Genomic DNA, 57,671 nt, shown 5'->3' on the forward strand with positions numbered 1-57,671 from the left:
ACCGCGTCCCAAGAATGACGGCTCCCGCTTTGGCGGGAGCCGTCATTGTCGTGGGAGGCCAGATTGCCTTGCATTCGCAAACCTCAGTCGGACGTCGCCTTGCCCGAAAGCAGGAAGCGCCTGTTCGAGCGGGAGCGGATCGGAACAGAACGGAGTGCAGTGCGTCAGCGCGGTGACATTCTGCCCGGGCATCGATGGCCGCCTCCGGCGGCCGCCATCGATGCCCGGGCCAGGCTATTAGCGCCTTGTGGCAACTTTGCGGGCGCGGCCGAGCGTCCGGCGGCGGACGTGGACCGCGGCCGAAACGATCGTGGAATGCCGCACCATCAGCCTGCGCGCCTGGGGTGATGAAGGGTTGATATCCAGCGCCTGCAGGGCATACTGGCGTCCGACCGACCGGTGCTCCCAGGGCAGGTGTCGTGCCGCCTCGCTCAGGGCGATCCACGGGCGGGCCGACTTCCACCCAACCAACCCGAGGACGTGGATCAGCTGAGCGAACAGGGGCACGGGCAGCTTCCGACGGGCTGATCGCAGCAGTTGGTTCAGCTCGTGCGAGTTGGGTTTCGCGGAGAGAAACCGGGCGGTTGAGGCTATCAGTTCAGAAGTTCTACGGGCTTTGAGGATGCTGACCGCCGGGGCCTGCTGCCGGGCAACAGTGGCGGACAGATCTGTCTCAGCCGCAAAAGCCAGTGCCATGCGCCGCATAAACGCCCTGGCGTCGAATTGATCGAGCCGCTGTTCGAGCGTGTCGTAGTCAGGTTCCGCTTGGAGGACCCTGGCGATAGCTGCCAGTGCTGAATCGGCATCGTACTCATCGAAGTGCTCGTATCCAGCCACCCCGGCCAGGACTTCGGCCGTTCCAACATGTGAGTACGTCACGATGCGTGCACCGGCCCTGACTGCTTCCAGCGCTGCCAAGGGCATGGGGTCGTCGGCACTGGAGAGAAAGAAAACGTTGGCCTTGGAGAGGCAGGCTTCCAGCTGGGGCCGAGGGAGCTCTCCTAGCCAATCGACATGTTCGGAGAGCCGGGTGCCTTCGTTCAACCTTGGGGTCAGGCGTCCTGCCCACTGGAAGCGGTAAGGAAGCTCAAGGGCATGTGCTGCGTCGGCCACGGCCGAGAACAAAGCAACCCCTTTCCGTTCCTGGACTGTGCCAGCCATCAGGACGGTAACGACTCCCTCAGGATCACTGTTCTTCCGGCGTTCGATGGAACCGGCCAGGCCGGGCGTAGTGTTCAGCACCACTCGTGTCTTCGCCCCCAGGGCCCGGTACATGGCGGCCTGGCCTTCGGAAACACAGAGCATTTCGATGTGCGGCAGGACCTTGAGCAGTTGCGCGTGGCGTTCGGGAACACGAGAGCTTTCGTAATCGAAGACCCACTCTGTTTCATGGACGTAGACCAGCACACGGGTGCCACGGGTGACCAGCTCGCCGATGATCTCCGAGAAGTTTCTGCTCCGCCAGAACGGGGCGAGGCTGTTGACCAACAGAACCCTGTGTTTGCGGAGTTCAGTAGCCAATGCCTGGGGCGACAGATATGCACGGGAATCGATGAGGCAGATGGAATTCGCCTGCTCCGGCGTAAGCGTCTTGAGCCCGGTCAGCAGCGGGATGGCGCTCCCGGTGCGGTAGGAATAGTCGTCGGTCACCACCGCCATGGGGCCACGGGGGAACGGCAGCTCCCGGACCAATACTTCCTCGGCCGAAACCGGAGCCTTCGGTTGAGGTGCCTCTACCGGCGCGTTCGAAGGCATCGGTGACGCGTTCATGATTTCTGAAACGATCAACTCAGCCGGGTCTTGAATGCTGGCCACGACATCCCCCATGGAAGCGCCGGCAGCGTTGGAAGGAAATACGCCTGTCGCGGCATAGCGCTTGATAATGAGCGCAAGTTCCTTCGGGCCCGCCACGTTGCGGACCAACGGATGCTTGATTCGCGGAATGACCGGCTCGATGTCCGGGGAACTGACGAAAATCACGGGGGTGCGCTGCCGTATCGCGTCAGTGTAGATCGTCGAGTAGAAAGTGACGATGGCGGCCGTTTGATCCTCCCCTTCGCCGTGCTCCCAGCCCCGGGCAGTAGGCGCTACACGACCGGGGAAGGTTTCGGTCAGCCACTGGAGGTGCTTAGCCGAGCTGGAGGGGTGTGGCTTTACGGTCAACTCGCCGACGCTCGCCAGGGCCCTGGCCACCTGCATCAGCAGGAACCGGTGTCGCCGTTGAGTGCACTTGCCCTGGTCGGACAATGCTTGGTCCGCGAGCACGAAACGGGGTTTCCCGCTGAACGTCCGCCGGTGCCGTTCCTGCAGAGCGGCTCCAGCCTGGAAACGGCCGTCATCTGAGGAGCCGAGTGCGCCCGTCACCACTAGGCGTGTATCGAAGTTCTCCTCACGGCCCCGGATGAACTCTTCCGTCGTTTTGCCCCAAACGCAGACTGAGGACGGCAGCGTGGAACCGTACGACCAATTCTGGTCACGGCGGTGCAGAAACGCGCGCCGGAAGTAGAAGTGCAGATGACCGTCTTGGATGAGGACGGTACCGGCGATATCCCGAACCGCTTCCATGACCCGCGATCCTCTCACGGAGCGGTCGTTGAACAGGACGACTACATCGATGCCTTCGGCTTCAGCCCAACTCCGAACCAGATGCGGCAGATCGTCGCGCCAAGTCGACGTACGCCCGAGTCCCTCAAACACATTGTGAACCGGGTGCTCTGCTCCAACGTCAGCAAGTCCTGCTTTGACCCACTCGAGGGTGACGTTGGTTGGATCAGCCACGAGAGTTTTAACCCGGGTGCCGTTCGGTAGGCACGCCCATATCTTGGCAGCTAAATGAACGCCGTTACGGTTTTCGAGAAAGAAGGCAACGGTACGATTCGTTCCCCGAGCGAATTGATTCATTGAAGCTGGTCCTTATGTAGCTTTGGTGCCCTAATGCCTAAACGCTGGCAAGACCAACTATCTATGCAGAGCAAATTCGCAGCGATTGTAGCACCGGAAGATTGACACAAATCCTCATCGAAGAGTGCATCTTTGGAGATGGGATTGTTCATGGCTATCCACCATCCGTGCCCTCTTCCTGCTGTCCCCGTGCCGGACTCGGCATGATGGCCAACGGCGCGAGGGGCCGGGCTGTCAGGTCCAGCGGGGCTTTGAAGGGTGTTAACTCAAAATTCACTCTGTGTGTGCACATAACGCCTCAGATTGCGTGTGCCGCACGAAAAGATGATAAACAATGGCGTGAGGCGTCGCTGCTGCTTCCGGTTGGACGATGTAAACAAAGTGATTTCGGTCGGCATATGGGAAAGGTCAAAAGATCGCTTATATATCGGGCGCCGTCAACATTCGGAAGGGGTCATTGTCTTTGGATACGATCAATCATGAGCTATTCGGAATGGAACTCGGCAGCCATCCGCTGCCCTCGCATTTGGCAGAAGCCGGCGTGAAGGGGATCTATCCCCAAGACCTAGCAGGGACGCTGACCTCAGAAATCCCTGTCTCCCTCAACCGGGCACGAATCGGTGGTGCGGTGACGATTGGCATGCTGACGTACGTCGGACCCGGCTGCGAATTGAACAACGTTTCGCTCGGACGATTCTGTGCCGTTGCACCGAACGTGTTGATCGGTGCGACTGAACATCCGACCGACTGGCTCTCGGTTCACCCATTTCAGTACAACGGGACCCGCCAGTTCAAAGACCAGCCGGCCTACGAGGAGATCGCAGCCTCGATTCCATTCGATGGCGGTAAAGGTCCCAGCTATATCGGCAACGACGTTTGGATCGGCGAGGGCGCAGTGGTCCGCCGCGGCACCCGGATCGGTGACGGGGCAATAGTCGCCGCGAGGGCTGTTGTCTCACGCGATGTCGAGCCGTACACCGTAGTGGCCGGAGTGCCGGCGCGACCGATCCGCACGCGCTTCTCGGCAGACCTAGTGGCGAGGCTGCTGGCATTGCGCTGGTGGGAGTACGATCTTGCGCCTGTCTCCGGCAGCCTCGACTTCAGCGACGCGGAGGCATGTACGCGGCATCTCGAAGAACTCGTTGCCACTCAACGGATTGGGAGGAAGACGCCCCGGTCCCTGAAGCTCAACCGCGCGGGCAATGAATTCAACGTTCACCCGGCTCCATGAGAACCCTCTAACGGGGGCTCTGAAGCCCGTCGCTGTCTCTGCTACTCCGGAATCCGGATCATGCCTTCCTGGGCGACGGTGGCGACCAGTTCGCCGTCGCGGTTGAAGATCTTGCCGACGGCGAGGCCGCGGGCGCCGGAGGCGCTGGGGGAGGACTGGACGTAGAGCAGCCAGTCGTCCACCCGCACCGGCCGGTGCCACCACATGGCATGGTCCAGGCTGGCGACGCTCATGTCGGGCGTCACCCAGCTGACGCCATGCTGGCGGAGGATGGGCTCCAGCAGTGAGTAGTCGCTGCCGAAGGCAAGCGCAGCACGGTGCAGGCCCTGATCGTCGGGCAGCGGGCCTTTGGTCTTCATCCAAACAGCATTAACTGCTTGGCGTTCGCCCTTGGCCTGGATGTAGAGGGCGTCCTGGACGTGGCGGATGTCGAACGGCCGGTGGTAGGCCACGTGCTGGGCCACCGGGTTATCCACCTTGCCCAGCAGATCCGCGGTACTCGGCAGGGTTTCCGGGGCCGGGATGCCGTCCGGGAACGGCTCATGATGTTCCAGTCCCGCGGCGGGCGTCTGGAAGGAAGCGATCATCGACAGGATCGGCACGCCGTTTTGGTAGGCGTGGGTGCGCCGGGCGGAGAAGGACCGTCCGTCGCGCAGCCGCTCCACGCCGAAGGTGATCGGCAGGTCGGCGTCGCCGGCACGCAGGAAATAGCCGTGCATAGAGTGGATCGGCCGGTCCGGCTCCACCGTCCTCAGCGCCGCGATGACCGACTGGGCCAGTACCTGACCGCCAAAGACCCGCCCGCGCGGCTGCTTTTCGGAGACGCCGACGAAGATTTCCTCGTTCGTGTTGGCACCGTCGGCGTCGGAAAGGTCCAACAGCTCCAGCAACACCGCCGTCGGATCGGCGTGTTCCTCAATGGCGGTCATCTGCTCTCCTTGCCGGTTACCCACGGGTACGAACATCTCCGACAGTAGTTCGCACCCGTCAACCACTCAACTCCGGCGCGGCTGCAACGCGCAGGAGCAGTCCCGCCCGTCCGGCTGGTTAGTGGCGGCTGCCGCGCTTTGAGAGGATTGGAGCATGCCTACTGTTCCGCCGAATGCCCCGCGTTTCCCCATCCAGCTACGGTTCAGCGACGTTGATTCCTATGGCCACGTGAACAATGTGACGTATCTGGAGTACCTGGAAACGGCGCGCGTGCTGCTGCACCAGCTGCGGCCGGAACTTCCGGCAGCTGCCGGTGGGCAATCGGGCGCGACCCTGCGTGAGCTGGGCGGCACCGACAACCGCACGCTGGTGGGACGGCAGGAAATCGAGTACCGGGTGCCGCTGGACCTTCGGACCGAACCGGTGCATGTGCGCGTGTGGGTGACCCGGATCGGCAACTCCAGCTTCGACCTGGGCTACGCCGTCGTCGATGAAGACCGGACCGGCACCGTGCATGCGCTGGGTGCGTCGACCATGGTGCTGGCAGCTGCCGCGACGGGACGGCCGGTGCCGCTGCCCGACGGGTACCGCGCTGCCCTGCAGCTGTGGGCCGGGCCTCCGGTCCCGTTCCGCAACAGCAGCCAGGCTGCCGGCGCCGGACAAGAGGTTGCCGAGTGACCGCCACTGGAACGCCCGTTCTGCAACTGGCCGATGAACAGGTTGCGGCGGACTTGAAGACCTACGTCAGCCGGGCCCGCGCCGCCGGTGAGAGCTCGATCCACCTGCAGGCGTTCGGCAGCGTGCTGGCCGCATACGTCTGTTTGATGCGGCCGCGGATCCTCGGCGAGTCGACGCCGACGATCCTGGGCCTGCGGGTCATGCCGCTGGCGGCGCCGGCCGGCGTGGAGGAGACCGTGCCGTTGGCTGCGGTCGGGGACCGGCTGGCCAGAATGGGGAATCAGGAAACCGGGCTGCCCGTTCCGCCCACCACGGTGAACGAGTCATGGACCGGGGTGCTGCCGCCGCGCTCTGGCTGGGAACACGTTGGCGCGCTGGAGTCCGCCGAACTGGAGGAAGCCGCCCGGGAAGGGATCCGGGAGGTCTCCGAAGCGCTGCCGGAGAGTCCGGGGCAGTTGATGGTCAACAATGCCCGCGGCACTGTCTGGAGCAGGCCGCTGCCAAGCATCGGCGGGCTGCCGGCCGACGTCGTCATTCCCTCGGGCGCGGCGTTTGCCGCGCTCACGCTGGGCTTTTTGGACGGGAACCCGGCGGCGGTGTTCCGGAACGGCCGGTGGCTGCGGGTGAGCACCGGCCGCGGGCACGTGCTGGTACGCAGCGGCGCCTCGCTCTGAGCGGAACTGCTTAGGCGCTGTTGACCATCGAGTGGGCGGCGCGTTCGAAGTAGTCCCAGAGCGTCTGCTCGTGGAGCGGCGGCAGGTCCAGCGAATCGACCGCCCGGCGCATGTGCGAGAGCCAGCGGTCGCGCGCATCGAAGTCCACCTTGAAGGGCTGGTGACGCATCCGCAGCCGCGGGTGGCCGCGCTGTTCGCTGTAAGTGCCCGGGCCGCCCCAGTACTGCTCGAGGAACATCCGCATCCGGTCCTTGGCCGGTCCCAGGTCCTCCTCGGGGTACATCTTGCGCAGCACGTCGTCCTCGGCGATGCCGTCGTAGAACACGTCCACCAGTTTCACGAAGGTCTCGTGGCCGCCGACGGCATTGTAGAAGTTGTCCGTGTACTCCGGTTGCTTGAACGCGTTCGCGGCCGCCGGGGCCGGCGTCAGGGTGGCCAGCGGCTGGCCGAAGCGGGACGGGATGTCCGCGCCTTCGGCCGGCTGTGCCGGGGCGGAGGGGGAGGCTGGCTGGGCGGGGTTCTGGGGTGTTTCGGTCATCGATGGTCTCTGTTCGCTGATGCTGTCAGCAACCATTGTCTCAGCCGGGCACAACCACCGCTTCGTGGAGGACGGGGAAGTTCACGCTGCGCGCAATGAAGCAGACCTTGTTGGCGTCCGCATGCAGACGCTGGGCGAGCTCGGACTGATCCGGATCGGCGATGGCAACGCGCGGTCGGAGCGTCACGGAGGTGAATTCGCCGCTGCCGTCCCGGTTCAGGCGCAAGGTGCCCTCGGCGTCGTCGTCATAACCGGTGACGACGATGCCGTTCTTCACCGCGACATGCAGGTAGGAGAGCATGTGGCACTGCGAGAGCGCGGTCAGCAGCAACTGCTCCGGGTTCCAGCGGTCCTTGTCGCCGTGGAAGGTCGGATCGGCGGTTCCGGCCAGGTCCGGCAGGCCCGCCGCGCGGACCACGTGGTCGCGCCCGTAGCCGCGGTAGCTGGCGGTGCCTTCGCCCCGGTTACCGGTCCAGTGGAGCGAAACTGAGTAGTGGTGCTGGGAGAGGTCCATGGGGCCATTAAACCCTGCACGTCCGGGCTGCACCCGCCGGGGTTGCTGTGACCTGCCGCGCCGCGGGGTCAGCGGCGACCCGCCGCGTTGCTGTGACCTGCCGCGCCTGGCGAGCCGCTGTTTCCGCCGCGGGGTCAGCGGCAGGCTGTGATTTCGTAGAGCGTGGCGCTGCCGTGGGAGGCGATGCGGCGGAAGCCGTGCGAGAAGTCAATGTTGTGGAAGCCCGGCCACTGGTGCTTGGCGCTGTGCTGGTAGCCGCGGACCGGCTGGTCGTCGTAGAGGTAGGTGGCGCCGGTGCTCCGGAGCGCCGGGCAGACGCGGGGATCGGACCCGATGTTGCGGAAATGCTGGCGCAGATAGTCCTTGTCCTTGCTGCCCGCGCTGCTGACATTCTGGAAGTAGACGGTTTGATGGCCGGTGAGGGAGTAGATGTACGGCAGGCCGTTGAACGGGTCGCCAATGACGACGGCGCCTGCGGGCAGCAACGGCCCGAGCGAGCGGATGAAGTCCTGCTCGTCGCCCATCAGCGCCCGGCCGTCATGGTGCTGGGTGATGCCGTAGCGGATGGAGGCCGTGTCAACGCGTACGTCGTGCCGGAAGGCGCCGGTGGACACGAAGACCGCGGCCAGGACAGCGAAAGCCAGCCCGGCCGTTGCCAGTTGTTGGCGGTCGGGGCGGGCGTGGGTGTCTGGAGGAACGTTGGTGGAGGCGCGGGCGCCGGTTGGGGCGCGAGCGCCGGTGCGGCCGCGGCGCGGGCGGATGAGTCGCACCAGCAACGTGCACAACTGATCCAGCGCCAGCGCGGCGAAGACCACGGCGAAGATGTGGACCAGCGGCGCGATCCTCGGCGGGTCGGTGTACCAGAAGCCGGTCAGCCACCGGAACGGATTGTCTTCCGGCCCCGCCGCCAAGATGAACAGCACGACGGCGGCCGCCATCCCCGCCACCGCCGGCCACGTTCTGGCGGTGAAGCAGGCCAGCAGTGCGCCGCAGACCATCAGGATGCCGACAACGACGGCGTAGCTTCCCGGGACGGCATCGGCGCTGGCCGGCTGGCGCGGCAGGTCGAAGACCAACCACACCAGGGCGTCCTCCCAGCCCGCTGTGCGGCCGCGCGGATAGGACATCACTGCGGCCAGAAGCTGGGACTGGGTCAGCAGGACGACGACGCCGACCGCTGCCGCGGCGAGCGCACTGACCGTTACAACGAACTGCTTGCGATGACTGCGCCACAGGCGGAGGAGCCCCAGGACTGCCACGCGGATGAGGTAGACGCCGCCGAGTACCAGCAGGCTGGCAAGGGCCGAGGGATGAATCCAGGCGGCTCCGAAGGTGACCATCGCGAGTGCGGCGAGGTCCGCCGTCGTCCTTCTCCGGGGGGCCCGTGTCTGGGAAAGTCCGACGGCGACGACGACGGCGCCGGTTCCGGCATCGGTGTCGGCGTCGGATCGGGGTCCGGGGGAGGCGCCGGCGCCGGGTGGAGTGCCCGGGGCAGGAGCGATATCGGGTTGCGTGCCGGGGGCAGGGGAAGCATCAGCGTAGACGTCGGGTTGCGTGCCTGGAGCAGATTCGGAGTCAGCCGCGGTGCCGGCATCAACAGTGCGGCCGGCGGTCGGAGCGACAGCGCCGGGTAGCCGGTACTGCAGTTCGATGCCGAGGGCGAGGATGGCCGGCAGCAGGGCCACCGCGAAGCTGTTGGGCCACTGGCCGGCGCGGAACATCTGGACCAGTGGGAAGGCCAGCATCGACGACGCGATCAGCGGCGTCAGCACCCAAACCAACGGGCGGCTTGGGAACAAGGCGCGGGCGAGCAGCGCGAGCGAGGTCGGCCACACCACGCAGCCGATGATCAGGCAGGACAAATTCCCCGCCGTCACCACGTCTCCCGGTATCAAGGACACCATGGCGTGCCAGCCTGCGGGATAGAACGACGGCGGTGCGCCTCCGAAGATCGGCCAGATGCTCCACGGGCTGGCCTGGCCGTTCTGCTTGATCCATTGCAGGACGTTGACGTGGTAGGTCGGGTCCCAGGCCTGCGACACCCGGTCGATGGACCCCATGGCCTGGATCATCACCGAGCCCAGGATCAGAGCCGTGATCGCCAACGACGCCGCCATCATCCACTTGACTGCGCGCGGCACTGCAAGGACGGGAGCTTCGGGCGGGTTGATGGCTCGGCCGGCCAACCAGCAGAGTCCAATGCCCAGCGCTGCCAGCACCGCGGCTGACAGCAGATTCCAGCGCACGCCGGTGAGCAGGCAGGCCATTGTTCCGACCGCAGCCAAGGCGGTACCGGCCGCGGGGGCGAGAACCAGGGCACGGATCGATGGTTGCCGCAGCGCGCGGAGCGCCAGGAACCCGGGCAGGTAGAAAACGGCCAGCATGACCGCCAGTTGTCCGGCAACCGTCAGCGGGCCCATGCCAGCTTCAGCCACCAGCAGTCACCGGCCGGCGAGGGCCCAGCGGCCGGTGCCGCAGCGGCGACCCGGCGTCGGCGGGACTGGCGGCTGGACATCTGGCTCCTTCCCATCCGCGTTGTTGAGGCATTCTAGTTCGGCCGGTGGGAAGTGCAGTACCTCTCGGCGGATCGTTCAAGGAACGGAAGGGGCGGGAGGCCAAAACGCAGCTGCCCGCCGGAACGGTTGTTCCGGCGGGCAGCGTTGTTGACCGTATCGTTGGTCGACCAAGGCCGCTTGCGGCCGCGTGGAGACCCGCCCTCGGCTTTGGGTCTCCACGCGCTCGCTGGCGCTCGCTTGGTCGACCACCGGCAAAGCCTTGGTCGACCACCGGGACCGGACGCGGGAGCGCTAAGCGGCGCATCGCGGAGCGAGGAACGAGCGACGTGTCTAAGCCGCGTGCGGTCCCGTGGCCGGCGGAGGGTTAGCGGTCGGCGGCTTGGGCTTTTAGGGCGCGGACTACGCCGTCGCGGTTTTCCAGCACTAGACGGCGCAGCGCGGGGGAGCGGTCCGCCAGCTTCTCCAGCCAGGCATCCGTGGCGTCCACGGTGGCCTGGGTGGTCAGCTGCGTCGGGTAGAGCCCCACCACGATCTGCTGCGAGAGCTCGTGCGTGCGCGTGTTCCAGATGTCTTCGATGGCGTCGAAGTACTGCGCCGCGAAGGGCTCCAGCAGGGCGGTGTCATGCACGCGGGTGAAGCCGGCGATGACCGACTGCTGGGTGGCGTTGGGCAGATCGCCCTTGACCACCACGGCGTCCCACGCCGCCGCCTTCGCTGCGGCGGTCGGGATGGCGGCCTGGGCCAACGCCGCGGCACGCTGGCCGGTGGCAGTGTGGTCGCGCTCCAGTTCGGCGTCGATCTCGGCCTGGCCGAAGCGTCCGCCGGCTACCAGCGAGGTGAGCAGTTCCCAGCGCAGGTCCGCGTCCACGGTCAGTCCGTCCAGCGTCCGCCCGCCGTCCAGCAGCGCGGCGACGATGTCCAGCTGCTCTTCGGTCTGCGCGTGCACGGCGAAGGCCTTGGCGAACTGCAGCTGTGAGTCGGACCCGGCGGCTGCATCTCCGGCCAGTTCCCAGAGCCGGTCCGCCGCGGCGATGGTCAGCCGCTTACGGTCGTCCGGGTTCACGTAGAAGGCCAGCGTGGTGGCCAGCTGGCGCAGCAGCACCAGCACCACGGAGGAGTCGGTCTCGTAGGCGATGTTGTTCAGCACCAGCTCCACGTACTCGCGGGCCGGGGTCTCGCCGTCGCGGGTGGCGTCCCAGGCCGAGGCCAGCACCAGGGTGCGCGGCAGCGACGCGGTGAAGTCCTTCAGGTGGGCCTTGGAGGTGGCCAGCGAGGCTTCGTCCATGCGGATCTTGGCGTAGGCCAGGTCGTCGTCGTTGAGCAGTACCAGAGCGGGACGGGCCAGCCCGGCCAGCTGCGGCACCTCGGTGCGCTCGCCGTCCACGTCCAGTTCCTCACGGTGCGTGCGCACCAACTTGCCCGCCTGATCCAGGTTGTAGAAGCCGACGGCGAGGCGGTGCGGCCGGATGGTCGGATGGCCCTCCGGCGCAGACTGGAGGATCGCAAACGAAGTGATGGCACCGCCGTCGTCGGTTGAAATCTCCGCGCGGAGGGTGTTCACGCCGGCGGTTTCCAGCCACTTGGCGGACCAGTCCTTCAGGTCGCGGCCGCTGGAGGCCTCCAGTTCGCCGAGCAGGTCGGCCAGCTCGGTATTGGCCCAGGCATGCTTGCCGAAGTACTCACGCACGCCGGCCATGAACTCCTCCTGGCCCACCCACGCCACCAGTTGGCGCAGTACCGAGGCGCCCTTGGCATAGGTGATGCCGTCGAAGTTGACCTGCACGTCCTCCAGATCCTTGATCTCCGCGGTGATCGGGTGCGTGGAGGGCAGCTGGTCCTGCCGGTAGGCCCAGGACTTCTCCATCGACGCGAACGTGGTCCACGCGTTCGTGTACTCGGTGGCTTCGGCGGCGGCCAGCGTGGACATGAACTCGGCGAAGGACTCGTTCAGCCACAGGTCGTTCCACCAGCGCATGGTGACCAGGTCGCCGAACCACATGTGCGCCAGCTCGTGCAGCACGGTGATGGCCCGGCGCTCCACCATGGCGTTGGTGGGGCGGGAACGGAACACGTAGTTTTCCAGGAAGGTGACCGCGCCGGCGTTCTCCATGGCTCCGGCGTTGAACTCCGGGACGAACAGCTGGTCGTACTTGGCGAACGGGTACGGGGTGCCGAACTGCTTTTCATAGAACTCGAAGCCCTGCCGGGTGAGCGTGAAGATGTTCTCGGCGTCCATGTACTGCATCAGCGACTTGCGCGCGAACACGCCCAGCGGGATGGTGCGGCCGTCGGAGCTGGTCAGCTCGCTGCGCACGGATTGGTACGGGCCGGCGATCAGCGCGGTGATGTAGGAGGAGATCCGCGGGGTGGGCTGGAATGCCCAGGTGGCGGCAGCCCCGCCGTCGTCCGTGGAACCGACGTGCTGCGGCGTCGGGGTGGGGGAGTTGGAGATGACGTCCCAGTGCGACGGCGCGGTGACGGTGAAGCGGAAGGCCGCCTTCAGGTCCGGCTGCTCGAACACGGCGAACATGCGGCGCGAGTCGGGGACCTCGAACTGGCTGTACAGGTAGACCTCGTTGTCCACCGGGTCCACGAAGCGGTGCAGGCCTTCGCCGGTATTCATGTACAGCGCGTCCGCGTCGATCACCAGCACGTTGTGCTCGGCCAGAGTGGGCAGCTGGATGCGCACGCCGTCGGACACCTCGGCCGGGTCCAGTTCCGTGCCGTTGAGCGTGACCGAGTGGACGGTGTCCGTGACGGCGTCGATGAAGGTGGAGCCGCCCGCGATGGCGGTAAAGGTGACCACGGTGCGCGAGCCGAAAACCTTGGCGCCGCGGGTGAGGTCCAGCGTGACGTCGTACGACTCGACGTTGAGCAGTTCGGCGCGGGCCCGCGCTTCGTCACGGGTGAGATTCAAACCTGGCAAGATCGCCTCCAGAAGTACGGGTGTCCTTGGGGAAGGACGGGTCGGTAGTGCCGGGAATCTGAAAGAACCCTTGCACAATGTGGTCATTCTCTCACCGTGATGGGCGGCGGCGCAGCAGTTGTGGGAAAAAGGCGAATAGTTTCGGTTCTGTGTCCTCCCGGACGGGTTCTGTGTCCGTGCGGACCATGTGTGTCAGCCGGCGAGTACTTTGGTCCAGCCGGTGACATAGCTGGTCTCATCGAACCGCTTCAGGGTTTCGCGGCTTGCCTGGGCCATCCGCGAGCGCAGCTCCGGGTCCCGCATCAGCTCCAGGATGCCCTCCGCCAGCGCCTGCCGGTCGCCGAACGGCACCAGGAAGCCATTCGTGCCGTGGCGGATCACATCCCGCGGACCGTAGTTGGCGTCGTAGGCGGCGACCGGGACGCCGAAAGACATGCTCTCCAGCAGGATCAGCGGGAAGCCTTCGGAGGCCGATGTCAGCAGCGTGGCGCAGGCGGTGGCGTAAAGATCGGCCGGGTTGTTGGTGAAGGGCGGAAAGTCGACGGCGGCGCCGAGGCCCAGTTCGTCGACGAGCGCCCGGATGGTGTTTTCCTCTTCATCCCCGTAGCCGAAGCCGAAGAGCTCCAGCCGGGCCTGGGGGTTGCCGGCCCGCACCAGGGCGAAGACCTGGATGGCCTCGTCCACGCGCTTCTTGGGGTGCAGCCGGGCCACCATGACCAGCCGGTTGGGGTCGATGGCGGGGCTGCTGGGTCCGGGGACGGTGGCCTCGGCATCGGGGCTGATCGCGACAGGCTGGTCAGGCTGTGCCGGCGGAGCCAGCTGCCCGATGGTGTACAGCCGGTCGGGATGGCCAAACTCCTTGGCGATGTCCTCGCGCTGCGCGTCGGTGTGTAGGACGAGTCCGTCCCAGCGGTCCAGGTGCTCCAGCAGCCTGCGCCAGTTGCGGCTGACGCCCGAGCCCACCACGTACGGCGGTTCCAAATGGTTGCTGTGCACGGCCGCGATGCGCCGCAGGTTAGGGTGCCGGACGCTGCTCACCACGTCGTCCAGCGTCTGGCCGGGCAGGTTGTTCAGGTTCTCGCGGAATTCGGACGTGAGCACCGGAGCGTCCTCCTCCGCCAGCAGGTGTTCGAACGCATGCCGGTAGAGCTCGGCCGGATCCGCGAAGGTGAGGGCATCGCCGTCGTCGTGCGGCACGCCGTCGAACAGGTAGCTGCGTCCCCATCTGGGCGAGCCGGGATGCTGCGTGATGGTCAGGAAGCAGTCGCCGTTGCGGCCGATCAGGCGCTGCGCCGTGGGCGTTTTGGACGCCTCCGTGAAATGCTGCACCAACTTCAGCCGGCCCTGTTCGTCCATGTCGTCGCGGCGGAGCCGGGCGCGATTCGGGGCCAGCAGTTCGACGGCGCCGACCGCCCCTTCGGGCTGGAACCGGACGTAGTACTCCTGGACCCCGTCGCGGAAGTATCCAAAGGCCAGGCCGGAGGCGCCGACCGGAACAATGTCATAGTCGTCCTCGGGCGGGGGGCGGACGGGCTCGCGGGTATCGGGCTCGGGGCTGGGATCCAGCCCGTAGAGGACGCTGCGGACCTGGACGTCCGAGTGGAGATGGCCCTCCGCCTTGAGAACGGCTACTTCGCTGGCCAGCCGGTACTGCAGCCCCAAGACCTCGATCCAGATCTCTTCTGCGGCGCCGTGCTTGGCCAGCGTGTTGGCCCGGGTGCGCACCGCCTTGACCAAGCCCCCGCGCTTGAGGGCCAAGGTGTTGACGGGGAAATGGATAGTGCGCGTCACGCTCGCATCCTGTCGGGACGGTTGCCGCTATTGTGGCGGGTCAGCCCGGCGTGAGTAAAGAGGGCCGACGACGGCGGAAGGCCCCCGGACGCCGGGCGCCGGGCTAACCTCGACGGCGCCGGCGTCAGCCCTCGTCGGCCGCCGGGGCCAGCTCGTGCCGCTCCGCGGCGATGTCCACCAGCCGTTCGGCCAAGAGTAGTGCGGTCAGCGGATGCTCCTGCCGCAGGCGGACGTAGTTATCCGGCGTCAGCAGTTCCACTGTGGTTTTTCCTTCGGCGTGCACCCGGGCCCGAGGCGGCGCGTCGCCGCTACCGCCGAGCCGTCCGAAGCTGGTACCCGCCGTGTACAGCGAGGCACGGGTTCCTGCGGCGTTCGTTCCTGCGGCGTTCGGGGAGACGCGGGCTTGCCCCGCCATGACCAGGAACAGGCCTTCGCTTGTTCCGTCAACTCCAGTCACAGGCTCTCCGTCGTCGTACGTTTGCCCTTCCAGATAATCCGCGAGCGCCGCGCGCACCTCGGTGGGCATTCCGTCGGTTACGGGATGGTCGGACAGTTGCAGTTCACTGGCTCGGTGCTTCACGCCGTAGCGTTCGATGAGGTGGTCCTCGCACCAGTGCGCGGCGGCGTCCACCGACGGGAAGCTCGTGTTCGGATTGGCCGCGCCGGCCGGACTTCCTGGCACGGGTGCCAGCAATCGGCCAGGGTCGACGAAGGCCAGCCGGGCGGGGTCGGAGGCTTCCTGCAACCGCAGAAACAGGGCCCTGATGCGGCTGCTGATCTTGTCCAAGCGGCTGATGTCGATCACCACAACGTCATGGCTTGCTGCCAGTTCGGACCCCAGCTGGATGACCGTTTCGGCCTCCGGAAAGAGCATATCGCCGTGGACCTCGAGGAACCTCGCTTCGTGTCCATGTTTGGCCAGGACCGATTGTTCCCGGGCGGGCCGGATACGCGGCGACGGCCTCTCAGCCAGGCTGTAGTCGGCGCGAATCGTCGAGCGCGCGCTGCGGGCGGCGTGGATGAAGTGCAGTCCCAGGTCCTCCGAGAGCTGGCGGCAGGCCTCGGTGCCGCGGACGCTGTTGCCGTGCTGGTCCAGCCGCGGGGAGAACACGGCAAGCCCCAACTGGCCGGGCAGTGCGGCCAGGATCCCGCCGCTGATACCGCTCTTGGCCGGCAGCCCGATGCCGGCCACCCAGTCGCCGGCGTCGTTGTACATGCCGCAGGTCGTCATCACGCTCAGCACGTGCTCTGCTATCCCCGGGGCGAGAACCTCCTCGCCGGTGAGTGGGTTCGTCCCGCGGTTGGCCAGGGTGGCGGCCATGACACCCAGATCCCGGCACGTGACGCCGATCGAGCACTGCCGGAAATACAGATCCAGGGCGGCCTCGGTGTCATGCTCGATCACGCCCTGGCTTTTCAGCAGGTAGGCAATGGCTCGGTTGCGGTCGCCCGTACGCCGGGCAGATTCGTACACCGTTGGGTTCATAGTCAGATCGCGTCCCGCGGCGGCCGAATACATCTGCCGCAGCTGCTCGAAGGCATCGTCGCCGTAGTGGCCGGCAACCAGCGAGGCGGCTGCGAGGGCCCCGGCGTTGATCAGCGCGTTCCGCGGCCGGCCGGTATCTGCCTCCAGGCTGATTTCGTTGTAGGCGTCCCCGGAGGGCTCCACATCGATCTTCTCCCTGACGCGCTGGTAGCCGTGGGCGGCCAGCGCCATGCCGTAGGTGAAGGGCTTGGAGATCGACTGGATGGAGAATTCGGACCGAGTGTCGCCGGCTTCGTAGGTGTACCCGTCGGCCATGGTCATGCTTAGCCCGAGCAGGTCCGGATCCGCCACGCCGAGCTCCTCCGGCTCGCCGGCCAGGGTTCCTGCACTGTTGCTGGCCAGACCGGCGAGGATGGACTCAAGGTTATCGCTCATCACTTGCTCCATAGGGGCACACTATCGACGGCGGACGTGCGGCGACAGCGAACATCGCGCCGTCGACGCTCCTCTGATTGCACGAGCGCGGCCTGTTCCCGGCTGCGGATGCTCAGGATTGGCTCAATCCCTTGTGCTTTAAGTGTCGGGGCTGACAAAGTAGTTTGCAGTACAAAGTGGTTTGGCAGCGGAGGTATCTCGATGAGCAGCAACGGCCGGCGTCCGGACGGCAAGGATCCCTGGGCAGTTGGAGAGCCGGTGAACGGGGAGCGTGTAAAGGGGGAGCCTGCAAACGGGGAACCTGCTACAAATCGGGGGGAAGCCCACGACGGCGCGGACTCCATCGGTGCCGGTGAGGACCTGCCGGGCGACCCGGCGGAGATGCTGGCGCTGATCCGGTCCCAGCAGGACACGGTGCGCAAGGGCACCGAGCCCAGCGGTCCGCTGCTCTTCGGCGCCTGGGGTGTGGCCTGGCTGGCGGGTTACCTGGTGCTCTACGTGAGCGGGACCCAAGAACGCGGCCTGCCGGCAGGTTGGGCGTTCGCCGTGTTCGGACTGCTGCTGGTCTCGGCGATGGTCTTCACCGGTGTCCACATCGGCCGCCGGGCAGTCGGCGTCCGCGGCGCTTCGGCGGCGGTCGGGGCGATGTACGGCTGGTCCTGGGCGGTTTGCTTCGCCGTCGTCTTCCTGATCCTGAGCGGCGTTGCGCGGGCAGGTGCCAGCCACGAAGTCATGCAGATCCTCTCCAATTCCCTGTCCTGTCTGGTGGTGGCCGCGCTTTATATGGCCGGCGGGGCGCTCTGGCGCGAGTGGCGAATGTTCGCCCTGGGCGTGTGGATCGCACTGGTGGCCGGAGGTGCAGCACTGTTAGGGCCGCCGTCGTCCTATCTGCTGATGGCCGTGGCTGGGGGCGGCGGCTTCCTGCTCGGCGCCGCCGCCGGCGTGGTCGTTGACCGACGGCGCTCGCAGGCCGCCGCGGAAACCGCCACGGTGGCCGCGCCGTGAGCGAGCCGGAACTGGACCCAGTGATCCACGCGCAGGCCCGGCTGAAGGTGGTGGCCACTCTGGCGTCGTTGAACACCGGCGACCGGATCTCCTTCCCCAAATTGCAGAAACTGCTGGACATGACCGCAGGAAACCTCTCTACCCACCTGCGCAAGCTCGAAGAGGCCGAGTACGTGTCCGTGGAGAAGACCTTTGAGGGCCGCAGCCCGGCTACTTTTATCGCGTTGACGTCCCGCGGCCGCTACGCGTTCGAGAGCTATACCGCCGCGCTGAAATCGCTCTTGAAAGGAGCACAGTAAATGGAGCCACTGATCAGTGTCCGCTCCGTGACCCGACGCTTCGGGGACGTGGTGGCGCTCGACGATGTGAGTCTGGAAGTGGGCGCGGGGGAGATGGTGGGCCTGCTCGGACCGAACGGGGCGGGCAAGACCACGCTGTTGTCCCTGGTGAACGGGCAGCGGAAACCGGATGCCGGCGTCGTCCGTCTCTTCGGTGCCGACCCGCGCAAGCCCGCTGCCCGCGCGATGCTGGGCACCACTCCGCAGGAAACGGGGCTGCCGCCGACGCTCAAGGTGGGCGAGGTGGTGGACTTCGTCGCCGGACACTATGTGGACCCGATGCCGCGAGGCGAACTGCTGGAGCGCTTCGAGCTGGCCGGGCTGGCGGGCCGGCAGACCGGCGGCCTCTCCGGCGGGCAAAGGCGCCGGCTGGCGGTGGCGCTGTCCCTGGTGGGCCGGCCGCGGCTGGTGTTGCTGGATGAGCCGACCACCGGTCTGGATGTGGAGGGCCGCCGTGCCCTGTGGCAGGCGCTGCGCGATTACCACGCCGACGGCGCCACGATCGTGCTGACCAGCCACTACCTGGAGGAAGTGGAGGCGCTGGCCCAGCGGGTAGTGGTGGTCGGCGGCGGCCGGGTGCTGGCCGACGATGCGCTGCCCGCCGTGCTGGACCGGGTCAGCGTGCGCCGCGTGGCGCTGACGGCGCAGGTGCCGGCGTCGGAACTGCTCCGGCTGCCCGGCGTAGTTGATGTTGGCGACGGTCCGGCAGACACAAGCCGTGATGAGGTGACTGGTGGTGCCGGCGCCGTTGCCGACGCCATTGTCGATACCGTTGGCGGCGCCGTGCCGGCGGGGAGCCGGTATAGCCTGCTGGTTTCGGACTCGGACGCCTTCGTCCGCGCTCTGGTGGCGTCCGGCATTCCGTTCTCTGGATTGGAGGTCCGGGGCGCCTCGCTGGAGGAAGCCTTCCTGACCCTGACACACCACCACACGACGGACCGCGACGCCGCCCCTGAACCGGCGTTCGCCGCATCGGCCGGGGACTCCGAATCCCACCGAGAGGGGAAATAACCGTGAGCACAACAACGACGGCGGGGCCAGCCTCCGCTGCGCAGGCCGCGGCGGGCACGGCACGGCTGGTGCTGCTGCACACCAAGTTCCAATTTCTGGAGACGGTCCGGATCCCGATTGCCGTGATTGGCAATCTGCTCTTCCCCACGCTGGCCGTGTTCTTCTTCGTGGTGCCGCAGCCGGCAGCCCAGGAGATCCCGGCCGTTGCCACGGCGATGATCGGTCAGTTGGCCATGTTCGCGGTGATGTCCACGTTCCTGTTCAGCTTCGGCACCGGCGTGGCGGAGGACCGGGCGCAGCCGTTCGAACCCTACGTCCGGACGCTGCCCGCGGGGGCCGGGCCGCGGATGGCCGGTCGGCTGATCAACGGCTGCATCTTCGCGCTGATGGCCCTGGTGCCGCTGGTGCTAGTCGGCTGGTTCCTGACCGCGGCCGAGGTTACCGTGCCGGTGCTGTTGCTGGCCGCGGCGCTGATCCTGGTGATCGGCACTCCGTTCCTGATGCTGGGCCTGGCAATCGGCTACTCGCTCTCGGCCAAGGCCGCGCTGGCCGTGGTTCAGGTGGTCCTGTTCCCGCTGGCCTTCGCCGGCGGACTGTTCATGCCGGCGGAGCTGTTTCCGGAATGGCTGGACAAGTTCAGCCAGTTCCTGCCCAGCCGCGCCGGCCGCGAGCTGTTGATCCAGGTACTCACCGGATCGGAGGCCTACCCGCTGGCGCTGCCCGTGCTGCTGGCCTGGGGCGCACTGTTCACCGCGCTGGCGGTGATGGCCTACCGGAAGGACCAAGGCCGCCGATTCCACTAGGTGGTGGTCCTTGGTGGCCCGTCGCGAGTCGAGGGCCCCGCGCACGGGCGGTGCGCCAGTTCGTGGAGGCATGCAGTTACAGTCCAGTGAGTATGCACAAGGACGGGGAGCGATGAACCGGGGCGACCAGAAGCTGGGACTGTGGCTAGGCCTGGGCACGGCCGTTTTCTACGCCGCTGCCAACATCGCCGGGGCACTGCTGCTCCGAGACAGGCTTCCGGATCCGCTTGGCATTCACTGGGGACCCGCCGGCGTCGTGGACGGCACTGGAAGCTTTTGGCTGCATGTGCTCCCCGGGTCGCTCGCCCTCCTCCTGGTAACTGGCCTGTTGGCAGGCATAGCGGTGGCGAGCGGGATGCAGGCACCTGGAAGCCGCTGGATGTTGGCCGGCGGCATCGGACTGGGCGGATTGCTGACCTCGATGCTGCTCGCTGGCCTGGTAGGCCAGACGGACCGTGCCCACGCCATGGGTGCCCCGATGCATCTGCCGACCTTGGCCATAGGTGCGGTGGCAGGGGTTCTGTGGGCCTGGGCTTGCGGTTGGCTCTACCGGCCGCCGGGCCAACCGGACGCTGCTGCGGATGGTGACCCGCGGTTGGCGACCGATGCCAATGCTGATGCCGCCGCCTCCGGCCTCACGATGACGGTGACGATCAGGGCCGGCCGGGCCTTCAACCTGCTGCTGTTGGTCCCATTGGCGTTGCTGGCTGTGGTTGCTGTAGCGGCGCCCCTCACGTGCTACTGATCCTGATCCCGGCAGCTACGCTTATTTTCGGAGCATTCGTCGTCTGCCTACGGGGCCGTGTAGTGGTGGACCCGAGCGGCATTCGGGTTTACGGTGGCGGTTTCTGGCGGATGCTGGCCACGCGTCCCGCCGAGGTGCGTTCGGTGGAGGTCCGCGAAATCAATGCGATGGAGTACGGCGGCTGGGGCTACCGGCTCAGCGGCCATGGCGTCGGCTTCATCACCGGCAGCGGCCCGGCGCTGATAGTCCGGCGCAAGCTAGGCATGGACATCGTTTACAGCATCGACACTCTGGAGCACGCAGAGCAGCTCGCCGGGCTGCTGGGTGGCTACGCCAGACTGGAAGCCTCCGGGAGGACAGACCCGCGACGGTGAACGCCGGATCCTGGCGCTGACGTTGCCGCACGGGCCGGTGCGCGCCGTGAGCAGCCGTTGCGAGCGGCAACACGGCCCGGCCACGAAGGGTTTGGGAGACCGGGGCAAATGCAGGCGGTTGCAGGGTCGATGTTCTCAGCCAGGGGAGGAAACCCCGCCAAGGCGGGCACCGGCGTCGTAAATCCGCCGCAAATCAGGATCGGTGCGCCCCCTCCAGTAGGCTGGAAGCCGCTAATCTCCCTCCCCGCACGCCACAGAAGGACCGTACATGCGCGTTCACATTGCCACCGACCACGCCGGCCTGGACCTCAGCCACCACCTGATCGAGCACCTGACCGGCCAGGGCCACGAGGTTATCGACCACGGGCCCACCGCGTACGACGCCGAAGACGACTACCCCTCGTTCTGCATCAACGCCGCCCTCGCCGTGGTGGCGGACCAGTCCGCGGGCGTAGAAGCGCTGGGCATCGTGCTGGGCGGTTCCGGCAACGGTGAGCAGATCGCGGCGAACAAGGTCAAGGGCATCCGCGCTGCGCTGGCCTGGAACCTGGACACCGCCAAGTTGGCCCGCGAGCACAACGACGCCAACGTTGTGGCCGTCGGCGGCCGCATGCACAACGTGGAGGAAGCCACCGCCATCATCGAGGCGTTCCTGGCCGAGCCGTTCTCCAACGCCGAACGCCATGCCCGCCGAATCGGCAAGATCGCCTCCTACGAGACCACCGGCGAGGTCCCGGCCTAACCATGCCCGAAGGCCATTCGGTCCACCGCCTGGCCCGCCAGTTCCAGGATGTTTTCGCCGGGCAGCGGCTTGCCGTCTCCAGCCCGCAGGGCCGCTTCGCCGCCGGCGCCGCCCGGCTCGACGGGGCCACGCTGCTGGCCGCCCGGGCACACGGCAAGCAGTTGTTCCTGGACTTCGACAACGGACTGGTCCTCCGGGTCCACCTGGGCCTGTACGGTGCGTGGAGCTTCGGCGGGGATGAGACGTTCCGCGGGGCCTCCAGCATCGGCGCGCCACGCCGGGTGGGGGAGCGGGAAATGTACGACGACGGTGATGCCGTTGCGTACGACGGGCCGCCGGAACCGGTGGGCCAGGTGCGCGTCCGGCTGGTGTCCGACCACGGCTGGGCGGACCTCCGCGGCCCCACCGCCTGCGAGGTACTCACGCCCGAGGAAGCGTCCGCCATCGCCGGCAAATTGGGACCGGACCCGCTGCAGGTTGAAGCAAGCCCGCTTCGAAAGGCTGCTGGTCCGGTGCAGGAGGTGGATAGCCGGGCCGACGAGTTTGTTCGCCGGGTGACCGCCAAGCGCACCGCCGTGGGGCAACTGCTGATGGACCAGAACGTGGTGGCCGGCGTGGGCAACATCTACCGGGCCGAGACACTGTTCCGCCGTGGCCTCAGTCCGTGGCTGCCCGGCAAGCAGGTCTCCCCGGAGGATGCCGGGCTGCTGTGGGAGGACATCGTGGACGTGATGGGCGACGGCGTCCGCGACGGCAAGATCATCACCACCCGGCCCGAACACCGGGACACCGACCCGGCCGGACGCGTGCTGCCGGTCTGGCCGGACAACGCCTACTACGTGTACCAGCGGCAAGGCATGGCGTGCCGGGTCTGCGGCAACCCCGTGGCCCTGACGGACATGGCCGCCCGCAAGCTCTACTGGTGCCCCACCTGCCAGCCGGCCTGACCGGATCGCGCGGGCAGTAGCGGCCGGCCGGGCTAACCGGCGGGTCGCAGGGCCGCTACTGGACTGCTCACTCCGCCGGTGCACCCGCGTTGCCCACCCAGCCGGTGTACCCGCGCTGCCCATCCCGCCGGTGCACCCGCGCCGCCCACTTCGCCGGTGCACCCGCGCCGCCCACTTCGCCGGTGCACCCGCGCCGCCCACTTCGCCGGTGCACCCGCCTGCCCACTCCGCCGGCTTACTCGCGTTGCCCACCCGGCCGGTGCTCCCACGTTGCCCACTCCAAATTTCCGCGAGGGCAGGGTTTGTCTTCGAGGACAGGGGATATAGGCCCTGCCCTCGACGCTAGACCCTGCCCTCGGCGATTATTACCCCCGCGCGTGGCGGCTAACCCTGACCTCAAGCATTTTCTCTGCATGCGAAGTTGGGCCGGGACGGGGCTAGATTGATTAAGCAACGAAGCTCAGGAAGATCACCGCGGCGGGGTCTGCGTGCAGCCTAAAGGAAGAACCGGCTGGGGCAGAGGCCAGCATCGCCTGCCGGGCCGATTTGTTGAACGGGGCCGCCGTCGTGCTAAAGTTTCAACGTCCTCGGGGATGTAGCTCAATGGTAGAGCCTCAGTCTTCCAAACTGATTACGCGGGTTCGATTCCCGTCATCCCCTCGCAGTGAGAGGCGGTCCAGTAGGGCCGCCTTTTCTGTTAGCGGCAGCGGTGCCAGGGTTTTATCGGCGCAGCTGCTCCGCGGAACGTAATTGTGCAGCAGGCCGGGATAGCCCGTAGACTTGCGTGTGCACTACGGGGCGTAGCGTAGTGGCTAGCGCGCCTGCTTTGGGAGCAGGAGATCGCAGGTTCGAGTCCTGTCGCCCCGACTCTGTATTCTTGGTGCAGATTTAACCCCTATAGCTATCAGGAGTCCTAACGCTGTGAAGAGCGCTGTCGAAACCCTCACCCCCACCCGGGTCAAGCTCAACGTTGAGGTCCCCTTTGAGGAACTCAAGCCCAGCATCGACGCGGCGTACAAGACCATCGCGGGTCAGATCCAGGTTCCCGGCTTTCGCAAGGGCAAGGTTCCGGCCAAGCTGATCGACCAGCGCGTCGGCCGCGGCTACGTGATCGAGACCGCTATCAACGAGGGCCTGAACGGTTTCTACCAGGGCGCCATCGAAGAGACCGGCATTCGCCCGCTGAGCCGCCCCGAGGTGGAAATCACCGAGGTTCCGGACCCGTCCGCCACCGAAGGCCAGCTCGCCTTCCACGTTGAGGTCGACATCCGCCCCGAGATCGAGCTGCCCGAGTACGCCGGCCTCGAGGTCACCGTGGAAGCCACCGAGGCCTCCGAGGAAGACGTGCAGAAGGCACTGGACGACCTGCGCGGCCGCTTCGGCACGCTGAAGACCGTTGACCGTCCGGCCGCTGCCGACGACTTCATCACCATGGACCTGTCCGCCAAGGTGGACGGCGAAGAGGTTGATTCCGCCGCTGACCTGTCCTACCAGGTAGGCGCCGGCACCATGCTCGAAGGCCTGGACGAAGCCGTCACCGCCCTGAGCGCCGGCGAAGACGCCACCTTCGAGACCAAGCTGGCCGGCGGCGAGCACGCCGGTCAGGACGCCACCGTCACGGTGAAGTTGAAGGCCGTCAAGGAGCGCGAGCTGCCCGAGGCCGACGACGACTTCGCCCAGCTGGCAAGCGAGTTCGACACCATCGCCGAGCTGAAGGAAGACCTGGCCAAGCAGGCTGCCGACGCCAAGGTTGTGGAGCAGGGCATCGAGGCCCGCGACAAGGTGCTGGACAAGCTCATGGAGCTGGTTGAGGTTCCGGTGCCGGAATCCGTCGTCGAGGAGCAGCTGGAGCAGCACTTCCGCCCGGAGAACAGCCACGGTGAAGACCACGACACCGAGGAGCACCGCGCCGAGGTCCGCGAGAACACCGAGAAGGCCTTCCAGAACGAAATCGTGCTGGATGCCGTGGCCGACAAGGAAGAGCTGGGCGTCAGCCAGGCCGAACTGATCGACTACATCGTTTCCTCCGCAGGCCAGTACGGCATGGACCCGAACCAGTTCGCGCAGCTGCTGGACCAGTCCGGCCAGGTCGGCATGATGGTGGGCGAGGTCCGCCGCCGCAAGGCCCTGGCCAAGGTCCTCGAGCTGGCCAAGGTCACCGACTCCAACGGCAACGAGGTCGACCTGAGCGACTTTGTCCGCCCGGCCGGCGAAGAAGAGCCGAACGTCGAGGACCTGATTCAGGCTGCCGAAGCCGAAGCTGCCAACGCCGAGGCCGGCGAAGCTGAAGCAGACGCCGCCGACACCGAGTCGATCGAGGACACCGACGCAGCCGAAGAGGCCGCCGAGGCAGAGAAGAAGTAGGCAGCACACTGCCCCACGGACCGCCGGAATCCCGCAAGGGACCGGCGGTCCGCCGCTTTAACCCCTGCGCTCGACGGCGGTCCGCCGCTTTAACCCCTGCGCTCGACGGCGGTGCGCGGCTTCGGCGGGGGTGCACGACGGCGGTGCGCGGCTTCGGCGGGCGGTGCTCGACGGCGGTGCCGGGCCTGGTAAGGGAGGGGCTCACGTCGGCGGTGCCGGCTTGATTCAGGCCGTTGGAAAAGGTGAGTCGAGCGCACGGTGAACGGCGCTGCGGAAGGCAAGCTCCGGCGTCGTAATTCTGCTGCAGGCAGAGCTTTTCCCGCGAGAACACGGGCCTGATGCGCCGTCAGCGAACAGTGCGTTGTCAGGGAGGAATCGGGCAGCCGAACACGTTACTGTCCAAGTAGGTAAACGACCCGAGGGGCGCCGGATAACGGTTTGGCCCAGGGGAAGAAGCGAGAGGTATTTCAGCATGTCGAATGAATCCGCCACTCCGATGATGGCTACGGTCGAGGCCGCTAGCCGTGAAGATTACATCTACAACCGTCTGCTCAAAGAGCGCATCATCTGGCTCGGCTCCGAGGTGCGGGACGAGAACGCCAACGCCATCTGCTCGCAGCTGCTGCTGCTCTCGGCCGAGGACCCGGAAAAGGACATCTACCTCTACATCAACTCGCCCGGCGGCTCGGTGACTGCCGGTATGGCCATCTACGACACCATGAAGTTCATTCCGAACGACGTGGTCACCGTGGCTACCGGCCTGGCGGCGTCGATGGGCCAGTTCCTGCTGTCTTCGGGCACCAAGGGCAAGCGCTATGCCACTCCGCATGCGCGGATCCTGATGCACCAGCCTTCCGGCGGCATCGGCGGCACGGCCTCGGACATCCGGATCCAGGCCGAGCTGATCCTGCACATGAAGCAGGTCATGGCCGAGCTGACCGCCGAGCAGACCGGACAGACGGTCGAACAGATCCTGATCGACAACGACCGCGACAAGTGGTTCACGGCCGAGGAGGGCCTGGCTTACGGGTTCTTCGACAAGATCTCCGCCCACGCCGGCGGCGTCACCGGCGGTGGCGGGACGCAAAGCGACTCCGCCTCGACGACGGAATCCTGAGCCCACGCGCCACCGACCCGAATACAAGCAGGAGAATCTCATGGACTACAACTTCGGTGCCGCTGCCGGCGGTTACGCCGCGAACATGCCGCAGAGCCGCTATGTGCTGCCCCAGTTCGAGGAGCGCACGCCGTACGGCTTCAAGCGCCAGGATCCTTACACCAAGCTGTTCGAGGACCGCATCATCTTCCTGGGTGTCCAGGTGGACGACGCGTCGGCCGACGACATCATGGCCCAGCTGCTGGTGCTTGAGTCCACCGACCCGGACCGCGACATCACGCTGTACATCAACTCGCCGGGTGGCTCGTTCACCGCGATGACCGCGATCTACGACACCATGCAGTACATCCGCCCGGAGATCCAGACCGTGTGCCTGGGCCAGGCGGCCAGTGCTGCTGCTGTACTGCTGGCCGCCGGGACGCCGGGTAAGCGTTTGGCCCTGCCGAACGCGCGCGTGCTGATCCACCAGCCGGCGCTTGGCGGCGGCGAACGCGGCCAGGCTTCCGACCTGCAGATCCAGGCCGACGAGGTCATGCGGATGCGCGAATGGCTGGAGAACGCGCTGGCCATGCACTCGGGCAAGGACGCGGCACAGGTCAACAAGGACATCGAGCGCGACAAGATCCTGACCGCCGACGGTGCCCTGGAATACGGGCTGATTGACCAGGTGCTCGACTCCCGGAAGATCAACAAGCCGGCGATCACCAAGTAATAACAGGTAAGATTGCCGGATTGCTTTCACTGCCCGTGGCGCGTCATATCGCACCACGGGCAGTGTGGTTACTGAAACTGTCGGCGCAGTGAATTAGAGTTGGTGTCAGCCAGCTTCGGCAGCGCAGCACCAACTCTGCTCAACGCAGCACCTTGTAGCGGGGTTGGACAGCTCGGACGCCGCGGCAGGTGCCGACGTAGGACAAGTAAGGGGACGGATATGGCTCGCATAGGTGAGAGCGCTGACCTGCTCAAGTGCTCTTTCTGCGGCAAGAGCCAGAAACAGGTCAGGAAGCTGATCGCCGGCCCAGGCGTGTACATCTGCGATGAGTGCATTGAGCTGTGCAACGAGATCATCGAAGAGGAGCTGGCCGAGGTCTCGGACCTGGGCTCCTTCGAACTGCCCAAGCCCCGCGAAATCTTCGACTTCCTGCAGGAATACGTGATCGGCCAGGAGCCGGCCAAACGAGCGCTGGCTGTAGCGGTGTACAACCACTACAAGCGCATCCAGTCCGGCCATGCGCCCAAGGGGACCGCAAACCTCTCCGATGCCAGCCCGCTGGAGGACGTGGAAGTCTCCAAGTCCAACATCCTGCTGATCGGCCCCACCGGCTGCGGCAAGACCTATCTGGCCCAGACCCTGGCCCGCCGGCTGAACGTTCCCTTCGCGGTCGCCGACGCCACCGCCCTGACCGAAGCCGGCTACGTGGGCGAGGATGTGGAAAACATCCTGCTCAAACTGATCCAGGCCGCCGACTATGACGTCAAGAAGGCCGAACAGGGCATCATCTACATCGACGAGATCGACAAGATCTCCCGCAAGAGCGAGAACCCGTCGATTACTCGCGACGTGTCGGGCGAAGGCGTCCAGCAGGCACTCCTGAAAATTTTGGAGGGAACCGTGGCCTCGGTTCCCCCGCAGGGCGGACGGAAGCACCCGCACCAGGAATTCATCCAGATCGACACCACCAACGTGCTGTTCATCGTGGCCGGTGCCTTCGCCGGGCTGGAGGAGATCATCGGATCACGGGCCGGCCGCAAGGGCATCGGCTTCGGCGCCCCGCTCAAGGATGCGGCAGCGGAAAAGGACAGCTACGGCGAGGTCATGCCCGAGGACCTGCTGAAGTTCGGGCTGATTCCGGAATTCATCGGCCGCCTGCCGGTGATCACCACGGTGTCCAACTTGGACCGCCCGGCACTGATCAAGATCCTGACCGAACCGAAGAATGCGCTGCTGCGGCAGTACCAGAAGATGTTCCAGCTGGATGGCGTGGAACTGAACTTCGAGCAGGAAGCGCTGGAAGCGGTGGCGGATCTGGCGCTGGAGCGGGGGACCGGTGCGCGTGGGCTCCGGGCGATCATCGAAGAGACCCTTCAGCCCGTCATGTTCGACCTCCCCAGCCGCGAAGATATCGCCTCTGTGGTGATCACTGCAGACGTGGTGCTGAACAAGGCCGAACCGACGCTGATTTCCCACGATGTGGTGGCCAAGCGGCGGAACAAGTCGGCCTGACGCACCGCATACAGACGACCACCGGACGACGCACGAGGACCAGACAAGGGGATACATTATGGCCCGGACCGCCGGAAGCGCGGAGCTTCTCACCTGCTCGTTCTGCGGGAAGAGCCAGAAGCAGGTCAAGAAGCTGATCGCCGGCGGCGGCGTCTACATTTGCGACGAATGTGTTGGGCTGTGCAACGAGCTGCTGGAGGAAGAGTTCGGTGCTGGGGCGGCCGCAACTGAACTGCTGGAGCTGCCGAAACCGCGGGAGATTTTCGGGTTCCTGCAGGAATACGTGATCGGCCAGGAGCCGGCCAAGCGTGCGCTGGCGGTGGCGGTCTACAACCACTACAAGCGCATCCGGACCGGCCATGCCGCCCCGGGCAACGCTGCGTTGACCGCCGCCGGCGACCTGCAGGACGTGGAGATCTCCAAGTCCAACGTGCTGTTGATCGGCCCCACCGGCTGCGGCAAGACGTATCTGGCCCAGACGCTGGCGCGCCAGTTGAACGTTCCCTTCGCGGTGGCGGACGCGACGTCTCTGACCGAGGCCGGTTATGTGGGCGAGGACGTGGAGAACATCCTGCTGAAGCTGATCCAGGCCGCCGACCACGACATTAAGAAGGCCGAGCAGGGCATCATCTACATCGACGAGATCGACAAGGTCACCCGCAAGAGTGAGGGCCCGTCGATCACCCGCGACGTTTCCGGCGAGGGCGTGCAGCAGGCGCTGCTGAAGATTTTGGAAGGCACAGTGGCCTCGGTGCCGCCGCAGGGCGGACGGAAGAACCCGCAGCAGGAGTTCCTGCAGATCGACACCACCAACATCCTCTTCATTGTTGCCGGCGCCTTTGCCGGGCTGGAGGAGATCATCGGCTCGCGGGCGGGGCGCAAGGGCCTCGGTTTCGGCGCACCGCTGCGGGACACCGCGCGGCAGCAGGACAGCTACGGCGAGGTCATGCCCGAGGACTTGCTCAAGTTCGGGCTGATTCCGGAGTTCATCGGCCGCCTGCCGGTGATCACCACGGTGGCCGATTTGGATAAGCCGGCGCTGATCAAAATCCTCACTGAACCGAAGAACGCGCTGCTCCGGCAGTACCAGAAGATGTTCCAGCTGGACGGCGTGGAATTGGCCTTCGAGGAGGACGCTTTGGAGGCTGTGGCGGACCTTGCCTTGGAGCGGGGGACCGGTGCCCGCGGACTGCGCGCGATCATGGAAGAGACGCTGCAGCCGATCATGTTCGACCTGCCCGGCCGCGAGGACATTGCCACCGCCGTGATCACGGCGGCGACGGTGCTGGACGGGGCCGAACCCACGCTGATCCCGCGCGACGTGGAAGCCCTCCGCCGCCGCGACTCCGCCTGACCGGCCATTCCTGCGGCCATAGGTGCCCCGCAATAGCGGGCTGCGCAAACGTCTGCGGTGCAACTCGCTGCGGGGTAACACACTGCGGCGCAACTCGCTGCGGTGCACAAGCTGTCCGCCGTGAGGCAGGTGGAACAAAACCTCAGCCCGCGCAGTTACGCAGAACAGCATCTATAACCGGCACCATGAAGGAGCACTGACCATATGTCTGAAAACGCCGCACCGTCCACCGTTGACTTCTGGTTCGACCCGGCCTGCCCGTTCGCCTGGATCACTTCCCGCTGGATTCTGGAGGTGGAGAAGGTCCGCGACGTCAAGGTCGAATGGCATGTGATGAGCCTGGCCGTGCTCAACGACGGCCGCGATGAGCTGCCGGATGAGTACAAGGAGTTCCTGAAGAAGGCCTGGGGCCCGGTGCGCGTGATCATCGCCGCTCAGGAACTGCACGGCGAGGCCTACGTGGGCAAGCTCTACGAGGCGATGGGCACCCGGATCCATAACGGCGGCAACAAGGACTACGAGTCCGTCACCGCCGCGGCACTGGAAGAGGTCGGACTGCCCGCGGACCTGGCCCGCTTTGCCACGTCGGACGAGTACGACGAGCAGCTGCGCACCAGCCATGAGGAAGGCATCTCCAAGGTCGGCGACGAGGTCGGCACGCCGGTGGTGGCCTTCAACGGCACCGCCTTCTTCGGACCGGTGATGACCCGGATTCCGCGCGGCGAGGACGCCGGCAAGATCTTCGACGGCGCCGTGGCGCTGGCCGACTTCCCGTATTTCTACGAGATCAAGCGTTCGCGGACCACCAGCCCCGAATTCGACTGATCGGTTTCGCCGGACACGTTATCGGTCAGCCGGACTCGTTCCCGGCCGACCACCGGCTCCTAGCCGACACGCCATAGCCAACCGGAAAATATTTCCGCACAGCTATGGCGTGTCGGCTTGCGCAGGAGTATATATATCTATACGCATCCGCCAAAAGATGCGGGACCGAACACCAAAGATTCAGTGACAAGTAGTGGACTAGCTCCACAAACTGCCAGCCAGTGACGAGGCTAGGAAGACCTGAAAATCCAAGGAGTTCGCGAGACCCAAAGCCGTCACCTTTGGATCAACGAGTCGAAGCCCCACCAACTGCGTAAACGCTGATGGGGCTTCCCCTCGTTAACGGCTCCGATAACGGCTCCGATAGCGGCTCTGCGAGCAGCTACCCGGCCCGAGCCTCCACGACCGGAAGAGACTCCGCTACTCGGCCGGAGCCTCCGCGGCAGCAAGCTCCACCTTGGTGACGGTCAGCTCGCCCTCGGCCTCTGCCAGCATGACCTCGCGGGCGTTGCCGGCGGCCTTCAGGTCACCCAGCCCGGCTTCCAGCTGCGCAATCTGGGCAGCCGAACCGCTGATGGTCGCGGTGAGCACTTCGGTGCGCTGCTTGACCTTGGCTTCCGACTTGGCCTTGCGGATGCCGCCCAGCGCGAGTCCGACGGTGCCCAGCAGGCCCTTGTCGGCGGCCGAGGCGACCGAGGCGAGCCCCGCCGTCGTCGGCCATTCAGCGCGGTGCACGGAACCGGCGCGCCACCAGCTCCAGACCTCTTCGGTGGCGAAGGGCAGGAACGGCGCGAACAGGCGCAGCAGCGCGTCCAGCGTGGTGGCGAGCGTGGCCAGGACCGAGTCCTGCTCCGCCTGGCCGGCGGCACCGTAGGCGCGGTCCTTGATCAGTTCCACGTAGTCGTCGGTGAAGGACCAGAAGAAGCTCTCGGTGACCTGCAGCGCCCGGGCGTGGTCGTACTTCTCGAACGCCGCGGTGGCGGTTTCCACTACATCGGCCAGCTGGCCCAGCAGCGAGATGTCCAAGGGGTTGGTGACCACGGCGGCGTCGTCGGCAATCACCGATGCTTCCGTGGCGCCCAGGTTCAGCACGAACTTGGAGGCGTTGAGCAGCTTGATGGCCAGCCGGCGGCCGATCTTCATCTGCGCGACTTCGTAGGCGGTATCCGCGCCGAGCTTGGCGGAGGCCGCCCAGTAGCGCACCGCGTCGGCACCGAACTGCTCCAGCACGTCGGTGGGGACCACCACGTTGCCCTTGGACTTGGACATCTTCTTGCGGTCCGGGTCCAGGATCCAGCCGGAGAGCGCCGCGTGCTTCCACGGCGCGCAGCCATTGAGCGCGTCGGCGCGCACCGCGGTGGAGAACAGCCACGTGCGGATGATGTCGTGTCCCTGCGGGCGCACGTCGAACGGGAAGACGTTGTTGAAGAACGCCTCGTCCCGGCTCCACTTGCCCACGATCTGCGGCGTCAGCGACGAGGTGGCCCAGGTGTCCAGCACATCGGCGTCGCCGATGAAGCCGCCGGGCTGGTTGCGCTGTGACTCCTCGTAGCCCGGGGCGGGCTCGGCGGCCGGATCGACCGGCAGCATCTCGTCGCTCGGCAGCACCGGGTTGTCATAGTCCGGGTTGCCGGAAGCATCCAGCGGATACCAGACGGGGATTGGCACGCCGAAGAAGCGCTGCCGGGAGACCAGCCAGTCGCCGTTAAGGCCTTCGATCCAGTTTTCGTAGCGCGAGCGCATAAACGCCGGGTGGAAGTCGATTTCCCGGCCACGGCCGATCAATCGTTCGCGCCGGTCCTCGTCACGGCCGCCGTTGCGGATGTACCACTGGCGTGATGTGACGACTTCCAGCGGCTTGTCGCCCTTTTCGTAGAAGTTGACCGGGTGGGTCATCTTCTTCGGCTCGCCGTCCAGCTCGCCGGCGGCTGCCAGCAGCTCCACGACCTTCTCCTTGGCGGAAAATACGGTCTTGCCGGCCAGCTCGGCGTAGTTCGCCTTGCCGGATTCGGTGGTGATCCACTCCGGCGTCTCGGCCACAATCCGGCCGTCGCGGCCCACGATCGAACGGGTGGGCAGCTGCAGCTCGCGCCACCAGGTGACATCGGTCAGGTCGCCGAAGGTGCAGACCATGGCGATGCCGGCGCCCTTCTCCGGCTTGGCCAGCGGGTGCGCCTTGACCTCCACCTCCACGCCGAACAGCGGGGACTTCACGGTGGTACCGAACAGCTTCTGGTAACGCTCGTCGTCCGGGTGGGCCACGAGTGCCACGCAGGCCGGCAGCAGCTCGGGGCGGGTGGTCTCGATGTGGACCTTCTCGCCGTCGGCCGTCTCGAAGGCATAGCGGTAGTAGGCGCCGGGCATCTCCCGGTCCTCAAGCTCGGCCTGCGCCACGGCGGTGCGGAAGGTGACGTCCCAGAGCGTGGGGGCTTCGGCCATGTAGGCGTCGCCGTCGGTCAGGTTGGACAGGAAGGCGCGCTGCGAGACGGAGCGGGATACGTCGTCGATGGTCCGGTAGGTCAGGTCCCAGTCCACGGAGAGGCCCAGCGTGCTGAAGAGGTTCTCGAAAACCTTCTCGTCCTCCACCGCCAGGGTCTCGCAAAGCTCAATGAAGTTCCGGCGTGAGACGACGTCGAAATCGCGCTGGTTCTTCGCCGGCGTGGCCGGCGGCTGGTAGTCCGGGTTGTACGGCACCGACGGGTCGCAGCGCACGCCGTAGAAGTTCTGCACGCGGCGCTCGGTGGGCAGGCCGTTGTCGTCCCAACCCATCGGGTAGAACACGTTCATGCCGCGCATCCGCTTGTAGCGGGCCAGCACGTCGGTCTGGGTGTAGGAGAACATGTGTCCCACATGCAGCGAGCCGGACGCCGTCGGCGGGGGAGTGTCGATCGAGTAGACCTGCTCCCGCGTGGTCTCGGGGTTGAACTTGTAGGTTCCTTCCCCGCGCCAGCGCCGGGTCAGGGCGTCCTCAAGGCCTTCGAGGGCGGGCTTGTCGGGAACGTTTACGGAAACGGGCGTGTCTGTGCCCGGGGTATGTTCTGCCATGCTGGCCATTCTTTCATGCCGGGCACGGAATGAAGATTCGCGACGGCGGTGCTCCCTTTCGTGCCCTGGACCTACCTGCGGCCCGCCCTCTCTTCGCCGATCCGCGCTGTCCCGCCGCCCGAACTGCTGATTCGTACGACGGCGGTGCAACCTATCTGCCCCGGCCCGGCTCGCGTAGCATGCGGCTATGACGGACGTTCACATCAAACGGGTCTATGAACCGGCCGACGACGGCGACGGCTACCGGGTGCTGGTAGACCGGATCTGGCCCCGCGGCATCAAGAAGGACGAGGCCGGCCTGGACCTCTGGCTGAAGGAAGCGGGAACGTCAGCCGAGCTGCGCAAGGAGTTCAGCCACCAGCCCGAGAAGTTCGAAGCGTTTACGGTGGCCTACCGAAAGGAGTTGGACGGCTCCGAGGCGCTCAAGCGCCTCCTGGATCTGGCCCGCGAACACCCCAAGCTCTGCCTGCTCTACGGCGCCAAGGATGAGATCCACAACCAGGCGGCGGTCCTGCGGGACATAATCGTGGAAGAACTCGGCGGGACATCCGGCTGACATGCCGCGGCGGGTGGGGGAGTTGCTGGGTGTCGGCGGCCCGCGGGGTCGGATGTCGCGAGGCGGGAGCCGCGGTGCGGGCGGCAGAACATTGCGGGGTGCCGTTCCGGCTATCGTGGGTGCAGCGATTCTGGCCGGACCCATGGCGGGGTGCGGGGTTATACCCGGGCTCGAGGCTCCGCCGTGTCTCCCGCCGGAGTATGCGGTGAGTCCCGCGGAGGCGAGTCCAGGGCAGGTCGTGACGGTGTCAGCGCCGGGCGCCGGCTGCGACCCGCGCTACGGGCGCGATGCCCAAATCGAAGTGATCGTGACAGATGCTTCCGGCGCGGAAGTCATTCACGAAACCGCCCCGATGAACGACGCCGGCGGCTTTACTTATACATTCAGGGTCCCGTCCGATACTGCGGCCGGCAAGGCGTTGGTGACGGCGCTGCCCTACAACCTCGACTGGTGCGATGACACCGGCCGGAACAACCGCGTTTCGGAAGCTTTGGGAGCGGCCGGCGTCGACTTGGAGCGCGTATCGTGCGCACTGCCGTTGAGGCCCCTCCTGATCACGCCGTAACCATGCTGGTTATTCGGTCAGGGCTCATGCGTTCGGTGAACACCACTCGGCCACTTCGCTGCCTGGCAGTGATGGACGGATCCCCATGCTTGCCACCGAGTGGCAGCGCCGTCGTCCATTGGGCCGCCGGTTCGCCGTTAGGCTGTGATCCATGACCAAGCGCGCAGTAGTAACGGGAGCAAGTTCGGGTATCGGCGCCGCCACCGTGCGGGCGCTTCGCGGGAGCGGTTGGGACGTAGTGGCGGTGGCCCGGCGGGCTGACCGGCTTGCCGCGCTCGCCGAAGAAACCGGCGCCGTGGCGATGCCCGGGGACGTGACCGACCAGGACTCTGTCGACCGGTTGGTGGCCGATGTGCTCGCGGGCGGCGGGATCGATGCGCTGGTCAACATTGCCGGGGGCGCCTTCGGTGTGGATTCGATCGCCGACGGCAAGTTCGCCGACTGGGAAAAGATGTACAACGTCAACGTCCTCGGCTCGCTGCGGATGATCCAGGCGTTCCTGCCGGCGCTGCGCGAGAACGGCGAAGGCTCAGTGGTGCTGCTGACATCAACAGCTGGCATTGTGGCGTACGAAGGAGGCGGTGGATATGTGGCCGCCAAGTTCGCGCAGCATTCCATGGCCGGTACCCTGCGTCTAGAAGAGGCAGAACATAACGTGCGGGTGATCGACATTCTGCCCGGGCTGGTGCAGACCGAAGAGTTTTCGCTTAACCGGCTCGGCGGCGATCAGACGGCGGCGGAGAAGGTCTACTCCGGTGTGGAGAAACCGCTGTTGGCTGAGGACGTCGCCGGCGTTGTGGCCTACTCGCTCAACCTTCCGCATCACGTGAATCTGGACCAGATCGTCATGCGCCCGGTCGCCCAGGCAGCCGCCCACAAGCTGATCCGAAAGTAACTCTGCCGCGGGGAAGGTTTGGGGACCACACACACAGAACCCAATCCACCCCGGAGTACACACCCAAGGCATGTATGCTGTGAGCGTCACAATGAGTGAGCCCTTGGTTCGTCCGTCATCAGCGGGCGTTCAAGTATGGAAATGAGCCATGCGAGCCATCTTCTCTAACGGGAGGTTGCCGCGATGGCTGCCTGTACAAAGGTCCAGTACGCAACGAGTTGGGGCGCGAATCGAGCGCTCCAAGCGATCAGAGACAAGACTGCGGCTCGTCGGCAAAAGCGTCCGGTGCGTATCTACCCATGTGAACAATGTGCCGCTTGGCACCTCACCTCAAAGAAGCGAGTGGGCAGGTTTAAGAGGTGGGAAGCTCCGACCCTGTGATTGCCTGACTCGTGATGCGATCGATACCGGCCAGTAAACAAGGACTATCGTTCTCAGCGCTGTCGGCCGCGTTTCGACAGCCGCGCCGGTGTGGCCCTAAACTTGAGCTACAAGCTTTGACCCGGCCATCACCGGTGAGCTTCCGGAAGAACAGCCCACACAGCAACAGCGGGCCTAGTAGAGCCGGACGGGTAAGCCCGTCACAGCAGCGAACGAGTGGCTGTCCCTTTGCACCGGTTCCGGCGCAGCAGGCCAGCAAGTGAGGTGGTACCGCGGGTTCCGCCCCGGCAGCGGGTTCGGCTTTCAAGCCGCACCGGCGAGCTGGAGCAGGGCACGTCCTCGCAGAAGTACCCACACTTGCCGAGCTGTCTTTCCAGGATGACGAACATGCCACAGATCTATCCCAAGGCCTCCACCGCCGGCGCTGCCGCTGCCGAGAGCTCGCCCAAGTTCCCCGAGATCGAGGAGCTGGTGCTCAAGTACTGGCAGCAGGACGGCACATTCCAAGCCTCCGTTGATGCCCGCGATGCCGGCCAAGACGGCGAGAACGAGTTTGTCTTCTACGACGGGCCGCCCTTCGCCAACGGGCTGCCGCATTACGGCCATCTGCTCACCGGCTACGTCAAGGACCTGGTGGCCCGGTACCAGACGCAGCGCGGCCACAAGGTGGAGCGCCGCTTCGGCTGGGACACGCACGGCCTGCCCGCCGAGCTGGAAGCCATGAAGCAGCTGGGCATGACGGACAAGAACCAGATCCTTGCCATGGGCATCGACAAGTTCAACGACGCCTGCCGCACGTCCGTGATGAAGTACGCCGATGAATGGCAGAACTATGTCACCCGCCAGGCCCGCTGGGTGGACTTCGAGAACGACTACAAGACGCTCAACGTCGAGTACATGGAGTCGGTCATCTGGGCCTTCAAACAGCTGCACGAGAAGGGCCTGACCTACCAGGGCTTCCGCGTGCTGCCGTACTGCTGGCGGGACGAGACCCCGCTGTCCAACCATGAGCTGCGGATGGACGACGACGTCTACAAGATGCGCCAGGACCAGACGGTCACGGTCACCTTCCCGATCCGGGCGGACGGCTCGGAGAACCCCTTGGCCGCAGAGCTGGCCGGGGTCAACGCCCTCGCCTGGACCACCACGCCGTGGACGCTGCCCACCAACGTCGCGCTCGCCGTCGGGCCCGACATCCGCTACGCGGTGCTGCCAGCCGGTCCGCACGGCACGCAGGCAACGGGGGAGAAGTTCCTGCTCGCGGAGGACCTGCTCGGTTCCTACGCCAAGGATCTGGGCTACGACGACGCCGCTGCCGCCGCCGAAGCGGTCACCGCCACCTACGCGGGCTCCCAGCTTGCCGGCCTGCGCTACGAGCCGCTGTGGGACTACTACACGGACGCCGAAAAGTGGGGCACCGGCAACGGCTGGCAGATCGTGGTGGCCGACTATGTGACCACCACCGACGGCACCGGCCTGGTCCATCAGGCGCCGGCCTTCGGCGAGGACGACCAGAAGATCTGCGAGGACAACGGCATCCCGGTGATCGTGTCCGTGGACGAGGGCGCCAAGTTCCTGTCCAATTTCGGCGAGGGCCCGCTGGCGGAGATCGCCGGCATGCAGGTCTTCGAAGCGAACAAGCCGATTACCCGGGTGCTGAAGGCAGAGGGCCGGCTGGTCCGGCAGGCCAGCTTCGAGCACAGCTATCCGCACTGCTGGCGCTGCCGCACGCCGCTGATCTACCGCGCCATCTCCTCCTGGTATGTGGAAGTGACCAAGTTCAAGGACCGGATGGTCGAGCTGAACCAGCAGATCAACTGGATCCCGGAAAACGTCAAGGACGGCCAGTTCGGCAAGTGGCTGGAGAACGCCCGCGACTGGTCCATCAGCCGCAACCGGTTCTGGGGTTCGCCCATCCCGGTGTGGGAATCGGACAATCCGGAGTACCCGCGCCGCGAGGTCTACGGCTCGCTCGCCGAGCTGGAGGAAGCGTTCGGCACTTTGCCGCGCAACCACGACGGCGAAGTTGACCTGCACCGTCCGTACATCGACGACCTGGTCCGCCCCAATCCGGACGACCCGACCGGCCAGTCGATGATGCGGCGGGTGGAGGATGTGCTGGACGTCTGGTTCGACTCCGGCTCGATGCCCTACGCCCAGGTGCACTACCCGATGCAGAACAAGGACTGGTTCGACAGCCACAACCCGGCGGACTTCATCGTGGAGTACATCGGCCAGACCCGCGGCTGGTTCTACACCATGCACGTGCTGGCCACCGCGCTCTTCGACCGCCCGGCCTTCCGCAATGTGATCAGCCACGGCATCGTGCTCGGCTCGGACGGGCAGAAGATGTCCAAGAGCCTGCGCAACTACCCGGATGTGTCCGAGGTGCTGGACCGCGACGGCTCCGACGCCATGCGCTGGTTCCTGATGGCGTCCCCGATCCTGCGCGGCGGCAACCTGATCGTCACCGAGCAGGGCATCCGCGACGGCGTCCGGCAGGTGATGCTCCCGCTGTGGAACGTCTGGCACTTCTTCAAGCTCTACACCAACTCCGCGAACCACGGCGCCGGGCACGAGGCGGTCTCCGTCCTCGGCGACACCGCCCGGATCGAGGCGATGGAATCGCTGGACCGGTTCATCCTGGCCAACACCGGGGACCTGGTCCGGGACATGACCGCCGCGCTGGACGCCTATGACGTTTCCGGTGCCTGCGACGCGCTGCGCGAGTACCTGGACACGCTGACCAACTGGTACATCCGCCGGTCCCGCCAGCGGTTCTTCGACGAGGACCGCGACGCGTTCGACGTGCTCTACACCGCGCTGGAAACCGTGTGCCGAATCGCCGCTCCGCTGCTGCCGCTGGTGACCGAGGAGATCTGGCGCGGGCTCACCGGCGGACGGTCGGTGCACCTGACCGACCTGCCCGACGCCGGTGAGTTCCCGCAGTTGGCCGAGCTGGTGGAACTGATGGACACCACCCGGCAGATCTGCTCGTCCGGCTCCAGCCTGCGCAAGGGCGCGAACCTGCGGGTGCGCCTGCCGCTCGCGTCGCTGACCGTGGTGGTGCCGGGCGCGGAACGGCTCTCCGGCCAGTACGCCGTGATGATCCAGGACGAACTCAACATCAAGTCGGTCCGGCTGATCGACGCCGCCGACGCCTCGCCGGAAGAGTTCGGCATCTCGCAGAAGCTGGTGGTCAACGCCCGCGCCGCCGGTCCGCGGCTGGGCAAGAACGTGCAGCAGGCGATCAAGGCGGCCAAGTCCGGTGACTGGTCGGTGGACGACGCCGGTGTGGTCACCGCCGGGGGACTGGCGCTGGAGCCGTCGGAGTACTCGCTGGAAACGGTGGTGGCCGAGGACGCGGCGGCGGGTTCGGCCGTCACCATGCTGCCCGGCGGCGGTTTCCTGGTGCTGGACACCACGGTGACCGCTGAGCTGGAGGCCGAAGGCGTGGCGCGCGACTACGTGCGCACCATTCAGCAGGCCCGCAAGGATGCCGGACTGGTGGTCAGCGACCGCATCCGCACCACGGTGACCGCAGACCAGTCCGTGCTGGACGCCCTCACGCTGCACCAGGGGCTGGTCTCGCAGGAGACGCTCACCGTGGACCTTGTGCTGGTGGCCGGGGACGGCGAGGCCGTGTCCGTGGAAAAGACCGGATCCTGAAGGGGCACCGATCATGAGTGATGAATTCGGCGTTGAGAGCGTCTACGCGGAGCTGCTGGGCCGCGCCCCGGAAAACAAGATGGAACCGCGGATGGAACCGCTGTTCCGTGCGATGGACATCCTGGGCGAACCCAACAAGGCCTTCGCCAGCATCCACCTGACCGGGACCAACGGCAAGACGTCCACGGCCCGGATCATCGAGGCGGGCCTTCGGGCACATGGGCTGCGGACCGGCCGCTACACCAGTCCACACCTGTCCAAGGTCACCGAACGGATCAGCATCGACGGCGAACCCGTGGCGGACGAGACGTTCGTGCGGGTCTGGGACGAGATCCGGCCCTACCTGGACATTGTGGACCAGGAGCTGAATGCCGAGGGCGAACCGCGGCTGACCTACTTCGAGTGCGTCACCATCCTCGCCATCGCGATCTTCGCCGACGAGCCGGTGGAGGTGGCGGTGGTCGAGGTCGGCCTGGGCGGCATCACCGACGCCACCAACGTGGTGGACGGACAGGTTTCGGTCGTTACCCCGATCTCGCTGGACCACACGGACCTGCTGGGGGACACCACCGCGGACATCGCCCGGGAAAAGGCCGGCATCATCAAGCGCGGCGGCTTCCTGATCAGCGCCGCCCAGCCACTGGACGCGGCCGAGGTATTGCTGGAACAGGCGCGGGACATGCAGGTGCCGTTCCGTTTCGAGGGCGTGGAATTCGGCGTCGAGTCCCGCTCGGTGGCGGTGGGCGGCCAGCAGTTGACCATCAACGGGCTGGCCGGGCGCTACGAGGACCTGCTGTTGCCGCTGCACGGGGCGCACCAGGCGCAGAACGCCGCGGTGGCTGTGGCCGCCTTGGAGGCTTTTCTCGGCGGCGGGGAGAAGGAGCTCAACGTCGAGGTGCTCCGCGAGGCGTTTCTGGACGTCACCTCGCCGGGCCGTCTGGAAGTGGTCCGGACTGCGCCCACCATCATTGTGGACGCCGCCCACAACCCGGACGGGATGAAGGCCAGTGCACAGGCCATCCTGGAGGCGTTCAACTTCACCACGCTGGTCCCGGTGGTCGGCGTACTGCAGGAAAAGGACGCCATCGGATTGCTCCAGCAGTTGCGCGAACAACTCTCCGACCTGACCGACGAAATCTGCGTCACCACCTCCAACTCGCCCCGGGCCATTCCGGCCGAGCAGTTGGCGGAGGACGCCATGGCCGCCGGTTTCCCGGAGGACGCAGTCCACATTGCGCCCCGGCTGGATGATGCCATCGAATGGGCCGTCGGCCGGGCCGAAGCCAACAACGACCTCTCCGGCGGCGTATTGATCACCGGGTCCATTACCCTGGTCGCCGACGCCCGCATCCTGCTAGGAAAGTAACAAGATCCATGGCCAAACTGACCAAAGCCCAGCGCGAATGGCGACCGAACATGCCGAAGAAACGGCGCTCGATCAAGACCATGTTCGCCTCCACCGTGCTGCTGCTGGAAGCCTTCGTTGCCTTCTTCGCCACCCTGGTGGTGTTCGGGCTCTACCGCGACGTCGTGTCGCCGGCGCTGATCCTGGGTCTCGGGATCGGCCTGAGCGTTGTGCTGGTGCTGTGCTGCGCCCTGCTGCGCCGCCCGGCCGGCTACGCCATCGGCTGGGTGCTGCAGGTGCTGCTGATCCTGACCGGCTTTGTCGAGCCGGTGATGTTCGTTGTCGGGCTGCTGTTCGCCCTGTCCTGGTGGTACGCGGTGCGCACCGGAGGCCGGCTGGACCGCGAAAACGCCCAGCGCGATGTTGAGCAGGCCGAGTGGGAGCGCGAGCACGGCGGGGAAGCAGGGGCCGCCGGGACCGCCGGGGCCGCTGGCGGCGACGGCCGCTGACCCGCGCCGCGTACCCTCCGGGCAGGGGCGGCTGGCGGCGACTGAGGCTAACCGGCGCTACCTGCCGTGGCCGAGGACCGGCACTCACTGCCGTGGACGAGGGCGGGCCGGGCCACCCGGCGGAGGAGGGCGGTTCCGTCCGTAAACCGGGCCACGCCAGCCTGTCCCGTAGGATGAAACGGGGTTTTTGGAGCTAATCGTGAAAGCTAAGAGGAGAAATTGTGAGCGTTGAACGCACACTGGTACTGGTCAAGCCCGACGGCGTGTCCCGCGGTCTCACCGGCAGCATCCTGGCCCGCATCGAGGCCAAGGGGTACACGCTGGTTGAACTGAAGCTGGTCGAAGCCACCCGCGAGCTGCTGGAAAAGCACTACGAGGAGCATGTGGGCAAGCCGTTCTACGAGCCGCTGGTCGAGTTCATGCTCTCCGGCCCGGTGGCCGCCGCCGTGTTTGAGGGGCACCGGGTCATCGAAGGCTTCCGGTCCTTGGCCGGGACCACCGACCCCACCACTGCTGCTCCCGGCACGATCCGCGGCGACTTCGGCCGCGACTGGGGCCTGAAGGTGCAGCAGAACTTGGTCCACGGGTCGGATTCGCCGGAGTCCGCCGAGCGTGAGATCGGCATCTGGTTCTCCTAGAGCGCCAAACGCACAGAGGCCGCGACCCCGGACGGGGACGCGGCCTCTGGCCGTTAAAGAAGGTAGTTGATCAGCCCATCAGAAGGGCGCGATCAGCCCAGGAAGGCGTCGATGAACGCCAGGAAAATGGTCCCGGCGGTCACGACCCACAGCAGCACGGTGATGGTCCAGGCCCAGCTGCCGGCAAAGCGGACCACACTGGCCGGCGCCTTGATGACCCCGTGGGCCAGGTTCCGGGCTGTGGTGTGGACGATCATCGCGATCATCGCGGCCCACACGCCCATGCAGTACAGGCACAGGATGTGGATGTCGTACAGCGCCTGGCTCCACAGCCAGACGACAAAAATGAAGCCCAGCGTGACGCCGGTCTGCAGGCCGATCCAGTACCAGCGGCGGAACCGTGCGCCGGCAAGGATCCCCACCGCCGTCGTGATCGGAACAGCGAAGGCGACGATGCCAATCAGCGGGTTCGGGAAGCCGAAGAGCGAGGCCTGCCAGTGCAGGAACACCTTGCCGCAGGAGACCCACGGATTGATGTCGCAGCTGGTCACGTGGCCCGGGTCCTGGTAGGTCGCCAGCCGTTCGAGCACCAAGATGCCGGACATGATCCAGCCGAACACGCCGGTGGCCAGCAGCAGCCAGGCGAATGGTTTTTCCCGGGCAATGCCGGGAACCTCGCTGTCCGGACGGTGTCCGGAGGCGGTGGCGGCCAGGGATGTGGAGCGTTGCGCGTCGGTGTGCACCGTGTTCCTCGAGCTCGGGGGCAGTTGGCTCGATTCTACGCCGGAGAGATGAGGCGAATACTCACCAAAACGAACCCGGTGTGAGAGAATGATCGTGGCTGATAGCGGCCCCACATGCTGCTATTGGTCCAGCGACAGGCTTCCAGGTCCGTCGGCGACGCTTCCCGAACAAGGAGCCCATCAATCCGGATGGGCGCTGGGAATCCGCCGGGCGGCCCTGCCGGTGATAGAGAACGTTACGGCAGACGGAAAAGCGCCGCTGGTCCCCGGGTGTGCCGCGCCCCACGTGATGGCGCGAGCTCGGGTGATACCAAGACGACTTTCGGTGTCGGGCAGCCTAGGGCACCCGGACACCCGGCTACATGCCCCCGAGGGCACCGGGATGTGGCCGGTGCCGCAAGGGTTGGAGCATAACTTTAAATGGACAATGAACAGGTAATACCCGCTACCTCCACTCCGGCCGATTCGCCCGAGGGAACAGCCAAAAAACCGCCGCGCCCGCGCCGCAAGCCCGCTGTGTCCGCACCGTCGCAGGACCAGCTGGATGTGCAGCTGCCCGCCCCAGCCACCGAGCCCGCTAACACTGATTCCCCTAACGACGGCGGTGCCCCCGCCGCTGCGCCGGGGGCCGATGCGGCTCCCGCGGGGGAGCAGCAAGCCGCAGTAGCCACGGACGCCAGCCAGCCGGAAGGCCAGGCACCAGCAGCCGTCACCCGGGCACGCCGGCCGCGCAAGACCGCCGCCGAGAAGGCCGCGGAAGCAGCGGCAGCCCAAGGTGCGCAGGCGGAAGACTCCGCCGCTGCCCCGGTTGCTGAAGCGGCACCCGCTGCCAAGACCCGGACCCGGCAGCCGCGCAAGACCGCCGCCCAGAAGGCCGCCGAAGCAGCGGCCCAGGAAGCCGCGCTGCAGGAAGGCACCGACGCCCAGCAGGCTGCAGCCCCGGCCGCCGAGCAGGCCGAGGCCGCCGCCGGAGCCGCCCCGGACGGTGTGTTGGACGCTGCCGATGCGCAGACCGATGTGCAGTCCGATCAGGCCGCAGCCAAACCGGTGCGGAAGCGCCGCAGCCGTGCCGAGCAGCAGGTTGAGCAGCCCGTGAACGCCGACGGCGTTCTGGAAGCCGAGGGTGCGGAGGAAGCGGCCGAAAAGCCGGCAGCCCGCCGTCGTACTTCCGCTACCACGCGGAGCCGCCGCAGCGCCGCCGCGCAGACCACGGAGGCTGCCGCGGCCGAACTGACCACCGCGGCAGGCGAAACCGCCGCCGGCGAGCAGGAGCCCGCAGCCACGGAAGCCGCCGTTTCCGGCGTCGAGGCCGCCACCGAGCCGGACGCCGGCACGCAGCCAGCCGCCGATGCGGCCGCCGGGACGGACTCAGCCGCCGAGGCAGCAGGGGAGCAGCCCGCGAAGGCGCCGTCACGCCGTCGTCGTTCCAGCAAGGCCACTGCCGCCGCCCCGGCAGCAGCTGAAGCCGCTCCCGCCGCGGAGCAGGCCCCGGGAGCAGACCAAGCTGCCGCCGAGCCCGCCACCGAAGCTCCCGCCGAAGAGGAACAGGCCGAAGAAACACCCGCAGCAGGGACCGGGCACGATCCGTTCGCGATTCCGTCGTCGCCGGTATCGCTGCTCTTCCACGCGCCGGACCTCTCCGCCGTCGCCGCTGCCAAGCAGCAGCCGGCCGCGGCAGCCGACTCCGACGAGGAAGACGAAGACGGCGGATCCCGCCGCAGCCGCCGGAACCGCCGCAGCCGTACCCGTAATCGGGCAGAGGTCGAGGCCGGCAACGGCGAAGCAGCCGGCACGGAAGAAGCAGGCGAGGCCGCCGAAACCGCAGTAGAAGGCGCGACGGGGGAGAAGGACGGGGTGACCTCGCGCCGTCGCCGCCGTCGCCGCCGCGGCGATGCGGATCTGGAACTGACCGGCGGCTCGGAGGACGATCCGCCCAACACGGTCACCCGGGTTCGTGCACCGCGCCCGGTGGCGGAGACCGCTCCGAGCAACAAGGTGGCCTCGGTCAAGGGGTCCACCCGGCTGGAGGCCAAGAAGCAGCGCCGCCGCGAATCGCGCGAGTCCGGCCGCCGCCGCCAGGTGATCACCGAGGCCGAGTTCCTGGCCCGCCGCGAATCCGTCGACCGGCAGATGGTGGTCCGCCAGCGCGACGACAGGATCCAGATCGGCGTGCTGGAAGACGGTGTGCTCGCCGAGCACTTCGTCTCCAAGACCCAGCAGGATTCGCTGATCGGCAACGTCTACCTGGGCAAGGTGCAGAACGTGCTGCCCAGCATGGAAGCTGCCTTCATCGACATTGGCCGCGGCCGCAACGCCGTGCTCTACGCCGGCGAGGTCAACTGGGACGCCGCCCACCTGGACGGGCAGCCGCGCCGGATCGAGCTGGCACTGAAGTCCGGCGACTCGGTGCTGGTGCAGGTGACCAAGGACCCGGTGGGCCACAAGGGTGCCCGCCTGACCAGCCAGATCTCCTTGCCGGGCCGCTTCCTGGTCTACGTGCCGGGCGGCTCGATGACCGGCATCTCGCGCAAACTGCCGGACGTGGAACGCAACCGGCTGAAGAAGATCCTGAAGGAACATGTTCCGGACGGCGCCGGCGTGATCGTCCGCACCGCGGCCGAAGGCGCCAGCGAAGAAGAGCTAATGAACGACATCAACCGGCTGCGCGCGCAGTGGGAAGGCATCGAATCGCGTGCCGGCTCCACCAAGACGCTGGCACCGGAAATGCTCTACGCGGAGCCGGACCTGACCATCAAGGTGGTCCGCGATGTTTTCAACGAGGACTTCTCCAAGCTGGTGGTGTCCGGCGAAGAAGCCTGGGACACCATCGAGGCCTACGTCACCTACGTGGCCCCGGACCTGGTGGACCGGCTGGAAAAGTGGACCTCGGAGACGGACATCTTCGCAGCGCAGCGGCTGGACGAGCAGATCCACAAGGCACTGGACCGCAAGGTGTTCCTGCCGTCCGGCGGTTCGCTGGTGATCGACCGCACCGAGGCCATGACCGTGGTGGACGTCAACACCGGTAAGTTCACCGGCTCCGGCGGCAACCTCGAAGAAACCGTCACCAAGAACAACCTGGAAGCGGCCGAAGAAGTGGTGCGCCAGCTGCGGCTGCGGGACATTGGCGGCATCATCGTCATCGACTTCATCGACATGGTGCTGGAGTCCAACCGCGACCTGGTGCTGCGCCGGCTGGTCGAGTGCCTGGGCCGCGACCGGACCAAGCACCAGGTGGCCGAGGTGACCTCGCTGGGCCTGGTGCAGATGACCCGCAAGCGGATGGGCACCGGGCTGCTGGAAGTTTTCGGCGAGCAGTGTGAGCATTGCGCCGGCCGCGGCGTGATCACCCACGACGAACCGGTGGAGCACCGCCGTCCTGCAGCGGCAACCGAACACCACCAGGTCCGGATAGAGAAGCGTTCGGAGCGGCAGTCGCGCAGCGAGAAGCGCCGCAACCGCGGCCAGGCGCAGGAGCAGGCCACCGAGGCGCCTGCTGCGGTGGCGCACGAGGACGACGCCGAGCGCAAGGCCAAGGCCGAGGCTGCCCGCGCAGCGCTGGCCAACATCGCCGCCGCAGCCCATGCCGCCCACGAGGCGGAGGAACACCCAGAGGCTGCCAAGGCCAAACAGCACGACGGCGCAGCAGTCCCCGCAGCCAGCGCCGCCGGGAAGACTGAAGCCGCCGGGAAGCCCGACGCCGCCGCCGCTTCGGCCCCGGCGCAGGGCCAGCCTGCCGGTTCCGGCCGCAAGCGCCGCTCGCGCCGCGCCGATGATTCCGGTATCGCTGCTGCTGCCCCGGCTGCTGCAGCCGCCGAGGAAAGCGGCGCCGGCGTGCTGAAGATCAACGGCGAAACGGTGGCCATTCCGCGAGCCACGTCCACTCCGGCGGCTGCCCAGGAAGAGCCGTCGCTGACCTTGGAAAGCCTGACCGAGGCCTTCAACAAGGTCGCCCCGGTGGAGAACCGGGAGCAGGCCGCCCCTGCGACCGCACCCGCCGCCGCTCCTGCAGCCGCACCTGAGGCTGCTTCCGCCGCCGCACCGGAACCGGCCACCGCAGGCAGGTCCCAGGCAACCGAGCCATCGGCAGCGACGGAGCAGGTCAAGCCTGCCGCCGGGCCCCAGGTCCAGGCCACAGCCCCGGTCCGCAAGGTGCGCCGTCGTCGTGCTGCCAGCAGCCCGCAGGGTGCAGCCGACGCTCCGGTGGAGACGGTGGATGCCGCCATCTCGCCGGAGAACAACGGCAGCCACCGGCACGCCGCGGCCGCGCCGGCCGGGCCCGCTTTGGCTGAGGCGGCCGCCGGAAAGACTGAAGCCGCGGCTCCGCTGGTGCTGGGCGTGGGTGTGCCCGCCTCGGAGCTGTAGCAAAACTGCCACAACACAGGCCGCGGATCCTCGGGTCCGCGGCCTGTGCTGTATCCGCCGTGTCGCGGATTGGAAATGCGCGGGTCCCGGGCGTGTCGGCGGTAGTATTGCTAGGTGCGACCGAGCGGATTCCAGTCCGCTCGCGCCAGGTAAGGATCACGCAGGCCCCTCCGGCACTCCCGGAGCCGCTGGTTTGCGGCGGATAGCCGCAATAGCGTAATCTAGATCTTCGGTGCGTACGCCTTCGAAGGGTTTCCACCCGCAGGCGCGGATGCACAGTGCTTTCCAGGTCGTCATGAACGTGCCTGCGTATTCGAGCAAAAACTGTAATAAACGTCTAGAGAAGTGAGTTCCCAAGTGGTGTACGCGATTGTCCGCGCCGGCGGCCGCCAAGAAAAGGTTTCCGTTGGAGACCTCGTGACCCTTGACCGCGTCCCCGGTGAGGCTGGTAGCACCATCGAGCTGCCTGCTCTGCTCCTGGTCGACGGCGACAAGGTCACCTCCGCTGCCGATGCCCTGGCCAACGTCAAGGTCACGGCCGAGATCGTCGAGAATCTCCGCGGTCCCAAGATTGTCATCCAGAAGTACAAGAACAAGACCGGCTACAAGAAGCGCCAGGGCTACCGTTCTGCACTGACCAAGGTCAAGGTCACCGGAATCGCCTAAGCGGTCCGCTGGCTTTTCAAACGTTCCTTCAGACACAAAGGTAGGCAAAATAAATGGCACATAAGAAGGGTGCGAGCTCCACTCGCAACGGTCGCGATTCCAACGCACAGCGCCTTGGCGTCAAGCGCTTCGGTGGCCAGGTAGTTTCCGCCGGCGAGATCATCGTCCGCCAGCGCGGTACCCACTTCCACCCCGGCGCCAACGTCGGCCGTGGCGGCGACGACACGCTGTTCGCCCTTGAGGCCGGTGCCGTTGAATTCGGCACGCGCCGCGGACGCCGCGTCGTGAACATCGTGGCTGCCGCTGCGGAGTAATCTCCAGCAGTAAACAGCTTTCCAGTGAGGCGGGCCGTTGGTCCGCCTCACTGGTGTTTTAACCCGACTAGAATCACTGGTGGGCCGTTTCGGTTCTGGCCCACCGGCATAGAGGAGATAGATCACGTGGCAACATTCGTTGACCGGGTAGTCCTGCACGTTTCCGGCGGATCCGGTGGCCACGGTTGTGTCTCCGTCAAGCGTGAGAAATTCAAGCCGCTGGGCGGGCCCGACGGCGGCAATGGCGGCAATGGCGGCGACGTGATCCTGCGCGTGGATCACCAGACCACCACGCTGCTGGACTACCACCACGCCCCGCACCGGCACGCCACCAACGGCGGTCCCGGCATGGGTGACTGGCGGGGCGGCAAGAACGGCGCCACGCTGGTGCTGCCCGTGCCCGACGGAACGGTGGTCAAGACCAAGAACGGCGATGTGCTCGCCGACCTGGTGGGCGAGGGAACCGAATTCGTTGCCGCGGCCGGCGGCCAGGGCGGGCTGGGCAACTCCGCGCTGGCATCGGCCAAGCGCAAGGCCCCCGGCTTCGCGCTGCTGGGCATTCCGGGCGACGAGCGGGACATCGTCCTGGAGCTGAAGTCAATCGCGGACGTGGCGCTGGTCGGTTTCCCGTCCGCGGGCAAATCCAGCCTGATTGCGGCCATGTCCGCCGCCCGGCCGAAAATCGCCGACTACCCGTTCACCACGCTGGTGCCGAACCTGGGCGTGGTGCAGGCCGGGGACACCCGGTTCACCATTGCCGATGTGCCCGGGCTGATCGAAGGTGCCAGCGAAGGCAAGGGCCTGGGCCACAATTTCCTGCGCCATGTGGAGCGTTGCGCCGCACTGGTGCACGTGTTGGACTGCGCCGCGCTGGAGGCCGACCGCAACCCGCTCTCCGACTTGGAAATCATCGAGCGCGAACTGGAACAGTACGCGGTGGACATGAGCTACGCCGGTGCCGACGGCGACGTGGTCCCGCTGAACGAGCGCCCCAAGCTGGTGGCGCTGAACAAGGTGGACGTGCCGGACGGCCGTGACATGGCCGAATTCGTCCGGCCCGAGCTGGAAGAGCGCGGATACCGCGTCTTCGAAGTGTCAGCCTCCAGCCACGAGGGGCTGCGCCAGCTGGGCTTTGCGATGGCCGAGATCGTCGCCACCGCACGGGCCGAAGTGAAGGCCGCCCCGCCGAAGGTTGCCCCCGCCGTGCTGCGCCCGCGGTCCGTGAACGACCGCGGTTTCATCATCCGCCGCGAAGAGAAGAACCTGGAACCGCTATTCCGGGTGCTTGGCGAGAAGCCGGAGCGCTGGGTCAAGCAGACCGACTTCAACAACGACGAAGCCGTGGGCTACCTCTCCGACCGGCTGGCCAAGCTGGGCGTCGAGGACCAGCTGTTCAAGTCCGGCGCGCGGCCGGGGGACACCGTGGTGATCGGCGAGGACGACGCAGTGGTCTTCGACTGGGAGCCCACCATGGCTGCCGGCGCCGAGCTGTTGTCCTCCCCGCGCGGCACCGACCTGCGCCTGATGGAGTACATCCGGCCCACCCGCGAAGAAAAGCGCGAGCAGTACGAGGAGCGCAAGCAGGCCAGGGCTGCCACCCGCGCCGAACTCGAGGCCGAGCGCAAGTCAGGCGTCTGGACCGAGAAGGAAGACCATGACGACGACGATGAGCTCTGAGCCGGCCACCGCGGCCGACCGGACCCTGCTGGCCTCGGCCGAGCGCCTGGTGGTCAAGGTCGGCTCGTCGTCGCTGACCTCGGTGGCGGGCGGCATCTCCGAGGAGGCGCTGCTGTCGCTGGTGGAAGTGCTGGCGGCCCGCCGCAACGCCGGCACCGAAGTCATCCTGGTGTCCTCCGGTGCCATCTCCGCCGGACTGGCGCCGCTGGGCTTGGGCCGCCGTCCGCGGGACCTGGCCACCCAGCAGGCCGCGGCCAGCGTGGGCCAGGGCCTGCTGATGGCCCGCTACACACAGGCGTTCGGCGCCCGCGGCATCACGGTCAGCCAGGTGCTGCTGACCGCTGAGGACCTGATGCGCCGCCAGCACTACGCCAACGCCTACCGGGCGATGCACCGGCTGCTGCACCTCGGCGTCGTGCCGGTGGTCAACGAAAACGACACCGTGGCCACCCATGAAATCCGCTTCGGCGACAACGACCGGCTGGCCGCGCTGGTGGCCCACCTGGTCAAGGCCGACGCGCTGCTGCTGTTGTCCGACGTCGATGCGCTCTACGACGGTCCGCCCAAGGACGGCGCGCAGCGGATCCCGCTGGTGGCCGGGCCGCAGGATCTGGACGGCGTGAACATCGGCCGCACCGGCGCCGCGGGCGTCGGCACCGGCGGCATGATGACCAAAGTCGAAGCCGCCGGAATCGCCGCCGGCTCGGGCATCCCGGCGCTGGTCACGTCCACCCCCAATGCAGCGCGCGCGCTGGCCGGCGAAGACGTGGGAACCTGGTTTGCGGTCAGCGGCACCCGCCGCCCGCCGCGGCTGCTGTGGCTGGCGCACTTGGCCTCCGTGCAGGGCCGGCTGGTCCTGGACGACGGCGCGGTGCAGGCCGTGCGGGACAAGCACCGCTCGCTGCTGCCCGCCGGCATTGTTTCGGTCAAGGGCGACTTCGAACCGGGCGATCCGGTGGAACTGGCGGACGGCGACGGACGGGTGGTGGGCCGCGGACTGGTGAACTTCTCCTCCTATGAACTGCCGCGCATGCTCGGCCGTTCCACCAAGGAACTGGCGGCGTCGCTGGGGCGCCAATACGAACGCGAAATCATCCACGTGGACGATTTGGTGGTGCTCTGAACCAGGCTGCCGGTGGGCGTGCAACGTAACGTGACCTCCGTCGTCGTGCTTCCCGCGGCGTCCGGGCTAAAATCGCCTGTATGACCCAGACAGCCTCTTCCCAGTCCACGGCCGAAGCGACCCAGAACGGCCAGCAGCCGGATGCCGCCGCGGCCGTAGAGGCCATCGCGGTCCGGTCCCGAAACGCCGCGCGGCGGATGGCACGGGCCAACCGTGCGTGGAAGGACAAGGCGCTGCGGGAGATCGCCGAATCCCTGGTCGCCAAGCGCGACGTGGTGCTGCAGGCTAACCGCCAGGACCTGGACGAGGGCAAGGCGAACGGCACCAGCGCCGCGCTGCTGGACCGGCTGACGTTGGACACCAAGCGAATCGACGGACTGGCCGCTGCACTGGAAAACCTGGCCGCGCTGCCGGATCCGGTGGGGACGGTGATGCGCGGGCAGACGCTGCCGAACGGGCTGCGGCTCCGCCAGGTCCACGTGCCGATGGGCGTGGTGGCCGCCATCTACGAAGCCCGGCCGAATGTCACCGTGGACATCGCCGGCCTTGCGCTCAAGAGCGGCAATGCCGTGATCCTGCGCGGCGGCAGCGCGGCCCGGCACACCAACGTTGCGCTGCTGGGCATCATCCGGGATTCGCTGGACCGGGTGGGTCTGCCCTCCGACGCGGTGCAGAGCGTGGATGACTACGGCCGCGACGGAGCCAACGCCCTGATGCAGGCGCGCGGGCTGGTGGACGTGCTGATTCCGCGCGGCGGCCGCGAACTGATCCAGTCCGTGGTGAACAACGCGAAGGTCCCGGTCATCGAGACCGGCGAAGGCAACGTGCATATCTACCTGGACGAGTCGGCGGGCACCGAGATGGCCGTGGATATCCTGCTCAATGCCAAGACCCAGCGGCCGTCGGTGTGCAACACTGTGGAGACCCTGTTGCTGCACCGTGATGCGGCCGCCTCGGCCGACGTCCTCGCGGCCCTGGCCGGAGCGGGAGTCCGGCTGCACGTGGACCAGCGCGTGGCCGGCATCCTCCCGGCCGGCGTCGAGGCCGAAACCGCCACTGACGAGGACTGGGCCCGCGAATACATGGACCTGGATTTGGCGGTGGCCATGGTGGACTCGATGGACGACGCGCTGCGGCACATCCGGGCTTGGACCACGGGGCACACGGAGGCGATCATCACCAACGACCTGCGCAACGCGGAGCGCTTCATCGCCGAGATCGATTCCGCGGCGGTGATCGTCAACGCGTCCACTCGCTTTACCGACGGCGGGGAGCTGGGTCTGGGTGCGGAAGTGGGGATTTCCACGCAGAAGATGCATGCCCGCGGCCCGATGGGCCTGCGGGAACTGACCACCACCAAATGGATCGTCCAGGGCGACGGCCAGGTCCGCGACTGATCCTTGTGCGAGCCGGAGCTGTGCCCGGCTGAATCACGGTTCCACTGCCGGAACGCGTACCATGGGTACGAAGCCATATCCCGTCCGCCTGAGCGCGGCCGGGCTGAAAACATCAAGGGAGAATCATGCTGTCTCAGGTCCTCGACGCCGCACTGGTGGCTAGCGAAGCCGCCCACGTCGAACTTCCGGTCCCCGCGTGGGCCATCGGCGTCGGATTCATGACGCTGTTCGTGCTCATGATGTTTGCCACGATCGCGTTCACCAGTGTGGGCCAGCGTCACTCGGCCGTGGAGGAACAGGTGGATCCGCACCGCCAGTTCCCGAACAAGCACGATCACGGCCAGGCCGAGCGCCACTAGTCGTTCGTGCCCGCGCTGCCTGTTAAAGCCCCGCCAGCCGGAGAACTGCACCCCATTTACCCGGGGCGCAAGCTCCGGCTTGGCGTCATGGGCGGAACGTTTGACCCGATCCACCATGGACACTTGGTGGCGGCCAGCGAGGTAGCGTCGGTGTTTGGCCTGGATGAAGTGGTCTTTGTGCCCACCGGCCAGCCGTGGCAGAAGACGGGGCGCGATGTCAGCCCGGCCGAACACCGATACCTGATGACCGTGATCGCCACGGCGTCAAACCCGCGGTTCACGGTCAGCCGGGTGGACATCGAGCGGCCCGGGCTGACCTACACCATTGATACGCTGCGGGACCTGCGTGCGGCGCGTCCCGATGCGGAACTGTTCTTCATCACCGGCGCGGATGCGCTGGCGCAGATCATGTCGTGGAAAGACATCGACGAACTGTGGTCACTGGCGCACTTCGTGGGCGTGACCCGGCCGGGGCATGAGCTACACAACCTGGGCCGCAAGGACGTCAGCTTGCTGGAGGTCCCGGCCATGGCGATTTCCTCCACGGACTGCCGGGACCGCGTGGCCGAGGACCAGCCGGTCTGGTATCTGGTGCCGGACGGCGTAGTACAGTACATAGCCAAGTACGGTCTCTACCGGCGCTCGTCGCATGGCGCCGCAATGGCGAGCCAACTTGAACCGAGCCAATGAAAATAGTCGTTTACTACCGGGTGATCAGCAAAGCATGAGCAATCAATCCCAGCCGCGCAGCCGCCGGGACATCCGGCGGCAGCGCGATGGCGCCGGTCCGGGGCCGGAGTCGGCCTCCGGGACCGGCCCGCAGGTTCCGAATGCCCAGGCAAATGCAAATGCACCGTCGGAACGCGGGGGAGCAGCCCCCGGTGACGGCCCTGCAGTTCCCCGCGAACGCCAAGGCGAGCGGTCTTCGCAGACCCGCGCCCGTGAACGTGAGGCACGCCGCGCGCTCAAGACCCTGACCGCCGCGCTGCCCCAGGTTCCTGCCCCGGACCGCGAGCAGGTGCCGACCCGGCGACAATTGCGCCAACAGCAGTTGCAGCGCGAAAACCCCTGGCTGGTCACGGACACCCCGGCTGAAGGGGCTGGCCGTGACTCGGCCGGGCCTGCTTCCGGCGGCGCCTCTACCGGGCGCGCTTCCGAAGGTGCCTCGGCTGGATCCCGTGCCGGTGGCTCCGGCGCTCCTGTTGCCGACCGCGTCCGCAGTGCTGCCAAACCTGCGGACAGCGGGGCCCGCACCTCGGCTGCTCCGGCCGATACCCCGTATGAGCCGCAGCGTCCGCCGATCGAAGGCGGCCGCCGCGCCCGCCGCAGCGGCGACACCGGACGGCATCCGGTCCAACCGGCGGCCGACGGGCAAGAGCAGCTCTCCACTGCCGGACGCGAGGCAGTCGACGCCGGCGAGATGACCGTGGAGCAGGCCTTGGCCGCCCGCGACCTGCTGATGGGCCAGGCCAAGAACATGGTCGCCATGATGGAGTCCCGGCAGGAGCAGTCTCCGCATGACGTGGACTTGGAACTGCTGGCACAGCAAAAGGCTCTGGCCGAGCGCGCCGCAGTCCTCAACCGCCGGGCTGCCGACAAGAAGCGGCTGAGCGAGGAGAACGAACAGCGCCGGCACTCCGCCTCGGACCGCCCGATCGCGGACATCGCCTCGGCGCCGATGGAGTTTGTGGCCGTTCCGGGATCCGACCAGCATGTGCTGCGGCCGTCGTCGACGTCCTATGTTCCCGTGGTGACCACGCCGGTGGCGACGCCGGCTCCCAAACCCACGGCCGCCAAACCGCCGGCTCCGGCCCAGGCGGTTCCTGCCCGGCAAGCTGCGCCGGCACAGCGGCGGCCGGCAGCACCGACGGGGAAGACTGAAGCTTCCGCCACCACCCGTGCCGTTCCGGTACAGCCACGGGGGACGTCCGCACCCCGGGCAGCCCAAACAGCAGGTGCCGCACCGCGGTCGAAGATCCTGGCCCAGGCCGAAGCCTTGGCCGGAGGACGCGGCGAGGCCATCCACCCGCTCAAGGCCAGCAGCGCCCACGGACTTGACCCACTGGACGCTCGGACCGCTGGGCTGGGGCGGGTCCAGCGGACCCGGCTTGCTGTCGGCGCCGCTCTGGTGCTGGGCGCCGCGGCGTTCGCCGCGGGCATCGCCATGATGCTTGGATTCTTCGGCGGCTGAAGCCGTCAATCAATAACTGGTTCATTTTCAAGGAGACACATGACCGCACCCGAAAGCTCTATCGCCATTGCGCGGACCGCCGCCAAGGCGGCCAGCGACAAAATCGCCGAAGACATCGTTGCCATCGACGTCAGCGAGCGGCTGGCCATCACCGATGTGTTCCTGATCGCCTCTGCGCCGACCGAGCGGCAGGTCAACGCGATCGTCGACGGCATTGAAGAGGAACTGCACAAGCAGGACCTGCGCCCGGTCCGCCGGGAAGGACGCTCCGAAGGACGCTGGGTGCTGCTGGACTACGCCGGAGTTGTCATCCACGTGCAACACCAGGAAGACCGCGTCTTCTACGCGCTGGAACGGCTGTGGAAGGATTGCCCGGCCATCGACCTGCAGCTGGACGAGAAGCCGGCTTCAACGGAAACCGAGTAGCCGAGGGGGAGCGCGGCACCTGCCGCCTGGTTCCGTCCTGCGCGGCGCCGGCGGCACGTTCCGGGCAGGTCCGCTGATTTGGAATCCGTGCCGGTCTCTGCATAGAATATTCAAGTTGCTTCAAAGGAAGCGGCACGGAATCCGCAAGGATTACGGGGCTGTGGCGCAGCTGGTAGCGCACCTGCATGGCATGCAGGGGGTCAGGGGTTCGAGTCCCCTCAGCTCCACTCGTGAGGACACCATCGGTGATATTCACGCTGTGGAATACTCGCCAACACGTTGGCAGAAAACTTCCATTCAAGGGGCTGTGGCGCAGCTGGTAGCGCACCTGCATGGCATGCAGGGGGTCAGGGGTTCGAGTCCCCTCAGCTCCACCAAGATGGTGAGACATCCTTTGCATGGATGACTCCGCTGATGGTAAACACCCCGGTCTTCGGACCGGGGTGTTTTCTTTTGTCCGGCCCGCGCCGTCCTCAGAGGAGCTTTGACAGTGCCGTGATGAGGCGATCGATCTCAGCGTCGTCGTTGTAGGGTGCGAGTCCAATGCGCATGCCGGCATCGACAGCGAGCTTGAGGGCTTGGAAGGGCTCGTAGGCGTAGAAGCTGCCGGCGGGAGCGAGGATGTCCTGGTCTGCAAGGAACTGAGAGACTTCGTGGGCGTTCTTGTCGCGGAAGGTAAAGAACAGCGTCGGGGTGCGCTCTGCTGCGGTCGAGTGAACGGTGATGCGATCCCCGAGGTCGGCGAGACCTTCTTCGATGCGCTGACGCAGCCGCACTTCGTGGTGCTCGATGAGGTGGTGGGCAGCGATGAGCCGTTCCCGCCGCGTGCCCTTGTCCGGCGCGAGGCCCGCGATGAAGTCCACAGCCGCGGTTGTGCCGGCCATGATTTCGTAGGGCAAAGTGCCGAGCTCGAATCGCTCGGGGACGTTGTCGGTAGAAGGTAGCAGCTTGTCAGGTTTCAGGGTCTCCAGCAGGTCCGGATCGGCGGCGAGAGCGGCGCAGTGCGGCCCGAAGAACTTGTACGGCGAACAAGTGAAGAAGTCCGCACCCAGCGCCTTGATGTCGACTGCGGCGTGGGCGGTGTAATGCACGCCATCGACATAAACGAGGGCGCCGACCTCGTGCGCGCGTGCCGCGATTCGCGCGACCGGGGGCCTGGTGCCCAGCAGGTTGGAAGCCGCTGTGACGGCGACCAGCCTCGTGCGCTCATTGATGATCTCGTCGACAGTGGATAGATCAAGTTCTGCGGTGCCGGGGTCGAGTGGAATCCAGCGGACGGTGACGCCTGCTGTATCGGCGGCCTGGAGCCAGGGCCGGATGTTGGAGTCGTGGTCGAGCCCGGAGACGACGATCTGGTCCTCTGGTTTCCACGACTTTGCCAGAGTGCGCGAGAAGTCGTAGGCAATCTGGGTGGCGCTGCGCCCGTAGACGATCCCCTCGGGAGAGGCGCCGAGTAGGTCGGCTACGGCGGTGCGGAAACTCGAGACGGCGCTCTCGGCATTTCGTTCGCTGGCGACCAATGTGCCGCGGTTGGACAATGGACCGGTCAAGGTGCGGGCAATCGCCTGTCCCACAACCGCTGGCGTTTGCGTGCCTCCAGGGCCGTCAAAATGAGCCAGTCCAGACGTCAGTGACGGGAACTCGGCGCGGAGGGCGGAAACTTCGATCGTCATGCTGCTCCTTAATTCTGAGTGCGCTTGTGCTCGTCGACCACGACGACCGCGACTGCTCGCGTGTGTCGAGCGTGACACCACCGGCGTCCGTTGCCAAGGAGGCCTCGATGTTTGCTCTGTGTCACACCGGCATCGGGCCCGGAAGTGCGCAGCTCGGGCGGCCCTCCTGGTGTCATTGCTGAGCGGGTCAGTGGAGAACTGTCCGGGAATGCGTCCGTCCGCGGGGATCCCGACAGCCCGCTCCACGTGCGGCCCGCGTGTTGCGCAGGACGCATCCATTTGCGGAAAAGTGCGGTTTGCCGCGCCGGTGGTCACGATGGCATAACTCCTTTGCAGCCCCGGGATTTCAAGGCGAAACCGCTGCTAGCCTGCGATGACTCTACCGATTTCGGTCCAAAATTCAGCTCAGAGTGAACAGCGGATTGTTACGGTGGAGGACGAACAACCAGTAATACGAACGGCATGTGGGCGAGCTATGCAGACCGCGGCGGAGTCCACATGTGCTGGACGTCGAACTGGCGGTTGGGGGAGTTCCCGTCATCGCTTCGGCGAAACCGTCTTCCTGGGCGCCGTGACCGCGGCAACCAGGAGCCTATGAGTTTGACGCGTGTATTTGTCCGCAAAAGACCAAGCACCAATCGTTGCAACTCCGCCCGCTCCTGGCG

Annotated in this window: 45 protein-coding genes and 4 tRNA genes; 38 read left to right on the forward strand and 11 right to left on the reverse strand. The window is 66.6% G+C overall.

All coding sequences use genetic code 11. The features are described 5' to 3' along the window. Positions 1 to 237 precede the first annotated feature (237 nt). Positions 238 to 2,901, reverse strand: a complete 2,664-nt coding sequence (locus ACMX2H_RS02060; protein ID WP_414958747.1) for a glycosyltransferase family 4 protein — start codon at positions 2,899 to 2,901, stop codon at positions 238 to 240. A 463-nt stretch (positions 2,902 to 3,364) separates the two neighbouring features. On the opposite strand from ACMX2H_RS02060, the gene ACMX2H_RS02065 reads away from it, so the two are divergent. Beyond that, entirely contained in the window at positions 3,365 to 4,132 is a 768-nt protein-coding gene (locus ACMX2H_RS02065) for a CatB-related O-acetyltransferase (RefSeq protein WP_414958748.1), read from the forward strand. 41 nt (positions 4,133 to 4,173) lie between these two features. On the opposite strand, the gene ACMX2H_RS02070 is transcribed toward ACMX2H_RS02065, so the two are convergent. Then, positions 4,174 to 5,061, reverse strand: a complete 888-nt coding sequence (locus ACMX2H_RS02070; RefSeq protein ID WP_414958749.1) for an acyl-CoA thioesterase — start codon at positions 5,059 to 5,061, stop codon at positions 4,174 to 4,176. Positions 5,062 to 5,215: 154 nt separating this feature from the next. Between ACMX2H_RS02070 and ACMX2H_RS02075 the strand changes: the two genes are divergently transcribed. Together ACMX2H_RS02075 and ACMX2H_RS02080 are read left to right on the forward strand one after the other, a co-directional pair. Then, entirely contained in the window at positions 5,216 to 5,740 is a 525-nt protein-coding gene (locus ACMX2H_RS02075) for an acyl-CoA thioesterase (protein WP_414958750.1), read from the forward strand. Next, entirely contained in the window at positions 5,737 to 6,414 is a 678-nt protein-coding gene (locus ACMX2H_RS02080; protein ID WP_414958751.1) for a hypothetical protein, read from the forward strand. Before ACMX2H_RS02075 ends, ACMX2H_RS02080 begins: the two co-directional genes overlap by 4 nt. A 10-nt stretch (positions 6,415 to 6,424) precedes the next feature. On the opposite strand, the gene ACMX2H_RS02085 is transcribed toward ACMX2H_RS02080, so the two are convergent. The 6 genes from ACMX2H_RS02085 to glsA all read right to left on the reverse strand — a co-directional run bounded on the left by ACMX2H_RS02085 (position 6,425) and on the right by glsA (position 16,620). Next, positions 6,425 to 6,952 carry a globin gene (locus ACMX2H_RS02085; protein ID WP_414958752.1) on the reverse strand — a complete coding sequence of 176 codons (528 nt, stop codon included), beginning with the start codon at positions 6,950 to 6,952 and terminating at the stop codon, positions 6,425 to 6,427. 40 nt (positions 6,953 to 6,992) lie between these two features. Further along, positions 6,993 to 7,466 carry an OsmC family protein gene (locus ACMX2H_RS02090; protein WP_414958753.1) on the reverse strand — a complete coding sequence of 158 codons (474 nt, stop codon included), beginning with the start codon at positions 7,464 to 7,466 and terminating at the stop codon, positions 6,993 to 6,995. A 134-nt stretch (positions 7,467 to 7,600) separates the two neighbouring features. Continuing rightward, entirely contained in the window at positions 7,601 to 9,901 is a 2,301-nt protein-coding gene (locus tag ACMX2H_RS02095) for a DUF6541 family protein (protein WP_414958754.1), read from the reverse strand. A 445-nt stretch (positions 9,902 to 10,346) separates the two neighbouring features. Further along, the gene (pepN, locus tag ACMX2H_RS02100) at positions 10,347 to 12,899 is read right to left on the reverse strand and encodes an aminopeptidase N (protein ID WP_414958855.1); all 2,553 of its coding nucleotides are present in this window, start codon (positions 12,897 to 12,899) and stop codon (positions 10,347 to 10,349) included. A gap of 201 nt (positions 12,900 to 13,100) precedes the next feature. Beyond that, positions 13,101 to 14,699, reverse strand: a complete 1,599-nt coding sequence (locus tag ACMX2H_RS02105; protein ID WP_414958755.1) for a glycosyltransferase — start codon at positions 14,697 to 14,699, stop codon at positions 13,101 to 13,103. Between the two features lie 124 nt (positions 14,700 to 14,823). Next, the gene (gene glsA / locus ACMX2H_RS02110; protein ID WP_414958756.1) at positions 14,824 to 16,620 is read right to left on the reverse strand and encodes a glutaminase A; all 1,797 of its coding nucleotides are present in this window, start codon (positions 16,618 to 16,620) and stop codon (positions 14,824 to 14,826) included. Between the two features lie 201 nt (positions 16,621 to 16,821). Here glsA and ACMX2H_RS02115 point away from each other — a divergent pair, with 201 nt between their 5' ends. From ACMX2H_RS02115 to ACMX2H_RS02190, 16 genes are all read left to right on the forward strand, one after another. Continuing rightward, complete coding sequence (locus ACMX2H_RS02115; protein ID WP_414958757.1) at positions 16,822 to 17,625, forward strand: hypothetical protein; 804 nt, start codon at positions 16,822 to 16,824, stop codon at positions 17,623 to 17,625. Further along, positions 17,622 to 17,924: a transcriptional regulator gene (locus ACMX2H_RS02120; protein ID WP_414958758.1), complete on the forward strand. Its 303-nt coding sequence runs from the start codon at positions 17,622 to 17,624 to the stop codon at positions 17,922 to 17,924. Before ACMX2H_RS02115 ends, ACMX2H_RS02120 begins: the two co-directional genes overlap by 4 nt. Continuing rightward, positions 17,925 to 18,974, forward strand: coding sequence for an ABC transporter ATP-binding protein (locus ACMX2H_RS02125; RefSeq protein WP_414958759.1), 1,050 nt, complete (start codon positions 17,925 to 17,927; stop codon positions 18,972 to 18,974). 2 nt (positions 18,975 to 18,976) lie between these two features. Next, on the forward strand, positions 18,977 to 19,777 hold the full coding sequence (locus tag ACMX2H_RS02130) for an ABC transporter permease (RefSeq protein ID WP_414958760.1): 801 nt from the start codon (positions 18,977 to 18,979) through the stop codon (positions 19,775 to 19,777). A gap of 112 nt (positions 19,778 to 19,889) precedes the next feature. Further along, positions 19,890 to 20,522 (forward strand): hypothetical protein, encoded by a 633-nt coding sequence (locus tag ACMX2H_RS02135; RefSeq protein WP_414958761.1) that lies wholly within the window; start codon positions 19,890 to 19,892, stop codon positions 20,520 to 20,522. 62 nt (positions 20,523 to 20,584) lie between these two features. Next, positions 20,585 to 20,896 (forward strand): hypothetical protein, encoded by a 312-nt coding sequence (locus ACMX2H_RS02140; protein WP_414958762.1) that lies wholly within the window; start codon positions 20,585 to 20,587, stop codon positions 20,894 to 20,896. A 268-nt stretch (positions 20,897 to 21,164) separates the two neighbouring features. Continuing rightward, on the forward strand, positions 21,165 to 21,638 hold the full coding sequence (locus tag ACMX2H_RS02145; protein ID WP_414958763.1) for a ribose-5-phosphate isomerase: 474 nt from the start codon (positions 21,165 to 21,167) through the stop codon (positions 21,636 to 21,638). 2 nt (positions 21,639 to 21,640) lie between these two features. Next, on the forward strand, positions 21,641 to 22,585 hold the full coding sequence (locus ACMX2H_RS02150; protein ID WP_414958764.1) for an Fpg/Nei family DNA glycosylase: 945 nt from the start codon (positions 21,641 to 21,643) through the stop codon (positions 22,583 to 22,585). A 589-nt stretch (positions 22,586 to 23,174) separates the two neighbouring features. Beyond that, a tRNA-Gly gene (locus ACMX2H_RS02155) sits at positions 23,175 to 23,245 on the forward strand. Positions 23,246 to 23,379: 134 nt separating this feature from the next. Next, positions 23,380 to 23,452, forward strand: a tRNA-Pro gene (locus tag ACMX2H_RS02160). Between the two features lie 54 nt (positions 23,453 to 23,506). Then, positions 23,507 to 24,949 (forward strand): trigger factor, encoded by a 1,443-nt coding sequence (tig, locus tag ACMX2H_RS02165; protein WP_414958765.1) that lies wholly within the window; start codon positions 23,507 to 23,509, stop codon positions 24,947 to 24,949. Between the two features lie 499 nt (positions 24,950 to 25,448). Next, complete coding sequence (locus tag ACMX2H_RS02170) at positions 25,449 to 26,066, forward strand: ATP-dependent Clp protease proteolytic subunit (RefSeq protein WP_127513857.1); 618 nt, start codon at positions 25,449 to 25,451, stop codon at positions 26,064 to 26,066. Between the two features lie 40 nt (positions 26,067 to 26,106). After that, the gene (locus tag ACMX2H_RS02175; RefSeq protein ID WP_136785471.1) at positions 26,107 to 26,778 is read left to right on the forward strand and encodes an ATP-dependent Clp protease proteolytic subunit; all 672 of its coding nucleotides are present in this window, start codon (positions 26,107 to 26,109) and stop codon (positions 26,776 to 26,778) included. A 219-nt stretch (positions 26,779 to 26,997) separates the two neighbouring features. Then, positions 26,998 to 28,290 carry an ATP-dependent Clp protease ATP-binding subunit ClpX gene (gene clpX / locus ACMX2H_RS02180; RefSeq protein ID WP_414958766.1) on the forward strand — a complete coding sequence of 431 codons (1,293 nt, stop codon included), beginning with the start codon at positions 26,998 to 27,000 and terminating at the stop codon, positions 28,288 to 28,290. Positions 28,291 to 28,348: 58 nt separating this feature from the next. After that, on the forward strand, positions 28,349 to 29,644 hold the full coding sequence (gene clpX, locus ACMX2H_RS02185; protein ID WP_414958767.1) for an ATP-dependent Clp protease ATP-binding subunit ClpX: 1,296 nt from the start codon (positions 28,349 to 28,351) through the stop codon (positions 29,642 to 29,644). A 204-nt stretch (positions 29,645 to 29,848) separates the two neighbouring features. Next, positions 29,849 to 30,469, forward strand: coding sequence for a mycothiol-dependent nitroreductase Rv2466c family protein (locus ACMX2H_RS02190; protein WP_414958768.1), 621 nt, complete (start codon positions 29,849 to 29,851; stop codon positions 30,467 to 30,469). A gap of 420 nt (positions 30,470 to 30,889) precedes the next feature. Here ACMX2H_RS02190 and valS read toward each other — a convergent pair whose 3' ends face one another. Continuing rightward, complete coding sequence (gene valS / locus ACMX2H_RS02195) at positions 30,890 to 33,514, reverse strand: valine--tRNA ligase (protein WP_414958769.1); 2,625 nt, start codon at positions 33,512 to 33,514, stop codon at positions 30,890 to 30,892. Between the two features lie 187 nt (positions 33,515 to 33,701). On the opposite strand from valS, the gene ACMX2H_RS02200 reads away from it, so the two are divergent. The 7 genes from ACMX2H_RS02200 to ndk all read left to right on the forward strand — a co-directional run bounded on the left by ACMX2H_RS02200 (position 33,702) and on the right by ndk (position 42,072). After that, positions 33,702 to 34,070 carry a DUF488 domain-containing protein gene (locus ACMX2H_RS02200; protein WP_414958770.1) on the forward strand — a complete coding sequence of 123 codons (369 nt, stop codon included), beginning with the start codon at positions 33,702 to 33,704 and terminating at the stop codon, positions 34,068 to 34,070. Positions 34,071 to 34,308: 238 nt separating this feature from the next. Beyond that, positions 34,309 to 34,635, forward strand: a complete 327-nt coding sequence (locus ACMX2H_RS02205) for a hypothetical protein (protein WP_414958771.1) — start codon at positions 34,309 to 34,311, stop codon at positions 34,633 to 34,635. A gap of 151 nt (positions 34,636 to 34,786) precedes the next feature. Continuing rightward, a complete protein-coding gene (locus tag ACMX2H_RS02210) occupies positions 34,787 to 35,530 on the forward strand; it encodes an SDR family oxidoreductase (RefSeq protein WP_414958772.1) in 744 nt (247 codons plus the stop codon). Positions 35,531 to 36,289: 759 nt separating this feature from the next. Next, a complete protein-coding gene (gene ileS / locus ACMX2H_RS02215) occupies positions 36,290 to 39,580 on the forward strand; it encodes an isoleucine--tRNA ligase (protein WP_414958773.1) in 3,291 nt (1,096 codons plus the stop codon). 13 nt (positions 39,581 to 39,593) lie between these two features. Beyond that, on the forward strand, positions 39,594 to 40,946 hold the full coding sequence (locus ACMX2H_RS02220) for a bifunctional folylpolyglutamate synthase/dihydrofolate synthase (RefSeq protein ID WP_414958774.1): 1,353 nt from the start codon (positions 39,594 to 39,596) through the stop codon (positions 40,944 to 40,946). Between the two features lie 8 nt (positions 40,947 to 40,954). Beyond that, positions 40,955 to 41,434: a DUF4233 domain-containing protein gene (locus ACMX2H_RS02225; RefSeq protein ID WP_414958775.1), complete on the forward strand. Its 480-nt coding sequence runs from the start codon at positions 40,955 to 40,957 to the stop codon at positions 41,432 to 41,434. A 221-nt stretch (positions 41,435 to 41,655) separates the two neighbouring features. Then, positions 41,656 to 42,072 carry a nucleoside-diphosphate kinase gene (gene ndk / locus ACMX2H_RS02230; RefSeq protein ID WP_136785453.1) on the forward strand — a complete coding sequence of 139 codons (417 nt, stop codon included), beginning with the start codon at positions 41,656 to 41,658 and terminating at the stop codon, positions 42,070 to 42,072. 92 nt (positions 42,073 to 42,164) lie between these two features. Here the strand turns inward: ndk and ACMX2H_RS02235 are convergent, their stop codons facing one another. After that, the gene (locus tag ACMX2H_RS02235; RefSeq protein WP_414958856.1) at positions 42,165 to 42,785 is read right to left on the reverse strand and encodes a vitamin K epoxide reductase family protein; all 621 of its coding nucleotides are present in this window, start codon (positions 42,783 to 42,785) and stop codon (positions 42,165 to 42,167) included. Positions 42,786 to 43,235: 450 nt separating this feature from the next. Between ACMX2H_RS02235 and ACMX2H_RS02240 the strand changes: the two genes are divergently transcribed. From ACMX2H_RS02240 to ACMX2H_RS02295, 12 genes are all read left to right on the forward strand, one after another. Continuing rightward, positions 43,236 to 47,180, forward strand: coding sequence for an Rne/Rng family ribonuclease (locus ACMX2H_RS02240; protein ID WP_414958776.1), 3,945 nt, complete (start codon positions 43,236 to 43,238; stop codon positions 47,178 to 47,180). A 357-nt stretch (positions 47,181 to 47,537) separates the two neighbouring features. Next, on the forward strand, positions 47,538 to 47,846 hold the full coding sequence (gene rplU / locus ACMX2H_RS02245; RefSeq protein WP_136785500.1) for a 50S ribosomal protein L21: 309 nt from the start codon (positions 47,538 to 47,540) through the stop codon (positions 47,844 to 47,846). 53 nt (positions 47,847 to 47,899) lie between these two features. Next, entirely contained in the window at positions 47,900 to 48,160 is a 261-nt protein-coding gene (rpmA, locus tag ACMX2H_RS02250; RefSeq protein WP_136785451.1) for a 50S ribosomal protein L27, read from the forward strand. A 126-nt stretch (positions 48,161 to 48,286) separates the two neighbouring features. Beyond that, entirely contained in the window at positions 48,287 to 49,837 is a 1,551-nt protein-coding gene (obgE, locus tag ACMX2H_RS02255; protein ID WP_414958777.1) for a GTPase ObgE, read from the forward strand. Then, positions 49,815 to 50,960, forward strand: a complete 1,146-nt coding sequence (gene proB / locus ACMX2H_RS02260; RefSeq protein ID WP_414958778.1) for a glutamate 5-kinase — start codon at positions 49,815 to 49,817, stop codon at positions 50,958 to 50,960. The genes obgE and proB overlap by 23 nt, the downstream gene beginning before the upstream one ends. Positions 50,961 to 51,040: 80 nt before the next feature. Then, the gene (locus ACMX2H_RS02265) at positions 51,041 to 52,357 is read left to right on the forward strand and encodes a glutamate-5-semialdehyde dehydrogenase (RefSeq protein WP_414958779.1); all 1,317 of its coding nucleotides are present in this window, start codon (positions 51,041 to 51,043) and stop codon (positions 52,355 to 52,357) included. A gap of 125 nt (positions 52,358 to 52,482) precedes the next feature. Then, positions 52,483 to 52,716 (forward strand): hypothetical protein, encoded by a 234-nt coding sequence (locus ACMX2H_RS02270; RefSeq protein ID WP_414958780.1) that lies wholly within the window; start codon positions 52,483 to 52,485, stop codon positions 52,714 to 52,716. Between the two features lie 45 nt (positions 52,717 to 52,761). Next, the gene (gene nadD, locus ACMX2H_RS02275; RefSeq protein ID WP_414958857.1) at positions 52,762 to 53,406 is read left to right on the forward strand and encodes a nicotinate-nucleotide adenylyltransferase; all 645 of its coding nucleotides are present in this window, start codon (positions 52,762 to 52,764) and stop codon (positions 53,404 to 53,406) included. A 34-nt stretch (positions 53,407 to 53,440) separates the two neighbouring features. After that, entirely contained in the window at positions 53,441 to 54,907 is a 1,467-nt protein-coding gene (locus ACMX2H_RS02280; protein ID WP_414958781.1) for a hypothetical protein, read from the forward strand. 39 nt (positions 54,908 to 54,946) lie between these two features. Next, positions 54,947 to 55,333: a ribosome silencing factor gene (gene rsfS / locus ACMX2H_RS02285; protein WP_136785445.1), complete on the forward strand. Its 387-nt coding sequence runs from the start codon at positions 54,947 to 54,949 to the stop codon at positions 55,331 to 55,333. Between the two features lie 154 nt (positions 55,334 to 55,487). Further along, positions 55,488 to 55,560, forward strand: a tRNA-Ala gene (locus ACMX2H_RS02290). A 74-nt stretch (positions 55,561 to 55,634) separates the two neighbouring features. After that, positions 55,635 to 55,710: transfer RNA gene (locus tag ACMX2H_RS02295), tRNA-Ala, on the forward strand. A 96-nt stretch (positions 55,711 to 55,806) separates the two neighbouring features. Here ACMX2H_RS02295 and ACMX2H_RS02300 read toward each other — a convergent pair. Beyond that, entirely contained in the window at positions 55,807 to 57,006 is a 1,200-nt protein-coding gene (locus ACMX2H_RS02300; protein WP_414958782.1) for a cysteine desulfurase-like protein, read from the reverse strand. Between the last annotated feature and the right edge of the window lie 665 nt (positions 57,007 to 57,671).

Origin of the sequence: Arthrobacter sulfonylureivorans (assembly GCF_047607445.1) — a bacterium.
Classification (GTDB): Bacteria; Actinomycetota; Actinomycetes; order Actinomycetales; family Micrococcaceae; genus Crystallibacter; species Crystallibacter sulfonylureivorans_A.

Bases quoted from the DNA above. Each gene is read 5' to 3' on its own strand.
- ACMX2H_RS02060 (WP_414958747.1), bottom strand. From the start codon at position 2,901: ATGAATCAATTCGCTCGGGGAACGAATCGTACCGTTGCCTTCTTTCTC.
- ACMX2H_RS02070 (WP_414958749.1), bottom strand. From the start codon at position 5,061: ATGACCGCCATTGAGGAACACGCCGATCCGACGGCGGTGTTGCTGGAG.
- ACMX2H_RS02075 (WP_414958750.1), top strand. From the start codon at position 5,216: ATGCCTACTGTTCCGCCGAATGCCCCGCGTTTCCCCATCCAGCTACGG.
- ACMX2H_RS02085 (WP_414958752.1), bottom strand. From the start codon at position 6,952: ATGACCGAAACACCCCAGAACCCCGCCCAGCCAGCCTCCCCCTCCGCC.
- ACMX2H_RS02090 (WP_414958753.1), bottom strand. From the start codon at position 7,466: ATGGACCTCTCCCAGCACCACTACTCAGTTTCGCTCCACTGGACCGGT.
- glsA (WP_414958756.1), bottom strand. From the start codon at position 16,620: ATGAGCGATAACCTTGAGTCCATCCTCGCCGGTCTGGCCAGCAACAGT.
- ACMX2H_RS02115 (WP_414958757.1), top strand. From the start codon at position 16,822: ATGAGCAGCAACGGCCGGCGTCCGGACGGCAAGGATCCCTGGGCAGTT.
- ACMX2H_RS02125 (WP_414958759.1), top strand. From the start codon at position 17,925: ATGGAGCCACTGATCAGTGTCCGCTCCGTGACCCGACGCTTCGGGGAC.
- ACMX2H_RS02135 (WP_414958761.1), top strand. From the start codon at position 19,890: ATGAACCGGGGCGACCAGAAGCTGGGACTGTGGCTAGGCCTGGGCACG.
- ACMX2H_RS02145 (WP_414958763.1), top strand. From the start codon at position 21,165: ATGCGCGTTCACATTGCCACCGACCACGCCGGCCTGGACCTCAGCCAC.
- ACMX2H_RS02150 (WP_414958764.1), top strand. From the start codon at position 21,641: ATGCCCGAAGGCCATTCGGTCCACCGCCTGGCCCGCCAGTTCCAGGAT.
- ACMX2H_RS02170 (WP_127513857.1), top strand. From the start codon at position 25,449: ATGGCTACGGTCGAGGCCGCTAGCCGTGAAGATTACATCTACAACCGT.
- ACMX2H_RS02175 (WP_136785471.1), top strand. From the start codon at position 26,107: ATGGACTACAACTTCGGTGCCGCTGCCGGCGGTTACGCCGCGAACATG.
- clpX (WP_414958766.1), top strand. From the start codon at position 26,998: ATGGCTCGCATAGGTGAGAGCGCTGACCTGCTCAAGTGCTCTTTCTGC.
- clpX (WP_414958767.1), top strand. From the start codon at position 28,349: ATGGCCCGGACCGCCGGAAGCGCGGAGCTTCTCACCTGCTCGTTCTGC.
- ACMX2H_RS02190 (WP_414958768.1), top strand. From the start codon at position 29,849: ATGTCTGAAAACGCCGCACCGTCCACCGTTGACTTCTGGTTCGACCCG.
- valS (WP_414958769.1), bottom strand. From the start codon at position 33,514: ATGGCAGAACATACCCCGGGCACAGACACGCCCGTTTCCGTAAACGTT.
- ACMX2H_RS02200 (WP_414958770.1), top strand. From the start codon at position 33,702: ATGACGGACGTTCACATCAAACGGGTCTATGAACCGGCCGACGACGGC.
- ACMX2H_RS02210 (WP_414958772.1), top strand. From the start codon at position 34,787: ATGACCAAGCGCGCAGTAGTAACGGGAGCAAGTTCGGGTATCGGCGCC.
- ileS (WP_414958773.1), top strand. From the start codon at position 36,290: ATGACGAACATGCCACAGATCTATCCCAAGGCCTCCACCGCCGGCGCT.
- ACMX2H_RS02220 (WP_414958774.1), top strand. From the start codon at position 39,594: ATGAGTGATGAATTCGGCGTTGAGAGCGTCTACGCGGAGCTGCTGGGC.
- ACMX2H_RS02225 (WP_414958775.1), top strand. From the start codon at position 40,955: ATGGCCAAACTGACCAAAGCCCAGCGCGAATGGCGACCGAACATGCCG.
- ACMX2H_RS02240 (WP_414958776.1), top strand. From the start codon at position 43,236: ATGGACAATGAACAGGTAATACCCGCTACCTCCACTCCGGCCGATTCG.
- rpmA (WP_136785451.1), top strand. From the start codon at position 47,900: ATGGCACATAAGAAGGGTGCGAGCTCCACTCGCAACGGTCGCGATTCC.
- proB (WP_414958778.1), top strand. From the start codon at position 49,815: ATGACGACGACGATGAGCTCTGAGCCGGCCACCGCGGCCGACCGGACC.
- ACMX2H_RS02265 (WP_414958779.1), top strand. From the start codon at position 51,041: ATGACCCAGACAGCCTCTTCCCAGTCCACGGCCGAAGCGACCCAGAAC.
- ACMX2H_RS02270 (WP_414958780.1), top strand. From the start codon at position 52,483: ATGCTGTCTCAGGTCCTCGACGCCGCACTGGTGGCTAGCGAAGCCGCC.
- ACMX2H_RS02280 (WP_414958781.1), top strand. From the start codon at position 53,441: ATGAGCAATCAATCCCAGCCGCGCAGCCGCCGGGACATCCGGCGGCAG.
- rsfS (WP_136785445.1), top strand. From the start codon at position 54,947: ATGACCGCACCCGAAAGCTCTATCGCCATTGCGCGGACCGCCGCCAAG.
- ACMX2H_RS02300 (WP_414958782.1), bottom strand. From the start codon at position 57,006: ATGACGATCGAAGTTTCCGCCCTCCGCGCCGAGTTCCCGTCACTGACG.